46 protein-coding genes (2 of these 46 running past the window's edge) are annotated in these 57671 nt (G+C 59.4%); 28 read left to right on the top strand and 18 right to left on the bottom strand.

The window, feature by feature from the left end; translation table 11 throughout:
- Positions 1-1102, bottom strand: partial view of a multicopper oxidase domain-containing protein gene (locus tag LAO20_10200; GenBank protein ID MBZ5531792.1) — the 5' end (the start) only. 1139 nt of this gene lie to the left of the window's left edge; only the first 1102 of its 2241 coding nucleotides appear in the window; it begins with the start codon at positions 1100-1102; its stop codon lies off the left edge, out of view.
- Positions 1103-1457: 355 nt separating this feature from the next.
- On the bottom strand, positions 1458-3566 hold the full coding sequence (locus LAO20_10195; protein MBZ5531791.1) for a M13 family metallopeptidase: 2109 nt from the start codon (positions 3564-3566) through the stop codon (positions 1458-1460).
- A 312-nt stretch (positions 3567-3878) separates the two neighbouring features.
- Between LAO20_10195 and LAO20_10190 the strand changes: the two genes are divergently transcribed.
- Together LAO20_10190 and LAO20_10185 are read left to right on the top strand one after the other, a co-directional pair.
- Positions 3879-5195: a sigma 54-interacting transcriptional regulator gene (locus LAO20_10190; GenBank protein MBZ5531790.1), complete on the top strand. Its 1317-nt coding sequence runs from the start codon at positions 3879-3881 to the stop codon at positions 5193-5195.
- A gap of 534 nt (positions 5196-5729) precedes the next feature.
- Positions 5730-6794 (top strand): alpha-hydroxy-acid oxidizing protein, encoded by a 1065-nt coding sequence (locus LAO20_10185; protein MBZ5531789.1) that lies wholly within the window; start codon positions 5730-5732, stop codon positions 6792-6794.
- Between the two features lie 148 nt (positions 6795-6942).
- On the opposite strand, the gene LAO20_10180 is transcribed toward LAO20_10185, so the two are convergent.
- Both LAO20_10180 and LAO20_10175 read right to left on the bottom strand, forming a co-directional pair.
- The gene (locus LAO20_10180) at positions 6943-7233 is read right to left on the bottom strand and encodes a hypothetical protein (GenBank protein ID MBZ5531788.1); all 291 of its coding nucleotides are present in this window, start codon (positions 7231-7233) and stop codon (positions 6943-6945) included.
- 97 nt (positions 7234-7330) lie between these two features.
- Positions 7331-8293, bottom strand: a complete 963-nt coding sequence (locus LAO20_10175) for a rubrerythrin (protein ID MBZ5531787.1) — start codon at positions 8291-8293, stop codon at positions 7331-7333.
- A 149-nt stretch (positions 8294-8442) separates the two neighbouring features.
- On the opposite strand from LAO20_10175, the gene LAO20_10170 reads away from it, so the two are divergent.
- The 4 genes from LAO20_10170 (at position 8443) to LAO20_10155 (ending at position 15326) form a co-directional block, all read left to right on the top strand.
- Complete coding sequence (locus tag LAO20_10170; protein MBZ5531786.1) at positions 8443-9576, top strand: deoxyguanosinetriphosphate triphosphohydrolase; 1134 nt, start codon at positions 8443-8445, stop codon at positions 9574-9576.
- A 313-nt stretch (positions 9577-9889) separates the two neighbouring features.
- Positions 9890-13375: an IPT/TIG domain-containing protein gene (locus LAO20_10165; GenBank protein ID MBZ5531785.1), complete on the top strand. Its 3486-nt coding sequence runs from the start codon at positions 9890-9892 to the stop codon at positions 13373-13375.
- A gap of 134 nt (positions 13376-13509) precedes the next feature.
- Positions 13510-14022, top strand: a complete 513-nt coding sequence (locus LAO20_10160; GenBank protein ID MBZ5531784.1) for a DinB family protein — start codon at positions 13510-13512, stop codon at positions 14020-14022.
- Positions 14023-14453: 431 nt separating this feature from the next.
- Complete coding sequence (locus LAO20_10155; GenBank protein ID MBZ5531783.1) at positions 14454-15326, top strand: OmpA family protein; 873 nt, start codon at positions 14454-14456, stop codon at positions 15324-15326.
- Positions 15327-15497: 171 nt separating this feature from the next.
- Here the strand turns inward: LAO20_10155 and LAO20_10150 are convergent, their stop codons facing one another.
- Positions 15498-16295, bottom strand: coding sequence for a hypothetical protein (locus LAO20_10150; protein MBZ5531782.1), 798 nt, complete (start codon positions 16293-16295; stop codon positions 15498-15500).
- A 286-nt stretch (positions 16296-16581) separates the two neighbouring features.
- Here LAO20_10150 and LAO20_10145 point away from each other — a divergent pair, with 286 nt between their 5' ends.
- The 7 genes from LAO20_10145 to LAO20_10115 all read left to right on the top strand — a co-directional run bounded on the left by LAO20_10145 (position 16582) and on the right by LAO20_10115 (position 23997).
- Positions 16582-17427 carry a tetratricopeptide repeat protein gene (locus LAO20_10145; protein MBZ5531781.1) on the top strand — a complete coding sequence of 282 codons (846 nt, stop codon included), beginning with the start codon at positions 16582-16584 and terminating at the stop codon, positions 17425-17427.
- Between the two features lie 96 nt (positions 17428-17523).
- Positions 17524-17958, top strand: a complete 435-nt coding sequence (locus LAO20_10140) for an SRPBCC domain-containing protein (protein ID MBZ5531780.1) — start codon at positions 17524-17526, stop codon at positions 17956-17958.
- 131 nt (positions 17959-18089) lie between these two features.
- Positions 18090-19850 (top strand): glutamine--tRNA ligase/YqeY domain fusion protein, encoded by a 1761-nt coding sequence (locus LAO20_10135; GenBank protein MBZ5531779.1) that lies wholly within the window; start codon positions 18090-18092, stop codon positions 19848-19850.
- Between the two features lie 63 nt (positions 19851-19913).
- The gene (locus tag LAO20_10130; GenBank protein MBZ5531778.1) at positions 19914-20411 is read left to right on the top strand and encodes a hypothetical protein; all 498 of its coding nucleotides are present in this window, start codon (positions 19914-19916) and stop codon (positions 20409-20411) included.
- Between the two features lie 389 nt (positions 20412-20800).
- Entirely contained in the window at positions 20801-21529 is a 729-nt protein-coding gene (locus LAO20_10125) for a GvpL/GvpF family gas vesicle protein (GenBank protein ID MBZ5531777.1), read from the top strand.
- Between the two features lie 174 nt (positions 21530-21703).
- The gene (locus LAO20_10120; protein MBZ5531776.1) at positions 21704-23143 is read left to right on the top strand and encodes a sigma-54 dependent transcriptional regulator; all 1440 of its coding nucleotides are present in this window, start codon (positions 21704-21706) and stop codon (positions 23141-23143) included.
- Between the two features lie 485 nt (positions 23144-23628).
- Complete coding sequence (locus tag LAO20_10115) at positions 23629-23997, top strand: TraR/DksA family transcriptional regulator (protein MBZ5531775.1); 369 nt, start codon at positions 23629-23631, stop codon at positions 23995-23997.
- A gap of 100 nt (positions 23998-24097) precedes the next feature.
- Here LAO20_10115 and LAO20_10110 read toward each other — a convergent pair whose 3' ends face one another.
- The 7 genes from LAO20_10110 to LAO20_10080 form a co-directional block, all read right to left on the bottom strand.
- On the bottom strand, positions 24098-24880 hold the full coding sequence (locus LAO20_10110; GenBank protein ID MBZ5531774.1) for an energy transducer TonB: 783 nt from the start codon (positions 24878-24880) through the stop codon (positions 24098-24100).
- A gap of 225 nt (positions 24881-25105) precedes the next feature.
- Entirely contained in the window at positions 25106-26098 is a 993-nt protein-coding gene (locus LAO20_10105) for a hypothetical protein (GenBank protein ID MBZ5531773.1), read from the bottom strand.
- Between the two features lie 67 nt (positions 26099-26165).
- Positions 26166-26480, bottom strand: coding sequence for a hypothetical protein (locus LAO20_10100; GenBank protein MBZ5531772.1), 315 nt, complete (start codon positions 26478-26480; stop codon positions 26166-26168).
- 80 nt (positions 26481-26560) lie between these two features.
- The gene (locus LAO20_10095) at positions 26561-27136 is read right to left on the bottom strand and encodes an aminodeoxychorismate/anthranilate synthase component II (GenBank protein ID MBZ5531771.1); all 576 of its coding nucleotides are present in this window, start codon (positions 27134-27136) and stop codon (positions 26561-26563) included.
- A 26-nt stretch (positions 27137-27162) separates the two neighbouring features.
- Positions 27163-27630 (bottom strand): MaoC family dehydratase, encoded by a 468-nt coding sequence (locus tag LAO20_10090; GenBank protein MBZ5531770.1) that lies wholly within the window; start codon positions 27628-27630, stop codon positions 27163-27165.
- A 7-nt stretch (positions 27631-27637) separates the two neighbouring features.
- A complete protein-coding gene (locus LAO20_10085; GenBank protein MBZ5531769.1) occupies positions 27638-28093 on the bottom strand; it encodes a hypothetical protein in 456 nt (151 codons plus the stop codon).
- Between the two features lie 56 nt (positions 28094-28149).
- A complete protein-coding gene (locus LAO20_10080; GenBank protein ID MBZ5531768.1) occupies positions 28150-29061 on the bottom strand; it encodes a pirin family protein in 912 nt (303 codons plus the stop codon).
- Between the two features lie 965 nt (positions 29062-30026).
- Here LAO20_10080 and LAO20_10075 point away from each other — a divergent pair.
- On the top strand, positions 30027-32585 hold the full coding sequence (locus tag LAO20_10075; protein ID MBZ5531767.1) for an ABC transporter permease: 2559 nt from the start codon (positions 30027-30029) through the stop codon (positions 32583-32585).
- A gap of 126 nt (positions 32586-32711) precedes the next feature.
- On the opposite strand, the gene LAO20_10070 is transcribed toward LAO20_10075, so the two are convergent.
- The 3 genes from LAO20_10070 to mltG form a co-directional block, all read right to left on the bottom strand.
- Entirely contained in the window at positions 32712-33806 is a 1095-nt protein-coding gene (locus tag LAO20_10070; protein MBZ5531766.1) for an ABC transporter permease, read from the bottom strand.
- Positions 33807-33878: 72 nt separating this feature from the next.
- Entirely contained in the window at positions 33879-34853 is a 975-nt protein-coding gene (locus tag LAO20_10065) for a hypothetical protein (protein MBZ5531765.1), read from the bottom strand.
- Between the two features lie 129 nt (positions 34854-34982).
- Entirely contained in the window at positions 34983-35975 is a 993-nt protein-coding gene (mltG, locus tag LAO20_10060) for an endolytic transglycosylase MltG (protein ID MBZ5531764.1), read from the bottom strand.
- A gap of 278 nt (positions 35976-36253) precedes the next feature.
- On the opposite strand from mltG, the gene LAO20_10055 reads away from it, so the two are divergent.
- Entirely contained in the window at positions 36254-36982 is a 729-nt protein-coding gene (locus LAO20_10055; GenBank protein ID MBZ5531763.1) for a hemolysin III family protein, read from the top strand.
- A gap of 3 nt (positions 36983-36985) precedes the next feature.
- Here LAO20_10055 and LAO20_10050 read toward each other — a convergent pair whose 3' ends face one another.
- On the bottom strand, positions 36986-37378 hold the full coding sequence (locus LAO20_10050) for a hypothetical protein (protein ID MBZ5531762.1): 393 nt from the start codon (positions 37376-37378) through the stop codon (positions 36986-36988).
- A 267-nt stretch (positions 37379-37645) separates the two neighbouring features.
- Between LAO20_10050 and LAO20_10045 the strand changes: the two genes are divergently transcribed.
- The gene (locus LAO20_10045; GenBank protein MBZ5531761.1) at positions 37646-38746 is read left to right on the top strand and encodes a Gfo/Idh/MocA family oxidoreductase; all 1101 of its coding nucleotides are present in this window, start codon (positions 37646-37648) and stop codon (positions 38744-38746) included.
- Between the two features lie 158 nt (positions 38747-38904).
- Positions 38905-39939, top strand: a complete 1035-nt coding sequence (locus LAO20_10040; protein MBZ5531760.1) for an energy transducer TonB — start codon at positions 38905-38907, stop codon at positions 39937-39939.
- Positions 39940-39951: 12 nt separating this feature from the next.
- Here LAO20_10040 and LAO20_10035 read toward each other — a convergent pair whose 3' ends face one another.
- Positions 39952-40809, bottom strand: a complete 858-nt coding sequence (locus tag LAO20_10035; protein MBZ5531759.1) for a transcriptional regulator — start codon at positions 40807-40809, stop codon at positions 39952-39954.
- Between the two features lie 303 nt (positions 40810-41112).
- On the opposite strand from LAO20_10035, the gene miaA reads away from it, so the two are divergent.
- From miaA to LAO20_10010, 5 genes are all read left to right on the top strand, one after another.
- Positions 41113-42060 carry a tRNA (adenosine(37)-N6)-dimethylallyltransferase MiaA gene (miaA, locus tag LAO20_10030; protein MBZ5531758.1) on the top strand — a complete coding sequence of 316 codons (948 nt, stop codon included), beginning with the start codon at positions 41113-41115 and terminating at the stop codon, positions 42058-42060.
- Between the two features lie 699 nt (positions 42061-42759).
- The gene (locus LAO20_10025; protein ID MBZ5531757.1) at positions 42760-44706 is read left to right on the top strand and encodes a mechanosensitive ion channel family protein; all 1947 of its coding nucleotides are present in this window, start codon (positions 42760-42762) and stop codon (positions 44704-44706) included.
- Positions 44707-44895: 189 nt separating this feature from the next.
- Entirely contained in the window at positions 44896-48471 is a 3576-nt protein-coding gene (nifJ, locus tag LAO20_10020; protein ID MBZ5531756.1) for a pyruvate:ferredoxin (flavodoxin) oxidoreductase, read from the top strand.
- Positions 48472-48584: 113 nt separating this feature from the next.
- Positions 48585-49937 (top strand): FAD-dependent oxidoreductase, encoded by a 1353-nt coding sequence (locus tag LAO20_10015; GenBank protein ID MBZ5531755.1) that lies wholly within the window; start codon positions 48585-48587, stop codon positions 49935-49937.
- Between the two features lie 181 nt (positions 49938-50118).
- Positions 50119-50889 carry a methyltransferase domain-containing protein gene (locus LAO20_10010; protein MBZ5531754.1) on the top strand — a complete coding sequence of 257 codons (771 nt, stop codon included), beginning with the start codon at positions 50119-50121 and terminating at the stop codon, positions 50887-50889.
- 96 nt (positions 50890-50985) lie between these two features.
- On the opposite strand, the gene LAO20_10005 is transcribed toward LAO20_10010, so the two are convergent.
- Positions 50986-52533 (bottom strand): hypothetical protein, encoded by a 1548-nt coding sequence (locus LAO20_10005; protein MBZ5531753.1) that lies wholly within the window; start codon positions 52531-52533, stop codon positions 50986-50988.
- A 312-nt stretch (positions 52534-52845) separates the two neighbouring features.
- Here LAO20_10005 and LAO20_10000 point away from each other — a divergent pair, with 312 nt between their 5' ends.
- The 6 genes from LAO20_10000 to LAO20_09975 form a co-directional block, all read left to right on the top strand.
- On the top strand, positions 52846-53733 hold the full coding sequence (locus LAO20_10000; GenBank protein ID MBZ5531752.1) for an MBL fold metallo-hydrolase: 888 nt from the start codon (positions 52846-52848) through the stop codon (positions 53731-53733).
- 48 nt (positions 53734-53781) lie between these two features.
- Entirely contained in the window at positions 53782-54429 is a 648-nt protein-coding gene (locus tag LAO20_09995) for a DUF4230 domain-containing protein (protein ID MBZ5531751.1), read from the top strand.
- 38 nt (positions 54430-54467) lie between these two features.
- On the top strand, positions 54468-55439 hold the full coding sequence (locus LAO20_09990) for an aldo/keto reductase (protein MBZ5531750.1): 972 nt from the start codon (positions 54468-54470) through the stop codon (positions 55437-55439).
- Between the two features lie 241 nt (positions 55440-55680).
- Positions 55681-56019 (top strand): hypothetical protein, encoded by a 339-nt coding sequence (locus LAO20_09985; protein ID MBZ5531749.1) that lies wholly within the window; start codon positions 55681-55683, stop codon positions 56017-56019.
- A gap of 176 nt (positions 56020-56195) precedes the next feature.
- Positions 56196-57113, top strand: a complete 918-nt coding sequence (locus LAO20_09980; GenBank protein ID MBZ5531748.1) for a universal stress protein — start codon at positions 56196-56198, stop codon at positions 57111-57113.
- A 24-nt stretch (positions 57114-57137) separates the two neighbouring features.
- On the top strand, positions 57138-57671 hold the beginning of the coding sequence (locus LAO20_09975; GenBank protein MBZ5531747.1) for a cation-translocating P-type ATPase. Its footprint extends 2070 nt past the window's final position; the window shows 534 of its 2604 coding nt (coding positions 1-534); the start codon lies at positions 57138-57140; the stop codon falls past the right edge of the window.

Genomic DNA, 57671 nt, shown 5'->3' with positions numbered 1-57671 from the left:
GCAGGTTGACGCCGTCATTGATGGCTTCATTGCCGCGATCAAGAGCGCTGTAAATGTTGAACATCCCGGCAATGCCTTTGTACACGTTCTGCGAGGTGAAGCTGAACATGTGGTCATGGAACCAGTGCGTGCTCATGGTCTCACGCCAATCACCGGGGACTTTGGTGATGCCGCCGCTGCCATCGGGTGCGCCGGCACGGGGATCAGTGGCATTCACGTTGATGCTGTTGCGGCCCGCCAGCACCACGGGATAGTGATAGTCGTAAAACTGGCCGGGAAAGAAATACGCCCCGGTAAAACCGTCGTTCTCGGCCCCATGATGGCCGTTGTGCTCGTGAGTGGAAATCGTGTTCCGCCCGAAACCACCATTTTGCGTCACGTCCGCCGGAAGCAGGTTGTGTTCGCGGAACAGAATAGGGTCGCCGTACTTCACTTGAATCAACTTGGGCGGCAAGGTGCCGTTGAAAGTCCACAGCGCCAGCGGCCCCTGGTCCGGCAGGTTGGGGTGAAAGCGCGGATGGAACGGCTGCGTCGGGTCAATCCCGGAGTTCAAGTTCGAAGGCACGCCGGGGCTGTAAACAAAGTTGACCTTCGCCCCTTCCTGTGTGACTTCTACAGCGGCTTGCGGCGGCAACGTGGCAAATGACTGGTGCGCCCAGATTGGTCCAGGAGGGCGGCCTTCAATGGGACCAGTTCCGCCGCCGAGGATCGCCGGAACCGGCTGCTGCGTCTGGTTGGCCTGCGCGGTTGGAGCGGGATTCAGTGACGCCACGGGATTGCGCGGCAGCACATCAAAGCGCGGCATCGGCTGCGTGAATGGCTGCGCGCCAAACAGCGGGCTCGGCGGCGCGCCCGTGGGGATGCCCCCATCATCGGCATACGCGCTCTTGATGAAGGGATTCAATCCGTGAATGGGGGCCAGCGCTCCTGCCGTTGTGATCAATCCCCACTTGATCAGATCTCGACGAGTCACCTGCCCGTGCGAGAAGGCTTTCACGATTTCTGCTCGATTCTTGCGGGCGTTTTCCGCTTCCTTGATGCGTGCTCGCGACGCGTTCTGTGGCAAGAAGAAGACATCAGAATTTCCGTTCTTACGATTCATTTGGCTGCGCTCCTTTTGAATCTTGTTTACCCGTTTGTTTGTTGTCTCAAGACACTCCTTCTCCGGCACTGGCTGGTCTTGATCCCGCAGCGCGGCACAAACTTTCATTAAGATTTGAAAAGTCTTAGGAATTCAGTTCGCGGAAGCCCAGATTGAAACTGACGATGACTTAATAATTTGGAGTTACGGCTGCATTTTTTGCGCGTCTTGAAGTGCAAAGCATTGCGGTTTCGAAGCGGAAACACTTAGTGCCATGAGTAAGGCGAGCGTGCCGGTACGGTGGCGCAAGAAAAAACCGCACCGGCGAGAAAACCGGTGCGGCACGATTACTTCGAAATAAAACTGCCTCTATCGATTACCAAACATGGCAGGCGTTTTCCGCCACCATTTTTTGTCCGGCTTTGCAGCCCCAGGCCTTGGCGAAGTCGGCGCTGTTCTGCACCGTGCCGATCACCCGATACTGGCCGGGGGAGTGCGGGTCGGTTTTGGCCAGCAGGCGCGCGCTTTCCGGAGTCTGGTTCTGGCACCACACCTGGGCAAAGCCGATGTAGAAGCGCTGCTCCGGCGTAAACCCTTCTTTGCTTTCCGCCAGCTTGGGATCTTTCTCCATCTGCTTGTGCAGGGCCATCAAGGCGATGTGCATGCCGCCGTTGTCGGCGGTGTTCTCGCCCAGCGTGAGGCGGCCGTTCAGATGCACGTCTTCCACGGCGACGAACTTGCTGTACTCGTCGGCCACGCAGGTGGTGCGTTTTTCAAATTCCTTCTTATCGGCGTCCGTCCACCAGTTGGTCAAGTTCCCGTCGCCGGCGAACTTGCTGCCCTGGTCGTCAAAACCATGCGTCAGCTCGTGGCCAATGACCACGCCGATGCCGCCAAAGTTCACCGCGTCGTCAGCGTTCCTGTCGAAGAACGGCGGCTGCAGGATGCCGGCGGGGAAGTTGATGTTGTTTTGCGAAGGATTGTAGTAAGCATTGACCGTGGGCGGAGTCATGCCCCACTCTTTTTTGTCGAGCGGCTGGCCGATCTTCTTCAAGTTGCGCTTGACCTCAAAGGCGCGCGCGCGCTGCGCGTTGGCCAGCAAGTCGCCGCGTTTGATTTTGACTGTGCCGTAGTTGCGCCACTCGTCGGGATAGCCAATCTTGTTGCTGATGGCCTGCAGTTTGACCAGCGCCTGCTTCTTGGTTTCCGGGGTCATCCAGTCCAGACTCTGGATGTCGTCGCCCAAGGCCGCTTCCAGCGCGTTCACCATCTGGAGCATGCGCTCTTTGCCTTCCTTGCCGAAGGTTTCATTCACATACGGCTGGCCCAGAGCTTCACCCAGAAGGCCGTCCGTGGTTTGCACGCAACGCTTCCACCGCGCCTGCAGCTCTTTGGCCCCGTTCAGGTATTGGCCCTGAAAGCTGAAGTTCTCTTTCACGAAAGCGTCGGAGAGCAGCGGAGCGGCGCTGCGCACCAGGTGCCAGCGTAGATAGGTCTTCCAGTCAGCGATGGAGACGGAATCAATCACCGGGTTGACCTTCTGGAAGAAATCCGGCGGGACCACGTTCACTTCCGTGAAGCTGGGCGCCCCGCTGGCGGCGAAGAATTGCTGGAACTCAAAATTGGGCGCCAGCGCAGCCAGTTCCGTGACCGTCATCTTGTGGTCGCGGTTCTTGGGATCGCGCATCTTCACGCGCTCAAAAGCGGCTTCCGCCAACTTGGTCTCAATGTCCATCACGGCCTGGGCTTCTTTCTTGGAGGTCTCCGCATCATCGCCCAGCAGCACAAACATGTTGGCCACGTGTGCCTGATATTTCTGGCGCGTCTCCTCGGACTTGGCATCCTTATTGAGATAGTAGTCGCGGTCGGGAAGACCAAGCCCGCCCTGGCCGATGTTGGCGATCTGCGTGCTCGCGTTGTGCAGGTCCGCCTGCGCGCCGAATCCGAACAGCGCCGGCACGCCCAGCGAGTGCAAATACGCGACGGTCTTGATCATCTGGCTTTTGTTGGATATTTTCGCGATGCGCTTCAGTTCATTCTTCAGTGGAGCCGCGCCTTTGGCGTTGACGCCGGCTTCATCCATGCAGGATTGATACATGTCGCCGATCTTCTGCTGCACGGCATTGCGCTTGGAATCCTTCGCGGAATTCTTTTCCAGGATCTGGCGCAGCACGCTGCGGTTATATTCCGCCAGTTCGTTGAAACGGCCCCAGCGCGCCTGGTCAGACGGGATAGGGTTGTTCTTGCGCCAGTTGCCGCAGGAGTACTGGTAAAAGTCTTCGCAGGGATCCACGGTTTTGTCCATGGCGGAGAGATCGAAGGACTTGGGACGGCTGGGCTGCTTGTCTTCAGCAGCGGGGGCGGAAGCCGCGGCCGAGCCGCCGCCGGCGGATTTGGAGTCAGTCTTCTGGACGGGAGCGCCACTTTGCGCCAACGCAGCCGCCGTCCCCAGAAGGGTAATCAACAACACTCTTGTGCAACGCATATCTGCCTCGTCATTATTTTGGAAGTGGGAAAACTGAAAAGTTTAGTCCGAATCAGTCCCCCTGTAAACGTTGCCGAAAGCAAACAGAAAGCTGCCATGCAACCCTGCAAAACCCAAGCCGGTCCGTCTTAATGACTTCATTCTTCAAGCCAAAGCTGGATTCCAGGGCGTGCATACCCAGCGGCTGACTGCCAAAGTAACCTGCGGAAGGATTCTTTACTTGCCTTCGCAAAGAAATTGCTACATTAATACTGACAGCGCCCCGTCAGGCCGACCAAAAGCCCCAACCGTGCCCTATCGGCGCCGACCCACGTGTTCCAGGACAAGCATCTGACCACGACCAACCAAGCCGACACCGGCAAACTCATCGTGCGCAGCGAATCACTGAAGCGAGTGATCCGGCTGGCGGAGAAAGTTGCGCGCCATCCCGCGGCCGTGTTGATCGTCGGCGAGACCGGCACCGGCAAGGAGATGATCGCGCAGGCCATTCACCACCACTCTTTGCGCTGCAACCACGCCATGGTGGAGGTGAATTGCTCCGCCATACCCGAACACCTGGTGGAAAGCGAGCTCTTCGGCTACGAGAAAGGCGCGTTCAGCGGTGCCGATTCGCTCAAGCCGGGCTTCTTTGAGCTGGCCGACAAGGGCACGCTCTTCCTGGACGAAATCGGCGACCTGGACATGAAAGTCCAGGCAAAATTGCTGCGCGTGCTGGACGGCGCACCGTACTTCCGGCTGGGCGGCAGCAAAAAAGTCAGCGTGGACGTGCGCGTGGTGGCCGCCACCAACCGCGATCTGGAGGACCTGGTGCGCGCCGGGCGCTTTCGCGGCGACCTGTACCATCGTCTGGCGCAGTTTCAGTTGGACGTGCCCGCGCTGCGCGACCGTCCGGAGGACGTGCTGGGCATCGCCGAACAGGTACTGCATGAGCATTACCCGGAGGCCCGCTTCACGCCCGACGCCGTGGAGGCCCTGGTCACCTATCCCTGGCCAGGCAATGTGCGCGAACTGCGCAACATCGTCTTTCGCGCGGTATTGCAGTCAGCCAACGCGGCTACGGAAATCACCGCGGACGATCTCAACCTGCCGCAGGCCTTGCCCCACGACGACGAGCACTCCTCCAGTGGCGGCTTGGACGAGATGGAGCGCCAGGCGATCTTTCAGGCGCTGGACAAGAACGCCGGCAACCAGGGCAAAGCCGCCGAGGCGCTGGGCATTTCGCGCCGGACATTGCTGCGCAAGTTGAAGACCTATCGCGAATCGGGCGTCGAGGCGCCCGCCGGCACGCTGAGTTTGAGCCAGCAGCTGTACTATCGCGCCAACGTGGAATTGCCGGCGCGCGTCCGCTATTCCGGCGAAGAATTTGCCGGAACGCTGCTCAACCTGAGCCTGGGCGGCGCCGGAGTGAAAACGGAACGGGCCTTCAAGTCCGGCTCACCGGTTTGCTTGCGTTTCATGATCCCCGGGGCCAAGGCAGAAACGGAAATCGCGGGACGCGTTACCTGGACCAACAAGCAAGGCCAGCACGGCGTCCAGTTCAACGAGATGCCCGCTCCGCTGCGCACCACGCTGCAACGCTGGCTGCACGCAGAAATGAAAAAGGATGGCTGGGAGCTGGGCGGGGAATAGCTGGATCGTGCGGCGATTTGGTTTTTCTCCCGCTTTGTGGAGCGCAGGCGCCCTCGCCTGCGTCCTACTGCGCGGGCAAGAAGGTAACCCTCTCACTAACAACCATATCGCTAGCCCCACCCCCACCCCTCCCTGTGCGTCTCTGTTGCAAACAAAGGGGTTGCGCCATTCGACCCAACGGTCACCCAACTGTTAACCAGTCAGTAAATTTGCCAGCTAACTGACTGGTTCTTTGCACCCTTAGCGTCCCTCACCGCAAACCTTGGGCTTCTTCGGATCTGACGAATTGCTAACTGCCAATTGCTTATTGCTTCAAGTTGTCAAAGAGCTTCCTCGGCCGCCTAGGCGACCGGTTCTTCGCCAGTATCATTGGCTAGACCTGGCGACTATTTTACCATTTGTTCGCTAAAGCTAAGCAGCGAAAGAGGACACTGGCCAAAAAAGGTGCCTTGGCCTTTACGCATTGCGCTTACCGATGTTTCGGCATCGTATACTCGTTCTTTCCTTAATTCTGAAAACATACTTTGAAGAATAATGAAACCCGAAGACATTCTCTCCCTCAGCGAATTTGAAACCATCGCGCCGGAACACATGTCGCCCATGGCGCTGTCCTATGTTTCCGGCGGCGCGGCGGACGAGCTCACCATGCGCGCCAACAGCGAAGACTGGAAGCGCCTGCGGCTGAATCCCCGCGTGCTGGTGGACGTATCGCAGATCAACACGGAGACGGAATTGTTGGGCCACAAGATGGAAACGCCCATTCTGCTGGCGCCCGCGGCGTTTCATCGTCTGTTCCATCCGGAAGCCGAATTGGCCACGGTGGCCGGCGCCAACCTTGCCCACGCGGCTACGGTCCTGAGTTCGTATTCCACGGAAGCGGTGGAAAGCGTGACGGCCATGTCCAAGTATCCGGTGTGGTTCCAGTTGTACACGCAGATGGACCGGGAACTCACGCGGGAGATGGTGCAGCGCGCGCAGGCCGCGGGATGCCAGGCGCTGTGCGTCACCGTGGACACGCCGGTGCTGGGCGCGCGGCATCGCGAAGCCCGCTCGCATTTCAACCTGCCGGTCGACTTCAAGCTGCCCAACCTGAACCTGGGCGCGGTGAGCCATCGCCCGCCGCAGGGCGCGATTTACAGCGCGCTGCTCAATCCCAAGCTGACGTGGAAAGACATTGAGTGGCTGCGCTCGATCGCCAAAGTCCCCGTGCTGCTCAAAGGCGTGATGAACCCTGACGACGCGCTGCAGGCGGCGAACTCCGGCGTGGACGGATTGATCATCTCCAACCACGGCGCGCGCAATCTGGATACGCTCCCCAGCACCGCCGAAGCCCTGCCGCGGATTGCCGAGAAGATCCAGGGCAAGATTCCGTTGCTGGTGGACGGCGGCATTCGTCGCGGTACCGACGTGGTGAAGGCCATCGCCCTGGGTGCGAGCGCGGTGCTGGTCGGCCGTCCTTATTTATATGCGCTGGCCGTGGCCGGGGCAGCAGGCGTGGCCCGGGTGATGGAAATCCTTAAGACGGAACTGGAAATGGCCATGGCGTTGACCGGAAGAACGACGATCAAGCAGATTGATAAGTCAGTGTTGTGGGAGTGAGTTCTTGATCTGCGTGTTTCATCCGGGCTCGCTGCTTTTTGTCATCTTGAGCGAGCACGAGCGACGGAGGAGTGAGAGCGAGTCGAAAGATCCCGAGGATGCTTGCGCCACCATGCCGCGTCAGGAGTTCTCCCGAGAGTCCTCAGCCTCACCGGGAACGCCTTGCCGTAAGCTTCATGAAGAGAAGCGTCCCTGCTGCCAACAAGAAGACATTAATGACTGTCGGCACCCAGATGATTTGCAGTAAATCAGACCTCTCGAAAAGTTTTGGGAAAGGAACCTGTTCGAGAAAGAGAATCGAGGGCAAACCAAGATAGAAGATGATCTGATCGAACCGGCCATGCCCGCCGCCAAATCCCCCCTGATAAAAGAAAAGCGCCGTCGAGATAAGACCGCAGCCAAAAGGAATGGCACAGACCGCGAGCATCGCCTTTTTCATAGCAATCTTCCTTGCTATTCACACTGATCAGCCGACTTCACGGCGGCCTTGCTATTGTCTGCGTTTATCCGCGCAAATCAGCGGTAAGGTTTTTGGGCTAGTCGCCACCATATTTCCCCAGCAACATCCCCGTAGCCAGCACCAACAATCCGCCCAGAACAACCTGCATGGTCGCGGAAAACCACGGTGACTCCATGTAGCGATGGCGCACCCAGGAGATGGTCCCCAGCTCCGCCAGCACCACGGCCACGGCAACCGTCAGGGCGACTTTGAAATCCGGAATGAGAAACGGCAGCGTGTGGCCAATGCCGCCGATGGTGGTCATCAGGCCGCAAACCAGTCCGCGAATCCACGGGTGGCCGCGGCCGGTGAGGCTGCCGTCGTCAGAGAGCGCTTCGGCAAATCCCATGCTGATGCCAGCCCCGATGGACGCGGCCATCCCCACGAGAAACGCAAGGTGCGATTCTTGCTTGGCAAACGCTGCGGTGAAGACCGGCGCCAGGGTGGAAACCGAACCGTCCATCAATCCGGCCAGGCCCGGCTGGATAATTTGCAGCACAAACAGCTTGCGGCTGGCAGCTTCTTCGCGGCCGCGGACGTTTTCGTCGAGCTTTTCACCGAGTTCCTCGGCGCGGTGCTCATGCGTTCGCTCTTCCTGCGCCAGATCGTTGAGCAGTTGCCGGATGCTGGCGTCCCGCGTGCGGTCGGCGGACTTTTCATAGAACCGCCGGGTCTCCACTTCCATGGTGGCGGCTTCCCGGCGCACCGCTTCCATGCGGAACGGCTTGCTCAGCCACATGGGACTGCGGTGCACCAGCCCTTTTACGTCATTGCGCCGGACCAGCGGAATGTGCTCACCGAACTTGCTGCGGTACAGCTCGATCAGGCGGCGCCGGTGCCCGGACTCTTCTTCACGCATGCCGTCAAACATGGTGGCGGTGGCGGGAAAGTCGGCGCGCAGTCCCTCGGCGTAATCGGCGTAAATGCGTTCGTCTTCCTCCTCCAGCGAAATCGCCAGAGCAAGGATTTCCTGCTCAGAAAGGCTCTCAAAGGTACGCATAAATTAAGCGGAAATTGTAAACGATTTTGTTGCGGCTGGGCCGAGCGCCGGTCTTGCCAGCCCAAAGTCCGGCTGAAATCATTTTCCAGAAATCGCTCTTCGAAAAAACATTCTTCCGGCAGTGATGAAAACAAATTTAGAATCATGCCATGCTTGCTCCCTACGCGTTGCGGGCGGAAGACAGCCGGGGACGGCGCTATCCTGAGCCGGTCCACGCCTACCGCAATGTCTTCCAGCGCGACCGCGACCGCGTGGTGCACTCGCGGGCCTTTCGCCGGCTGGAGAACAAGACACAGGTGTTCACCCGCCGCCATTCTGATCATTTCCGCAACCGCCTGACGCATACCATTGAAGTGGCGCAGATTTCGCGGACCATCGCCGCCGAACTGGGCCTGAATGAAGATCTGGTGGAAGCGCTGGCGCTGGTGCACGACGTCGGCCATCCGCCGTTTGGCCACGCCGGTGAGCGCACGCTGGACACGCTGATGCGCGAGCACGGCGACGTTTTTGACCACAATCTGCACGCCCTGCGCACGGTGGAACAGTTTGAGCAGCGCTACGCGGATTTCCCCGGGCTGAACCTGACGTTTGAAGTGCGCGAAGGCATCATCAAGCACTCGCGCGACTATGACCCGCGCGGATTTCCCCAGCTGGCCGAATACCTTTTGGAGCAGCGGCCGCCGCTGGAAGCCCAGCTCATTGACCTGACCGATGAAATCGCCTACTCCACCGCCGACCTGGACGACGGCATGGAAGCCATGATTCTGACGCGCGACCAGGTGCGGGAAAACGTCCCGCTGTTCGCCCGCCTGTACGAGGAAGTGGAGCGGCTCTATCCCGACGCCGCCGGCAAACTGAAATTCAATGAGGCGCTTAAGCGCATGCTTGACCGCCTGGTCAGCGATTTGATTGGCAACACCAGAAAGCTCATCGGCGAGGCGGGCGTGCAATCGGTGGACGACGTGCGCAAGTTCCCCCGCCGGCTTTTTGCCTTCAGTCCGGAAGTGGACGCCGAACGCCGCCAGCTCCGCCAATTTCTTTATCAGGCGCTGTACTTCAGCCCGGACCTGAAGCCGGAAAAGGAACAGGCGGAGCAGGTGATTGGCGAGCTGTTCGCATTTTTTCTGCAATCGCCGCAGGACCTGCCGCCCACCTACCAGGAAAAGACCCAGCAGGAGCCGGTGTATCGCGTGGTATGCGACTACATTGCGGGCATGACCGACACTTACGTCCGCGAACAACACCGGCGGTTTTGCGGAGCGATGGGGCGCATCGGCAGCTAAGCACGGGAAGCAAAGATGGCATTGTATTGCGAACAGTGCATCGCTAGAAGACTCGCGGCAAGCTGGAACAATATTGGTTAGGTTCATGATGCTGGAATACCGCCAACCCAAGGTCCCGCCGAGGATTGAGTCTTAGTTTTTGCTCCCATCGTCACGAATTGTCTGTTGTTCCCTGCAAGCCTGTGTAGTTACAATCTAGCCTGATTAAGCAACTGACTATGCTTTTGCTGAGGTTCCGATGGATGCCCAAATAAGAGAGCACTCATGCCAAATTGATCTGTGGACAGGTCATGGAGTCAAGTTCGTTGTTCTAGTGGCAATCATATGTCTTTGTAGTTTCATCATTTCCTGCGGAGGAGGTTCGTCGCAACCCGGATCTGTAGGCGGCGGCAACGGCCCGGGGATACTCTCGATCTCGGTTACGCCCAACCCGCTGCTCATCGTTCCCAATAGCACGATTACCGTCACGGTGAAAGCGTCGGGCGGTTCGGGCACACCGAGCGTAACTCTGGGTACGCTGCCCGCCGGTCTCACCACCAGCACTACGTTTCCCCTTTCAGTTCCCGCCGGCGGGGCGCCAATTACTCTGGTCGCGGCCGCCAACCTCGCGGTTGGCAACTTCGTGATTGCGTTGAATGGGCAGGCTGGATCAGCTACAACCACCGCGAACATTTCTGTCACCGTGCAGAGCACGCCGACGAATTTCTCCTTTGCAATTCCAATTTTCAGAGAGGTTGGAGCGGGAATCGGCGGTGGTTCAGGCCAGATCCAGTTCTTCACCAACGCGAGCGGCCAAGCAGTAGACTATGACATAGCCTTGTCTCTGAGTGGACTCCCCCCTGGCACTACGGCCACGCTTACGCCTAATCCCATAATTCCTGGACAGTCCACCACCATCGCAATCACAGCAAGCAGCAGTGCGCCGATTTCACAAAACGTTACGATAACGCTCACGGGAACTCCGCAGGCCCCCGTGGCGCCGCAGAGTATCACGTTCCTCTTAGACGTCACGCAGCCGGCTGGTTCACTTCCGAACAACCGTACCGACTATGTTTCTACGGAGGGCAGTCCCTTTTCCGCGGTTTATGACAGTCTTCATAAGCTGGTCTTTGCCAGCAACCCTTCGTGGAATCGAGTGGACGTGATTTCTTCCACCACACACGCCATCACGGCCAGCATCTCCGTGAAAGACCCGCGCGGCTTGGACATTAGCACGGACAACTCCCGGGTCTGGGTTGGGATGGGCGGGACACAAATCTACGAAATCAACACCAATAGTTTTGCGGTCACTCGCCACGCCCTGCCCGCTCTGAACCTGCCCAGCTCCGGCCTTACCCCTTGGGAAGATTTTCAAATCTTCACGCTCTCTGATGGAACTGTTATGGTGGTGGCGGCTCTCGGCGGATTCGGGTCTCTTCAACCATTCATTTGGGATCCAACTCTGAACACAATGACGCCGCTCACTGCCCCAGTCCCAGGGGGCTTTGGACTGATGCAAAAAACCGGGAATGGCAAGAAGGTGTATTGCTTCCCGGCGGATTCAGGCGGACTTGCTTTCTTTTACGACGTGATCACCAAATCCTTCAGTATTCCCGTCAACATTGGCGGACAGCCCCTCACCGGTTCAGTGAATTTTGACGGTTCGCGCGTGGTGGCAGGCTATGCAATGTTTGACGGCGATTTCAACCCTCTCGGCGTAATTCCTGGGATCGGCCAGTCTTCCATTTTAGGCGGCGCATCATTTGATGGGGGCACGATATTTAGTCCGGACACCGGCCTGCTGTATGAGGTGTCCATGCCCGACTTTACCCCCGTGATCTTGACCATCGATCCGAATACCCTGCAGGTTGTTACGAAGGCGCCAGCCATGCCCCTGATTCCGGCAGGCACCACATTGTTTCCACCCTTTTTTATGCCTATTCCCTTCGCCGTGGACAATACCGGAATGGTCTTGGGGCTGGAGGACTACGGCATAGCTTTCGATGACGCCACGTTTTCTACTAATTTCGTCGCCAGCGAGCCTGGGACGCCTACGTTTCTCCAACATATGTCGCCTCAAGCTGGGCCGCTTTCGGGAGGAACAACGTCGGGAGGCTTCGGGAACCCTTTTCCGTTTGCACCCGATGTCTGGTATGGAACGAACCGAGGTACAGGCCGAGTGGACTCCAGCCATACCCTCACGATTACATCGCCTCCAGGCAGCGCTCCGGGGCCGGTCCATGTGAAGATGCTTTTCCCCAATGGCATTGAAGTTTTCAACCCGCTCTTTTTCTCCTACGGCCCGTTTGCCGAGTTTAGCGTTCAAGCGGGAGCGTCTCCGAACGGCGGATCCACAGGCCAGATCGCGGGTTTTGGATTGCCATCCAGCAACAGCGCAGGATCAATAACCGTCGCAGCGTCGCCGGCAACGATCACGGCATCGTCTCCCCGCATTAGTTCCGTTACCTTTGGTGGATACCCATTCCCCGCCGGCACGGTCAGCTTTGCCGCGCCCCCCGGCGTCCCGGGATTTGCTGATGTCAAAGTTACTACGCCGACCGGCACATCAACGCTGCCGAGAGCCATCTTTTATGCTCAGAGCGTAACTGACTTTGCGTCGGTCGATACCTTCAATGCAATTCTTTATGACGGCAAGCGCCAGCAACTCTATCTCTCAGCCGGGGACCACATTGACGTATTTTCTCTCAGTTCCAGCCGGTTCCTGGCGCCCCTCACGCCGCCCGCTCTGGGCGCCGCGAAGAACTTTGCGGGGATGGCGTTGAGCCCGGATGGCAGCCTCTTGCTGGCCGCTGATCTGCAGGATGGATCGCTGGTGGTGGTGGACCCCGACAACCCCGCTAGCAGCAGCGCGATCGCGGTCGCACCCGTAGACACCGGCGACCCGCGCTGCACGATCGGCCCGCTGTACGTGGCCGCCAGCATCAACAATCGCGCTTTCGTCGTGACCGGAGGGTTACCGGCCATTGGGTGCGGTCCTAGAGGACAGCTTTTTCAAGTCGATCTCTCGGCCAAGACTTCCACGGCGTTCAACAACGTGAACTGCCCGGCAGCGGATGCATTGAACGGCAATTTTGTGGCTTCCAGCCAGAACGGCACCAGGGTGGCGTTCAATAACTGCATCTATGACGCGGTGCTGCAAAGCTTTAATGGGACCCGGTTCACACCCCTCAATCTAAAAGCCATTTCCGGAGACGGGAACGTGGCCGCATCACTCGGGTTGAACACGTCGAATTGGTTCTTCGCCGATTCTGCCGCCAATGTGCTCGGGAATGTGGCCCACCCCGATGTTTTTTACGGCGGGCTGTCCTTCGATGCCTCGTCCACGTTCTTTCCCCTGCAGGAGCCCAAGCTGAATGATGCGGGCAGCCTTTATTATGTGTCCTATCCGAACCTATTCGACATCATCGATGTGCCCCACGGCACGTTGCGTATGCGCTTCTCCCTGGCCCAGACCGTCGCAAACGTTGGCGTTCCCATGGCAATAGATTCTGGAGGGCGCCATGTTTACTTGCTCACCAATCGCGGACTCACCATCGTGGACCTTGGCGCCGCGCCGCTCTCCATCGGCTCGTTGAGCGCAGCCAGCGCGACGCCTGGCACGCAGATCACCGTCCGCGGAAGCGGATTCAATTCTCTAACATCGGCAACGGTGGCCGGCCAGACGGCGATTGTCTCCTTGGTTGATGAAAACACAATCAACCTTATTGTTCCCGCTGCCGCTTCAGGCCCTGCGGATGTTGTGGTGCGGAACAGTGACGGTACATCCTATCAGCTGGAAAGCAGCTTGATAATCCAGTAATTTGCGAGGTTCGCGCAGGGCAGGCAAGAGCCTTGCGCGCAGCCAGCAAAAGAATGTTGGCCACAGCCGTCGCCTAGCGCAGAGTGCTCCCGCTGCAAGATGCACGTTTTTCCGCGCCGCGATAACATTTACAGATGGTCCCCCGCCCTCAAGCCAACGAAGCCGCTGAATATTATTTTCGATACATCAACCGCGTACCCGACGGCGACATTGTCGCCACGCTGGAAAAGCAACTGGACTTCACTTTGAAAGTCCTCAACGGAATCTCGGAACAGAAATCCTTGTACCGTTACGCGCCGGGAAAGTGGAGCATCCGGGAGATGATGAATCACGTGAACGACACGGAGCGTATCTTCGCCTCGCGCGCGCTGTGGTTTGCGCGCGGGTTTGATGCGCCGCTGCCGGGCTTTGATCAGGACGTGAGCGCCGCGGCAGCCCACGCGGACCAATTCGCCTGGGCCAGCCACGTGGAGGAATTCCGCACCATCCGGCAAGCGACGTTGACGCTCTTCCGCAACTTACCGGCGGAAGCGTGGACGCGAACCGGAACCGCCAGCGGTTACGTTTTCTCGGTGAATGCCATGGCGTACATCATCGCCGGACATGTAGAACACCACCTGGCGGTGCTGCAAGAGAAATACAGATAGTTTTTGTCGCTGCGCTCCAAACCGCCAGCGTACGATTCTCCCGCTTAACATCCTTCAGCTTCTGAAGCAGCGGGCTCGGCGCGCAAGTCGGCCTCGCCCGGGCTACCCGCCGTTTGAGGACGCACTTGGGCTTACCTGCTTTATGGACCGCGAAGGCTGAGAGGTCGTCCAAAGTTATACCTTCCGCCGCCTCATCGGGAAAAATTTACCCGGTGGGCCTGAGGTGGTTTCTAGGGTGTAAACCGTAAAACTCTAATAATCAATAACATAGAACGGCCAGCCTGGGCGCTGGGTTTGGCAATCAGCGTGTACTAGGTAAAGGCGTAGCGTTATGTGCCGCAGGCTGGCAGGGCAAACCAAGGCAGCCCCGGTATCTGGTACAACGCAAAGAATTCAGGCATGAAATACGAGCCCCCGGTTCGGAGGAACTAATGAAGAAGTATTACATTTTGTCGCTCACACTGGTTGCAGCGTTGGCAATTCCGGCGCTGGCGCAGCAGAGCACGTCCAACACTCCGCAAGATCAGCCACAGGCGCAGCAGACACAGACTCCTGATCAGTCGGCAACCGGCAAAGAGCCGTTGAAGTATGAGCGCCATGAAGGTTTCTGGGGCCACATGAACCCCTTTGCCCGCAAAAAGTATGTCAACCGCCAGTTGGATCCGGTCCGCGGCCGCGTGAATGAGCTGGACGAACTCACCGCCAAGAACGCCAAGATGATCGCTGACGTTGATGCCCGCTCCACCGAAGGCATCCGCAACGCGTTGAGCAAAGCCAATGAAGCTGACAGCCACGCGCTGGACGCCGGCAATCGCGCTAACCAGGCGCAGCAGACCGCCCAGACCGCACACACCCGCATCAACGGCGTGGAGCAGACGGTCAGCAAACTGGACCAATACACGCCCGTCACCCAGGCTGAAATCCGTTTCCGTCCGGGACAGACCACGCTGAGCCCCAACGCCAAAGAAGCGCTGGACCAGATGGCGACGACCTTGAAAGGCCAGAAGGGATACATCGTTGAAGTGCAGGGCTTCTCGCCCGGCGCCGGAACCCACGCGATTGAAAGCTCACGCGAGATGGCGCAGATGGTGGTCCGTTACTTGGTCCTGAACCACAACATTCCGCTCTACCGCATCTACACCGTGGGTATGGGCAACGCTCCTCTGCAGGGCGAAGACGGCAAGATGAAGCGCGCCCGCGGCGGCCGCGTGGAAATCAGCCTGATGAAGAACAGCTTGAGCGACATGACCGCCAGCAGCGACGCTGCTCCGGCCCCAGCCGCGACTGCACCAGCTACCAAGTAAGTTTGCGCATAAACATCCTCAATGCTCAATGACCAACTTGCCCTCCTGCTTCACCGCAGGAGGGTTTTTTAGTTCCCGCCGTTCCTTCTATCACCCAAATCCCATTCGCCGATTTTTTCATTGCATGAGGCCGTTCTTTCGCCGCTCGGCTGGCAGCCCTCAACAACTAACTTAATAAGGCACGGGATAAGGCACGGGCGGCTGGACCGGAACCTGTCCGTTATACATCGCGATGGCGGCAGCCACTTGGTCAGCGTCGAGCACCAGCGGGCCCGCCAGCACCATTTCCATGGGCGTCCCCGCGTGCATGAGCGGCCCTGGACTGCGGGAGGCCATCACGCCTATAAAAACCAGTCCTGCGGCGGCAGCCACGCCCAGGCCGATCATCGCGTTGCGCGGGCCGTCGCCGAACCCCGGCAGCGGAGGCAGAGACGGCGGAGCCGGCGCGCCGGTGGCGGCCATCACCGGAACAGAATCGTTGTTCTTGTGCTTTGGCGGAGAGTGTCGCGCCACCGTCGGCTGCACGTACTGTGTCCCGTAAATGGGCACAGTGTAGCCGTTGCTAAAAATGATGCTGGCGGAGGCCATTTCAAATTCGAGGACGCGATAGGTGGTGTCGCGGCGATTGACCTTTTGAATCAGGCCCTGAACGTAGGTCCCCGGCGGGATCACCATCTTGTTTCCGGCAATCACCGGAAAAGCCGTCTGTAGATAAACGCTGTCACCTTCCCGTGCGTGTTTTATGCGCATCGGCCGCGCCACAACTAGAGAAATCCGCGTGCCGGCCGGGACGGTGATGGTCTTGGGCGCAGAAGCCGGTAGCTGCTGCTCGTTCTGCGGGTTGGCTTGCACAGTGGAAGGCGTTTGCGCTGGGGCCGCCGTGCTATCTTGCGCCAGGCAGCTCCCGGTGGTGAGGATGGCGGCGAAGACAGCCAGAAGTTTCGCCGATGGGTTCGAAGTGGTAAACATTGGAGTGGCTCCTGTGTTGAGACCCGTCGAGCCGTGGTTCGCTGGAACCGGGAGTTTGCGCTCGCTCGGGACAACCACGTCACGATTTAACCCCGGGTCAGCCAAACTCGCGCCTGTTGATTGATGAAGTTTTGTTGGGAGACGTTTAGACCCCGGCGTCATTGCAGCCCGTCCAAACGTCATTTTCTTGGGCCGCGATTGCTCGCCCTTGCTGCCGTCCTGCGTCTATTGAACGCGAGGTCTGACAGCGATGCGCAGAGTGGTGTGGTGTCTTTTGGCCGTAAGCATGGCCGTCTTACAAGCTTCGGCCCAGGGCCCTTCATCAGCGGACTCCGCTTTCAAGGCCCAGGACTGGGCAAAGGCCGCCGCGGAATACCAGAAGCTCATCGCGGCCAACCCGCAGGATGGCCACGCATGGTATCAACTTGCCATGTCGCTCTATTCGCAAGACAAGTTTGCCGACGCCGCCCCAGCCTTCCAGCGCGCAGCGGAACTCAAGTACTTGCCGGTAATCAGCACTTACAACACGGCAGCGGCTCTGGCGCGCGCGGGAAGCACAGATGCCGCGCTCACCTGGCTGGAGAAGCTTCCCGCGATGGGCTATGCGGGACCGGCGCAGCTGCAGCAGGACCCTGACTTCGCTGCGCTGAAAAACGCAGCGCGATTCCAGGCCGTGGTGGCGGCTGTCCAAAAGAATGCCGCGCCTTGTGACACCTCTGAAGTCAACAAGCAATTTGATTACTGGGTAGGCGAGTGGGACGTGCAAACGCCGCAAGGGCAGCATGCCGGCAACAGCAGCATCCAGAAAATCCTAAGCGGCTGCGTGGTCCTGGAAAACTGGAGCGGCGGCGGCCTGGACGGCAAAAGTCTCAACATCTACAACCCGGTGATGAAGAAGTGGCAGCAGTACTGGGTGGACACTTCCGGCCGGGCCACGCTGTACGTCGGCGAAGTGGTGGACGGCGAGATGCGCTATCTGGCCGAAGCCGGCGCACAAAACGGCAAAGTTGACCGCAAGATGACCTTCACCAAGCTCAGTCCGGACAAAGTCCGGCAACTGGGTGAGATGTCCACGGACGGCGGCAAGACCTGGGCGGTGGCTTACGATCTCATCTATGTAAGGAAGAAGTGAGTGGGCACTTCGCGCCAGGGCTTTGACACTAGAGTGAAATCCCGGAGGTGCGAGATCCTTTTCCCGCGACAGCTTCGTGCTACAGGGAGGCGCCCCATGGCAGACATCAAGCACGCAATCTCTATTGCAGCTCCCGCGGACAAGATTTATTCCCTGATCGCTACCGGAAAGGGCTTCCGGCAATGGTGGGCGGAGGATGTTACCGACTCCTTGCCAGAAGGCAAAGTGGAGCTGGGCTTCTTCAAACGCAATACCGTTTACCGCCTGAAGCCGCTGCGCCTCGCCGCGCCGGGCGAGGCCGAGTGGCTTTGCGAATCCGGAAAAGAATGGGCCGGCACTCGGCTGAGCTTTAAGCTGCAAGCAACCGGCGCCAATACTTTGCTGCGCTTCACCCACGCAGACTGGGCCGCGGAGTCCGACTACTTCGTCAGTTGCACCACGTCGTGGGGAGGACTCTTGTTCCGCATCAAGGCCGCGGCCGAAGGCCAGAAACCCGGGCCGCTGTTTCTGGCCGAGGGCATGGCGTACTGAGAGAATTGCCAAGATTGCCAAGTTTGACAATTTGGGAAGCGAGAGATAGCAGATCCGGGGACGGCTGTGCACACGAGCGTCCGGGCAGGGACAGAAAAAGCTTTTAAGATATACCTTTAAGATATAGAGATATGAGCGAAGCCAACGAGAGCCCGAAAGGCGTGCCTGCCTCGCCGGCGGCGGAGAATGTCCGGCCGTCGAATTTCATGCGCGAAATCTTCATCGAGGACCTGAAGACCAACAAGTACAACCGCCGGGTGTGGACGCGCTTCCCTCCCGAGCCCAACGGATATCTGCACATTGGCCACGCCAAGGCCATCTGCCTGGATTTTGGCCTGGCGGACGAGTTCGGCGGCGGCACCAACCTGCGCTTTGATGACACCAATCCGGAGAAGGAAGAAACCGAGTATGTCGAGTCCATCCAGGAAGACGTCCGGTGGCTGGGCTTTCAATGGGAGAACCTGCTCTACGCCTCCGACTACTTCCAGCAACTCTATGACTGGGCGGTGCAACTGATCAAGGCCGGCAAAGCCTACGTCTGCGACCTGAACGCCGACGAAGTGCGCCAGTATCGCGGCACGCTCACCGAGCCGGGCAAGTCCAGTCCTTATCGCGACCGCAGCGTGGAAGAGAACCTTGATCTGTTCGATCGCATGCGCAAAGGCGAGTTCCCGGACGGTTCGCGCACGCTGCGCGCCAAGATTGACATGGCGTCGCCCAACATGAACATGCGCGACCCGGTGATGTACCGCGTCGTCCACGCCGAGCACCATCGCACGGGCGACAAGTGGTGCATCTATCCCACGTACGATTACGCGCACGGGCAATCGGATTCGCTGGAGAAGATCACCCACTCCATGTGCACGCTGGAGTTTGAGGACCATCGTCCGCTGTACAACTGGTTCATACAGTCACTGGGCATCTTCCCCAGCCAGCAGATTGAATTTGACCGCCTCAACCTCACCTACACTCTGCTGAGCAAACGCAAGCTGCTGCAGTTGGTGCAGAACGGGAACGTGAGCGGGTGGGACGACCCGCGTATGCCCACGCTGTGCGGTATCCGCCGCCGGGGCTATACGCCGGAAGCCATGCGGAATTTTTGCGCCAACATCGGCGTGACCAAGACCAACGGCACCATTGAGCTGGCCATGCTGGAGCATTTTGTCCGCGAAGACCTGAACAAACGCGCGCTGCGGGTGATGGCCGTGCTTAGGCCGCTCAAGGTGGTGATTGACAACTATCCGGAAGGCCAGACGGAGGAGATGGACGCCGTCAACAATCCGGAAGACGAGAGCGCGGGCAAGCGCAAGGTGCCGTTTTCCAAGACGCTCTACATCGAGCACGACGATTTTCGCGAAGTCCCGCCCAAGGGCTACTTCCGCCTGTCGCCGGGGAAAGAAGTGCGTTTGCGCTACGGCTACTTCATCACCGCGCAAAGCGTGGTGAAGAACGCCCAGGGCGATGTCGTCGAAGTCCATTGCACCTATGACCCGGCCACGCGCGGCGGCAACGCGCCGGACGGACGCAAAGTGAAGTCCACGATCCACTGGGTGTCGGCGGCGCATGCGATTGACGCCGAAGTGCGGATCTACGACAACCTGTTCTCCAATCCCGATCCGGCTGACGTGCCGGAAGGCCAGGACTTTACCGTGAACCTGAATCCCAATTCCCTGGAAACGGTGCGCGACGCCAAGCTGGAACCTTCGCTGGCCGGCGCTAAGCCTGGCGATCGCTACCAGTTTGAACGGCTGGGGTACTTCTGCGTGGACCGCGACAGCACTCCCGGCAAGCTGGTGTTCAATCGCACCGTAGCGCTCAAGGACACATGGGCCAAGGTGGAGAAGAAGCAATCGGCCGTCAGCAATCAGCCGCCAGCCAAAGCAAAAGCTTGAACCGTAGAGGACGCGGAGGATGACAGCAAGATCGGCCGCAAATAGTGCGGGGCAAAGAAAAGCATGGCTAAAAGGATCCTCCTCTATTCGGCCGCCCTGGTTGTAGCCGGCCTCATTGCGGTAATAGCCGGGCGCGCCTTGATTCGTCACTGGGAAACCGAATTGCTTGAGCACAAGATGGCCCGCCATACCACCGGGGTGGTTGTGGATAAGCAGCACATTCGATTCGGCCAAGACCAGACGACCTATGTGGATGCCGAGGGCAGGTCGCGCCCTCTGGAGCGCTGGCAAAAAGAGGAAGGAGAATTTCGCGTCTCTTACTCGATCGATAATTTCAATCAGACGCCGGGACGTACTCCCGCTTCTCTTGCCCGCGCCGAGCAGGAAAGGTTCAGGAAGTTTGGCCCCCGCTATACCATCGTTTCCGAAAAGGAATTTCTGGAGGCTTCGATCGGACGGCGGATCGAAATCGTTTACCGATGGGCCTCAGATCGCGAGATCGAAATCATCTCAACGAATCTGAACCCAGGCACTAGGAAGTCAGGAACGACTCCACCTTAACAACTGCCACGGGAAACTCTGGGCCAACGAAGCAACCTGAAAGTCAACAAGAAAAGCGAATTTGAGGTTCACTGAACGGCGCCACACTCTTCAATTCTGATCGAAGCGAATGAAAACAAAGACGTTCAATGCATATCACATTCGAGGACACGCCCTGTACGGCAATGGCCAACAGGACGTTGGCCTATTTCGTAGGCAACTTTTGAGTCCTCGTGCACAGTGGTTGTTGCATTTATCCAAGTAACATCATAGGATGAATTCAGCGCTGGAAAACCCGCCGGCGCCTGATGGATCTGAAGAATCTAATTCATCAAAAGCTCTTCGCGTTTTTCGCCCAGTTTACACAATTTAAAAATCCGGCCGGCTCTTCGACAAGGAGAAGCATCCCCATGGCATGGTACGCGTACTGCATCATTGAGCAGCAGGCATTCCAGAACGGCGTTCGCGCTCGTCGTCCCGTCCCCGTAGAGGACCTGAAAGGTATCGCAGACGCGCAGACCTTTGCCTATCCCAGCGGAGATTTCTCCGTCATCGTAAGTGAATACATCCCCACCGGCGATCTGGGCCAGACGGCCCTGTTGCAGCACGCGCACGTGGTCAGTGAATGTTTCAAGCGCACCACCGTGCTGCCATTCCGCTTTGGTACGGTGTTTGACAATGATGACGCCCTGCGCCGGGCTGTCCGCTTGAACCGCAAGGCGTTCAGCGAAAGCGTGACCAAGCTCAAGGGCAAAGCCGAGATGCACCTAAAGCTGCTGGTGAAAGACGGGTCTTTGCGCCAGGCGTTGGAGGAAATTGAGCTGCCGGCTTCCGTGGGCAGCGAATACCTGACCAAGCTGCGCGAGAAGGCCGTCCGTCAGCGTGAGCGGCAAACCAAGGCACGCGCGCTCTCCGTCCAAGTGCACAAGATCTTTGATCCGCTGGACCAGGACGTCTGTTGCCGCAAAGTAGATTCCGGCGGAATGCTCATTGATATCGCCCACCTCATTGACCACAAAAAGGTCGAAAAATACCAAAACAAATATCAGATGGCCACCCGCCATCTACCCGGCGTGGAAGTGGTCATGAGCGGGCCCTGGCCGCCCTATCACTTCATCACCGGGAAGCGCTCTTCCTAGTGTCCCCTCTCAACCCGTAGTAATCGGCGCGTTTCGCGACATATGGTTGCACATCAACCAATCGCAAGCTTGACGCTTGGCATCGGTGTGCCTTAAAGTGGAACCAAAGTGCATTCTATGGGTTGAAAAGGCCTTAGATCCAGGCCGTACCCGTCCATGACCAAGGGGTTAAGAATGAAGCCGAAAAACCGGGTGCTGATCGTGGACGAGGATTTGGCCATGGCCAAGTACCTGGCCGCGCACCTGGGCCACAGAAATTTTGAAGTCGTGGTGGCCTCCACCGACCAGGAGGCCCTGCGCGTGTTCCGCAGTTTTGATCCCATCTTAGTTTTGTTGGACACGGCAGTAAACGGCCAGTCTGGAACAGAAATTCTGGAACGGCTGAAGCAGATCAAGCCGACGGTATCAGTGATGGTGCTCTCCGCCAATAAGGACCCGGAACAGGTCTTCCGGGCCTCCAAGCTCGGCGCCGACGATTACATCGGCAAGCCGGTGGATACGCAGGAACTCGACGTGCGGATCTCCAAGGTCCTGGACAACCAGCGGCTCTATTCGGAAGTCACGCATCTGCGTGAACAAGTCCGGCGGCAAAGCGACTTCACCATGCTGTTCGGCACCAGCCCCAAAATGATGGAAGTAAAAATGACCATCGAGCAGGTGGCGGACACCACAGCCACAGTGCTGGTGCGGGGCGAAAGCGGCACGGGAAAAGAAGTGGTGGCGCGCATGATTTACGCCGAGTCATCGCGTCGCGACAAACCCTTCGTCAAGGTCAACTGCGCGGCCATCCCCTATGAATTGCTGGAAAGCGAGCTGTTCGGGTATGAGCCCGGCGCCTTCACCGGGGCCACGCGGCAGAAGCTGGGCAAGTTTGAGCAAGCCAACGGCGGCACTATTTTCCTGGACGAAATCAGCGAGATGCATCCCGCGCTGCAGGCCAAGCTGCTGCACGTGCTTCAGGACCACGAGTTCTCCCGCTTGGGCGGTAAACGCGACGTGCAGGTTGACGTGCGCGTGCTGGCCGCCACCAACAAGCCGCTGGAACGCGCTGTGGAAGAAGGCGTGTTCCGCGAAGACCTGTTCTATCGCCTGAACGTGATCACCATTCATATCCCTCCGCTGCGCGAGCGCCGCGAGGAGATCCCGGTCTTTCTGGAATATTTCCTGAGCAAGTACAGCGAGCATTACGGCAAGCGTCCGCCCAGTTTCAGCGAATACGCGGTGACGCGCATGATGGAATACGCCTGGCCGGGAAACATCCGCGAGCTGGAAAACCTGGTGAAGCGATACGTGATCGTGGGCAATGAGGCGCAGATCATCCGCGAACTCTCCACCCACAAGCCCATTGTTTCGTCGCTGTCCGCGCCGCCGGTGACGGACGCGCCAGATGCCGTGCAGGCTGCGCCGTCCACTGCCGCTGCTGAGCTGGAGATGCCATCGCTGCTGGAGATCGGCAAGCGTGCCGCCATGCAGGCCGAGCGTGAGGCCATTGAGCGCGTGATGGCGCAAACCAAGTGGAACCGTCGCCAGGCGGCAAAGATCCTCAAGATCAGTTACAAGGCATTGCTGAACAAACTGAAGGCGATGGACGAACCTGTTAAGGCCACAAAATAAGAACCCAATTGATTAATAGTGGCACATTGATGCCATTTTTCTTATTGTTTAATCATCCGATTAAGCTGTCGGTTTAGGCCATTTTTCAATTCTGTTCCCACTCTAAAGCCAACAAAGAATTGCAGTTGTTATTGTGGCCAACCTTTCCACATGAGATCACACTGGATTATGGTTTTTGACTTGCACTAGGTAGGGCAACAAAAAGAGGCCGCATAATTGTGCAAATGACTTCAAGACTCTTCCAAGCTATACGATTTCTCGTTCTCAAGCGTCCTGGCGTCAGCCTCGACATCTTGCATCGCCTTTCCTGAGAAGAACTCCCTCCCTCCTTGCCTCTTTGTGAAGCGGCTCTCACCGAGCCGCTTTTTCTTTTTCCTTTTTCCGACTGCGGCGACGAAGCGCCTCTGGCGAGCATCTAATTGGGTCGCTCAAAGATTTGACGGTATATTCCTATGACGGCTAAGATGAATGGCTTATCGAAACCCATGGACAAGAAGAAACTGGACAGCTTTAAAAAGAGACTAGAAGAGCGCCAGCAGGTCTTGCGCAAGACGGTCACGCGGACCGAAGAAGATGGCCGCACCGCGGACCAGGACTCCGCGCAGGACATTGCTGATCGCGCCGCGAACTCTTACACCAAGGAGTTCCTGTTCTCCCAGAGCAATAACGAACGCCAGCTCCTGCAGATGGTGGAGAACGCGCTGTCGCGCATCCGCGAAGGCAGCTTTGGCGACTGCATCAGCTGCGGCAATGAGATCAACGCCAAGCGTCTGGAGGCCGTTCCCTGGACGCGCTACTGCATTGAGTGCCAGGAGAAAAAAGAAAAAGGCCAACTGGAAGAGGCTCGCGAATAACGAAGCGCGCGAGTCGGGATCAAACATTTTTGCCAAACAAAAAGGAGATGCGATTCAAGCATCTCCTTTTGACATTTTTTGCAGGGCTTGCCGGGAGCGATCAGTACAAGTGGAAGTCCACTTCAACGTAAACGGCAACGGCCACGGGGCGGCCATCTTTTTTGGCGGGATCAAACTTCCAGAGCTTGACGCCTTCAATGGCTTTTTCATCCAGACCCATACCCAAGGAGCGCACAACCTGCGCCTGATGGATGCGGCCATCCGCGCCAACGATCACGTTCAACCCAACCACGCCCTGAAATTTGGCCTTGCGGGCTTCTTCAGAAAATTCAGGTTCCGGCTGGAAAATGACTCTGGGTGCGGAAACGCCGCCACCCACCGAGTACACGCCAGGGCCAACGCCCGGGCCTCCGTGACCTGATCCAACGCCGCCACCATCACCCGAACCAATGCCCCCGCCAACGCCCGTGCCGTTGGACGGCGTCATGAGCTTGGAGAGCGGGTCACCCAGTTGGTTGCTGGTGGGAATCTTCAAATCGGCCACCACGGTCGGCTGCATCATCAGCTTGCTGACCTGCGGCTGCAGATCCACGGGCGGCGTAAATTGCTGTTTGGCCGCCTTGGGAGGCGTGCCGGTGGAAGCCTTGATCTTGCTGGCATCACCGCCGCCGCCACCGCTGGGACCTTGCTTGCCGACGTTGCCCAGATACGGCGCCAGTTCAATGGAACTCAGCCGTAGGGGCTCAATAATCTTGGGCGGCCCCGCCACATGCAAAAGCCACAGAATCAAGCCTATGGCTGCCGTGTGGGTCACAAACGACAAAAGGAAGTTTTCCGGACGGACCGCATAGATACCGTACCCTCCTCCGAAGAGGCTGGGCATGGTGGATGGGTCAGGATTCGGTTCTTTGGCGAACTTCACCACCTCCTGCTTCTGTGCTGCAGGAGCGGGGGACGCCTTGGGGGAAGAACCTGTCGAGTTTTTGTTATCAACCGAAGACATGTGTTGTTTCTGGTTACAGTATAGACGTCCTGGCGCGAAAAAAGGTTTCCTAATGGTGCATTGGGCTTAAGTGCCAGTCTAGCAATTTAGATTCCCCGGAACAACTTAGCGATGCACCAAAGAACGGAAAAACGAGCCAATTCGGCCAAAAAGTCCCTTTTTTTCCTTCTTTTGTGCTGATGCCACCGGGCCTGGAGCAGATTTCACTTCGGCAGCAGGTTGAGCTTGATTAGCGGCCTGAACCACGGGCTCCACCTTGTCGGGAAGAAAATAGACGTTGGGCAGGGTGGAGAACTTGATTTTAGCCACGCTGTAGGGCTTGGCGGCTGCTCCCCGGGCATTGGCGTTGAATACAAACGGCGTGTCCACCTCCACGTGCACCTGGCCAGGACGGTCCTGCGGCAGCGGAGCGGTGACCGAGTTCGCCGGTACCGGCGAGCTGGGGTTGCCGGCGACGGGCACCGGGGACGGCGCAGGCTGAGCAGGGGCCGCCGCGCGCATCATCGGCGGACCCGGCGGACATCCGCACTCTTCTTTGAGGTCGGCGCGGGCGCTCAGTTTTCCGCCCATAAAAACCACCGTCTCGTTGGCCTTGACCTTGTAGATGGCGGAGCTGAGCAATTCCGAGAAGCTGATTTCCGCGGTGTTTCCGGGCAGCGGCTTCACGCAGGTGTCGCCCTTTTTGTTCACGCCCACTGCCACGTGGAAAGCTCCAGGGCCGACCAGGTTAATGCTGAAGTCCGGCGTAATCAGCAGGTCAGCCACGCGCACTGGCAGGCGATAGTCCACTTCCACCATGCCGGTCCCCATGGCGAACATGAGTCCGGAGCTGCTGCCGCTGGTAACGCTGATACTGCTGCGCGGGCAAATCCGCACCTGGCCGCCGCGAAACAGCCGCAGCCGGGCCGCAGCCACGCCGGCGGAGAGTTCCGAGCCGGTCACCACGCTCATACCCGGGCTGGCCGGCAAGGCGGGCGGTTGCGCCGCGTTGTCCGAGGCAAACAGTTCACCCACCGGAACCTGGGCCGGGGACTGGGCCAGCACGGCCGGCACAAACAGCAAGGCCGAGCCTAAAAATAAAGACCAACTGCTTTTCATGGTTTCCTGAAAGGCTAACAGAATCGGGCCGGGCATTTCTCGAAAAAATCGCTCCAAAGATCGTCTCTTAAACGTCGTCGCCGACAAAGTCGTACTTATCAATGGCCACGGCTACGCCTTGCGCCACCGCTGCTCCTTGCTCCGGGGCTGTCTGCTCTACCCGCAGGATGCGGCCGCGGCAGTGCACGCGGACGGGCTCCGTCAAGGTGATTTCCGAAGGCAAGGTCATCACAAACTCAATGGCCGCTCCCTGGGCCATGGGGGCGGCAACGAACATGTAGATCCCGCGGGAGCTTACGTCGCGAGTGCGGCCGGCAACCTCGCTGCGGGTGTTGTCCAAGTACTTGACGCTGATCGGCAAATCCAGAGAAAACCTCTTCATGGAACGCTTTTCGAGTGGCGAATGCGTCATGCTGCGGCCTCCAAACCAGACCCGTTTGGGGAGATTGTAGCCCAACAGGGTTACAACTCTAAGAAGTTCTTTAGCAGCAAACGTCCGGATTCGGTGAGCACGCTCTCAGGATGAAATTGCACGCCTTCCACGGGAAAACGGCGGTGGCGAAGCCCCATGATCACCCGCGTTCCGTCCTGATCGCGGGTCTCCGCGCTGATCTCCAACTCCCCGGGCAGGCCTTCTTCGGCGACGATCAGCGAGTGGTAGCGCGTGGCGGTGAGCGGCTGAGGAACGCTGCGGAAGATGGTCTTGCTATCGTGCTGGATGCGGCTGACTTTTCCGTGCATGATCTGCCGCGCCCGCACCACGTTCCCGCCGAAGGCCGCGCCAATGGCCTGATGTCCCAGGCACACGCCGAGGATGGGTTTTTTGCCGGCAAAATGTTTGATCAGTCCAATACTGATGCCGGCTTTCTGCGGCGTACACGGTCCGGGCGAAATCAGGATGTGCGTGGGATCTAGCTCTTCAATCTGCTCGACTGTGACCTGATCATTGCGGCGAACCTCCGCCGTCTCGCCCAACTCGCCCAGGTACTGGACCAGGTTGTAAGTGAAAGAATCGTAGTTGTCGAGGACGAAGATCACGGGAATGCTGCGCCGTCTCTTAAAGTTTACAGTACACGCTTGAACACCAGTACCTTGGCCGTGAACATGTGGACGGCATCGCCATGCTGGTTCAAAGTTGTGCTGCGGACTTTCACCACAGCCTGGTTTGGTTTCGAGCGCGAAGGAACAATCTCCAGAACTTCGCTTTCCACATGCAGCGTGTCGCCGGGACGCGTGGGCTTGGGCCAGGCGAGTTCGCCGCCCAGTCCGATGATGCCGTTGCCCAGCGGCAACCCGCCGTCCACCAGAAGCCGCATGGCGATGGCCGCAACGTGCCAGCCACTGGCCGCCAGCCCGCCAAAGACGCTGGCCTGCGCGGCGGCGGCGTCCAGATGGAACGATTGCGGATCAAACTCTTCAGCGAAGGCCCTGAGCTTGGCTTCATCCATATGGAATTCGCCGGAGACAAACTTCTGTCCGACGTGCAGGTCTTCCAGGTAGAGGGCGTTGGGGTGTTTGATTGTCTGAGTCATCTTGCTCTTATCGGCATCTCCGATTCTTCCACCGGATCGTTGCGGCAACATTATCGGCAACAATTTCATGCTTCGTGGAAGAGGGCAGGACAGCACTATAGATTTGAATTGAAATATTCTCGTATTCTGAAGACGTTACGAGGCTGCGGCCAGACTCTGAAATCTGGTCGCTTCCTCCTATATCCGTTGGTTTGGGGCCTCTTTCATTGGCTGGCACGAGCTCTTTGAACATTTGATCAATCTCTTTGCGCGATAAACTGGAGTCTAGTCTGATCATTTCGGGCGAATAATGCAGCTTCGCCAGTCCAATCTCACAGACCTGTCCGTCAGATGAATACCTCGGCATCATCAGAATGCCCGGCCGAATCTCATAGGCTTCAATCGCCTTGTACTTCGCAAAGCCAGGATTCGCAGAAGGAAGCAGAAACATTGCAGCGAAAGCCAATCCTATCAGTTTCGACATATCACTTCTCCTTACGAAAACACCTTGGAAGAATGCAACAGACCATGCCCAGCTCGCTACTTCCCTTTCTCCTTCAAGAACGTGCCTACATCCAGCTCCTTGAACGCCTGCTGTAGTTGCTCCTGGGTGTTCATCACGATGGGTCCGTACCAGGCGACGGGCTCCTGCAACGGCTTGCCGGAGACCAGCAGGAAGCGTATGCCATGTTCGCCGGCCTGGACGGTGACTTCGTCGCCGCTGTCAAACAGGATGAGGGAACGGTTCTCGGCTTCGGTCGGCGGGACGGTGTCCGCCCAGCCAACGCCCTCGGTGGGCACGGCCAGCGGCGCGGACGCGTTGCAGAACTTGCCTGACCCTTCAAACACGTACGCGAACGCGTGGCGCGTGGTCTCCACCGGAAGCGTCTTGCGCTTGCCCGCGGGCACATGGACGTCAACGTAAACCGGGTCGGCGGCAATGCCTTCCACCGGACCGCGCTTGCCCCAGAAGCTTCCGCAGACCAGGCGCACGTGCGTGCCGTCATCGTCCGTGATGTCCGGAATCTCCGGGGCCTTCACTTCCTGGTAGCGCGGCGGCGTCATCTTGAGCGCAGAAGGAAGGTTGGCCCACAACTGGAAGCCATGCATGCGGCCGTTGGGATCGCCCTTGGGCATTTCCTGGTGGATGATGCCGCTGCCCGCGGTCATCCACTGGATGTCGCCAGCGCCGATGGCCCCGCGGTTGCCCATGCTGTCGCCGTGCTCCACCGTCCCGGCCAGCACGTAGGTGATGGTCTCAATCCCGCGATGCGGATGCCAGGGAAAACCGGCCAGGTAGTCCGCCGGGACTTCATTGCGGAAATCGTCGAGCAGCAGGAACGGATCGTAGTCCGTGGTGCTGCCAAACCCGAACGCGCGGCGCAGATGCACCCCGGCGCCCTCCAGCGTAGGCTTGGACTTGATCAGCTTCTTCACCGGACGGATGGACATGGGGGACCTCTCTTTCAATGACTCTTCAGATGTTAAATCCAGATGGTAAATCGAAGGCGGAGGATGCGGGAAGTTGATAGGACGACCACAGACGCACGCAGGGCATGCCAAACTCTCAGCGTAGAGACGTAGCACCGCTACGTCTCAACGTGGACAAACCAAACTCGTCCTTTGTGGACCACCGGCCGCCCTCGCCTGCGTTACGAGAATCGTGTGGCACAAGCATCGGGCTCCCCCGACGCCAGGGCTCCCGGATTGCGCCGCTTTTGCGCAATCTGGGATGGTGGCGCGCGCTTCGCGTGGCGGGGTGGAGGACTCTTGCCTGTGCCGATGAAAAACGCATCGCTGACGATGATCCCGGCGATCTGTTTACCATCTCGCCAATCACCGTTCAGTTACTCCCCCACCCCACCCCTCCCCTAAGGTCCGGGTTGCAAACACAGGATTTATTCCATTCGACCCAACGGTCACCCAACTGTTAACCAACCAGTAAATTTTCCTTCTAACTCACTGATTCTCCGGATTTTGCGATGAGTCGGCCTTTTGCGGTGGCTGATTGCTGACTGCTAATTGCTGAGTGCTATTTGTCAAAGATCTCGTCCAGGGCGCGCCATCGCACCCGGTCGCCATTTTGGCGATTGCGAAAATCTTATTACTATACTGTATTTTGTTCGCCAACGCCAGCGCGAACTAGTTCATCGTCCCAAAATCTCAGGCGCCACAAAAGCTGCGTGGACCGCAGGCGCCCTCGCCTGCGCCAAAAGATCGTGTGGCACAGGCACTGCTCCCCTACCTACTTCTCGCCCCGTCCGGCGGCTGAACGCCTTTCGCCACACGCCTACCGCAAACCATGACAAAACATTTCGCCTCCCCCTGCTAACCAGCTAGCATCTCGCCTCGTCTCATTAGCTGGCCTACTCTGCCTTGAAACGCTTCTCACGCTGGAAACGGAAAGGACGCGCACCATGGACATCGCCGCCTGGATGGAAACTCTGTTCAAAGACATTCGCTACTCGCTGCGGCAATTTGTCCGCACGCCGGTGTTTACCATCGTCGCCGTGGCGTCGCTGGCCATTGGCATTGGGGCCAACACCGCCATCTTCAGCGTGATGAACGCGGCCATCCTCAGGGCGCTGCCGGTCCGCAATCCGCGGGAGCTGGTGATGCTCACCAACCCCAACGCATCCGGTGTTTCCATCGGCGTGAGCACCGGCGACCGGCCGCTGCTGAGCTACGTGGAGTACACCACTCTGCGCGACCACAACACCACCATGTCCGGCCTGATCGCCGTGGAGTCAGAGGCTGACACCTGGCAGTTGCATATCGCCGGAGCGTCTCCCGAAGAGGCCCACGGTCGCCTGGTGACCGAAGGATATTTCTCCGTGCTGGGCGTGGAGCCCGCCATCGGACGCTTTTTCACAGAAGCTGACGCCAAGTCTCCGGGGCAAGATCCTTACGCCGTCATCAGTTATGACTACTGGCAGAAACGCTTTGGCGGAAACACCTCTGTGTTGAACACCAGCATCCGCATCAACAAAGCCAGCCTTACCGTGATTGGCGTTACGCCACCGGGATTTCGCGGCGAAACCGTGGGCGACCGCCCGGACCTTTGGGTCCCCATGCTGATGCAGCCGATGATCATGCCGGGGCGCGACTGGCTGCATGAACAATTGACCGCGGACAACATCGCGAAAACCATGTGGCTGCACGTGATCGGCCGTGTAAAACCCGGCGTAAGCGTGGCCCGGGTGCAGACGGAAATGGACGTGCTCTTCCGCGGCATCCTGGAAAACAGCTATCCGCCTGCCATGGCGCAGGAAACCCGGAAGCGCTTTATGAAACAGAATCTGAAAGTGGTGGCCGCCAGCACGGGCGCTTTCGGCGGTCGCGACGAATTCCAGCAGCAACTGCTGGTGCTGCTTGGAGCTTCCGCCGTGGTGCTGCTGATCGCGTGCATCAACGTGGCCAACCTGCTGCTGGCACGCGCGTCCGCCCGCTACAAAGAAGTTGGCGTGCGGCTGTCCATCGGCGCCTCGCGCTGGCGGCTGGTGCGGCAGTTTCTCACCGAGAGCCTGATGCTCTCCGCCCTGGGGGGCGTGGCCGGACTTCTCCTGGCCTGGGGCGCGGCGCGGTTGCTGGTCATCATGATGAAGATGACGACCGACCGCGATGCCCTGGACCTGGGAGTTGCTCTCGACCTGCGCGTGCTGGCCTTCACCGCCGGCGTAACGTTCTTGACCGGACTCATCTTTGGGCTGGTGCCGGCCATCCGCGGCACGCGCGTGAACTTGAATGACAGCCTGCGCGATTCCGGCCGCGGCAACACCACTTCCTCCGGCCGGCTGAACCTGGCCAAGGGTCTGGTGATCGCCCAAGTAGCGTTCTCCCTGCTGCTGGTGGTCAGTGGCGGGCTGCTGCTGCGCACGCTGTGGAACCTGCAAGCCACGGACCTGGGCTACGCGCGGGAAAAGCTTCTGGTCCTGGGCGTGGACGGCGTGACCGCCGGCTACAAAGACGCTCGCCTGACCATTCTGTGGAACGATCTGGCGGACCGCATCCGCGTGCTGCCGGGCGTGCGCGGTGTCACCTACTCGCAAAATGGACTGTTCAGCGGCTCCGAGTCTGGCGACCAGGTGGAAGTGGAAGGCTTCACCCCGCAAAAGGACAACGAGCGTGGCTCGCGCTTTGACGTGATCGGTCCGGGATACTTCGCCACCGTTGGCGTCCCCATACTTCTAGGCCGCGAGTTTGGCCTGCAAGACTCTGCCACCGCTCCCAAAGTGTGTGTGATCAATGAAGCGTTTCAAAAACGGTTTTTTGCCGGACGGAATCCCATTGGCCTGCACGTGACGGAAGTGTTCGGCGACCAGAAGTACCCCATGGAAGTGGTTGGCGTCGCGCGCAACGTTCGCGACCACAATTTGCGGGGCGACGTCCCGCCGCGCTTTTACCATCCCACCGGCCAGACCATGGAAGGCCCGCCGCCGGGAGTGAACTTTGAAATCCGCACGGCGGGCGATCCCCAGCAGCTGGCGCTTAGCGTTCGCAAGACCGTCCAGGCAGTGAATGAAGACCTGGGCCTTGGGCTGGCACGGACCATGACGGAAACACTGGATCGCACCACCGCCCAGCCTCGCGTGATGGCCCGCCTGTGCACGGTGTTCGGCATCATTGCGCTGCTGCTGGCGGCCACCGGATTGTACGGCGTGCTTTCCTATGGCGTGGCCCGCCGGACCAATGAAATTGGCATTCGCATGGCGCTGGGGGCAGGACGCGCCTCCGTGGTGCAGATGATCCTGCGCGAAACCAGCATCATGATTGTTCTTGGCGTGGTGATTGGGATTGGCTTCACCGTGGGCTTGACGCGCTTCATTGCTTCAAAACTCTACGGCCTGAGCGCGCTGGATCCCCTGACCATGGTGACCGCGGTGCTCATTTTGGCGATGGTAGCGCTGGTTGCCGGCTACATCCCCGCGGCGCGCGCCGCGCAAGTGAATCCGGTGACCGCGTTGCGGCATGAATAGCAGCTAGCAACTAGCGGCTGGCAGCTAGCTTGTGAATTGTGCGGGCAACGCCTTTCGCGAATGAAGGCGCTCGTGGGTCCTACGACGCAAGAGCCAGCAGCTAGTGGCTAGTCGCTAGTTGCTGCTTCATTCGTACGCCAGCGCGTCAATGGGATCTTTTTGTGCGGCTTTGAAGGCCGGGTACAACGCGCCCAGCATGGCTCCGCCCACGGCAACCAGCATGGAGTACAAGGCCCAGCTGAAAGTGATAGGCAGCACGCGCAAGGTGGGAAACTTATGCAGAATGCCCAATCGTCCCAGGGCGCTCACGGCAAAGCCCAAAAGGACGCCGGCCACGGCCAGCAGCAGAGTTTCGCGCAGGATTACCCGCACCACATAAAATTTCGACGCGCCCAGCGACTTCAGGATTCCGATTTCCCGCGTGCGCTCCATCACCGCCGTATACATGGACTGGAAGATCACCATGAACCCGATGACCACCGCAATCCCGATCACCACTTTGATCACCGTGGAAAGACCGGGGATGTTGTCCGCGGTCATCAGCTCCATCCATTCGCGCGTGGAGGTGATATTGAATTGCGGCAGCAGTTCCTTGAGCTGTTGCACGGCGGCGTTGTCGTTCTTCACGTCATCCAGCTTTACGTAGAACACGCTGGCTTTGTTTTCATTGCCGGTCAAGGCCTGCATGGTGCTGATGGGGACGTAGCGGCGGCTTCCGCGTCCGTGCGGGATCACGCCGCACACTCGGAAATCGTGGTTCAGCACGCTCACCGTGGAGCCCACGTGCGCCTTGTTTCCCGCGGCGTAAATATCGTCCACGATCATGTCGTAGGGTTCCTGGAACGGCCCGCCCTTCAGGTAGCGCATGGGCCCGCCCACGGACTCAAACGACTTGAGATCAATTCCGTTCAACACTTCAATGCTGCTCAAGCTGACCGTGGTCTGCAGCACCACCGGCGCCACGGCCGTGACGTGCGGCTGTTTGAGCAAGAGGTCAGCGTATTTCACCGATGCCGGCGCGGAGGAAAATGCGGCGAAATTCGCCGAGCCCGGCGGACGCACGATCACGTCGGCTCCCACGCCTTTCTGTCGTTCTTTGCTGTCATCCAGAATTCCCAGCATCAGGCCCACGATGAGCAGGATCAGCGTGACCTCAATGGCCACGGCAAAAATGCTGATGATGGAACGAATGGGACGATGGGCCAGGTTGGCCACAATCATTTTGTTCATGGAATCAGTCTCAACTGTTGCAAGAATCCCGCCGAACTCCGGACCACGCGGCCGGTCCGCAATCTACTGCGGCTTCTTGGTTTCCGCGGCCTTCAACTCCGGCTGGTTCAGGGCCGTTGCGCTTTTTGTGTCCACGTTGATCAGCGTGGACCCGGGTGGCTGCGCGACTTCAAACTGGTCGTCGCCCAGCGGCAGGTTGATGCTGGCTTTTTCCACCGTGAGCTTCATCGCGTACTCTTCAATCGGCCGCTCGATCTGGATCACGCCGGGAAACTTGTTGTCCGCCACATCGCCCGTGACCGGCGTGGTGTAATCGTAGCGGGCAATGGTCACCAACTGGCCCTGGCGGTTGTAAAGGTACTGTTCGTGGGGCATGAGGTCGTCGCGGCTGAATACGATCCGGCGGGAGAGATAGGGACCCGCATCATCCTTGCTGATCACCACCACCACGTAGTTGGGCCGCAAAACATCTTTCTTCGACTTGGGGTCTCTGACAATGTCCGTGCTCTGTTCCAGCACCGCCAGCTCTCCCGCGTTGCGGTCCACCGCCTTGATCAGCAGCGCGTCCAGCACGTGTTGTGGACGCATGTTTTCCAGCGGCTTTTCCGACGGGGTAATGACCTGGTTCGATCCCACGTAATATTTGCTGGCCGTTGGCGAATTAAAGGCTACGGCGAAGCTCTTGCCGGTGCTCACCATGTCCACCAGGCGGTTGCCCACCACCGGCGCGCGCACGATCATGTGCAGCATTCCCGGCTTGCGCACCATCACATAACCGCTGACCTGCCGGTAGTCGGTGACAATGCCTTTCTTGGCCCCGCCGGTGGAAATGTCCATCTCCACCGTCAATTTGAGGGTCTGCAGGCTGGCGGCGCTCGCGTCAATGCGCTCTTCCAGTTGCTCCAGGGTGGCTTCTCTCAGTGTGGCTGCGCTGATCATGCGCATGGTGGGCTCATGCTGGCCTTTGACGGCACAACCCGCCAACAGCAACACCGGAAGGAAGAGAAGGACGATCTTGGCTCGCGACAAAACTTGCATTGTTTAGATGATTTCCAAAGTCTAGAAAGTTACTCTTCTAGTATAGCGGACTAAGGGCTGTGAAAGGTGGGATCGGAAGCGGCAAAGCGTGACATTTTGCGGCAAAGCGGGCCCCAAAGCGAGGGGAAACTAGCGGTTGATGGCCTGGGCAACGGCTTTTCGATAAGCCGCCACGTTTTTGGCGTGCTCCGCGGGGGTACTGGAGAAGTTATGCCGCCCGTGGTTGTCGCTCACGAAATACAGATACCGGGTCCTGGCCGGATACAGCGCCGCCTGCAATGACGCTTTTCCCGGATTGCAAATCGGCCCCGGAGGCAGGCCCGGATATTTGTAAGTGTTGTAGGGAGAATCAAAATTCAGATCAGACCGGTAAATCGTCCCGCGATAGCGGTCATTGAGCAGCGCAGCGTAGATCACCGTGGGGTCCGTGGCCAGGGCCATGTGTCGCGACAGGCGGTTGTTAAAAACGCTGGCCACCTCCGCCCGCTCGGCATCCACGGCAGTTTCTTTTTCGATGATGCTGGCCATGGTCACTTTGGTGTGGAAGTCCTCGTCCAAGCCAGCGGCTTTGGCCGCCTGGCGGAAACGATGCACCATGGCCGCGGCCATGTCATGCAGCGATTGCGTCCGGGTAAAGCGATACGTGTCGGGAAACAGATAGCCTTCCAGGTTCGGCGCCTGGGGATCCAGGTCCTGCACCAGGGAAGCATCCTTGCGGACCACTTGCAAGAAGTCGTCACGCGTGCCCAGCCCTGCGTCCTCGATGGCCGCGGCGATGTCAAACATGTTGAAGCCTTCCGGCACTACCAGCAGGTGGACGTAAATGTCTCCGCGGGCAATGCGGTCATAAACTTCCCGCACTTTCGCTGGATGATCAAAAGAGTATTCGCCCGCTTTCAGGTTCTTGTGGCCTTGGACGTAATGCCAGAACAAAAACGCGTATTGGCTGCGAATAATGCCGGCGGTGTGGAGATCGGCGGCAATGCGCCGAGCCGACGAGCCCGGTTTCAGTTGCACGAACCGCTCCTGCGTCGGGCCGGCAGGCAAATACAGGCCGTAGGCCAGCAGCGCAGCCGCTACGATGACCAGAATGACCACGACTCTGAACAAGAACTTGAACATGCGGTATTTGGGCTTTCGCCTGCGCATATTGTACTTAGATGCGCCTATTTTAGAGGCATCAAGGGTGCTAGACCACGTCTTCACCAGGACATGGACTGCGGAGGCTGCGGGCAAAATGGCCGCTTCAACGTCTTGCGCTTTGCTGCTGCCCAAGCATGGTTGCGTCCTGAATTGCGCCGCGACCAGGGTTCGGCGCCATAAATGCGGTTCATCGTGAAAAGCAAGAACTGGTCAACTTGCGACATGCACGCTGGCGCGGCCTTCGACATCTAAGCTACATGGGCCAAAACGGAATCTCGAAAGGTACATCACGCGATACTTCCGGTCCGCCGCCCGCCCCGGGAGCAACTGCTCCGAATGAGATATTTTCGGAATCCGTGCCCGTCAAAGACGAATTATGGAACGCCCTGACCCACGCCATCGGCGTGACCCTGGCGCTGGCCGCGTTGGCCGCGCTGGTGACGCTGGCCAGCCTGCACGGCAACGCGCGGCAGATGATTTCCTACAGCATCTATGGCGTGAGTCTGGTGCTGCTCTACGCCGCCTCTACCGCATACCACGGAGTCCGGTTGCCGCGGGCCAAACAGGTTCTGAGGATTCTGGACCACTCCGCCATCTATTTGCTGATCGCCGGCACGTACACGCCCTTTGCGCTCATCAGTCTGCGCGGCGCCTGGGGCTGGTCGTTGCTGGGCATCATTTGGGCGCTGGCGGCTGCCGGGGTGGTCTTCAAGGTCTTCTTTATTGGCCGCTTTGCCCGCACCTCAGTCGTCATCTATCTCGCCATGGGCTGGCTGGCGCTGGTCGCTGCCCGGCAGCTCTTTGTCCATCTGCCGCGGAATGGATTGATCCTTTTGTTCGCCGGCGGGCTGTGCTATTCGGTGGGAGTGCTGTTCTTTGCCTATGACTACAAGCGTTTCCATCACGCGATATGGCATTTGTTTGTCCTGGCCGGATCGGCCTGCCACTTCTTCGCCGTCTGGGTGTCTACGCTGAAGCCGGCATGAGCCTTATTGCTGGCTGATCTGCATGTTCTGGTCAATGCTGATGGTCTTGACCACCCCCGGAGCGTCCGGGCCGGTGTAGGTGGCCACGATGCGGAAGGTGGAGGCGCTGACCTCAGCCGAGTAAACATAAGGTCCGCGCTGGGTGTGGGTCATGGTGAGGTCGCCGTCAGCCCGCATCTGCTCCAGCGAGCCGTAGTTGCCGCGCAGGGCGATACGGGCGCGCTCAGCCTGGGCCATGGCCAGCAGGTCACTGCGGATGCCCATCAGGTCCACGGTGGACGTGGCGTTGGGGTTGTTTCCTCCGCCGAAGAGAGTGGTCTGGCTTTGGCGCATGTAGTACCAGGCGCCCACGCACAGCACCGCCAGCAATGTGATGAATCCGAACGCGCGGCCCATCTTGTTCTCCTTTCGAGGCTTTCGGTTGCTCAACTGCGAAAGCTCCGGTTGAAATAATTGGCGGCCCCAGCAATCCCCGTGATCGCGCGTGATCGCCGACATCGCCGTAATCGAGTAACCAAAGGCTTGTCGCGGATAAGCGCAGATTCAGCGCGGACAAAAACCGGCTCTGGTCGTACCGCTCGACATTTTCAAATGCGTGTCATCGGCTTTGATCGACGCTGAGATTTGCTTTTCCGATCACGGCGATTACGCGCGATTCCGGCGATGTCGGCGATTACAACGATCCAAGCAATCATAGCTTTACCGTCCGGCCCCGGCTCTGAGAAAATCAACGTCTTGGCTAACCAAAGTGCAATCCGTGTAGCCGCCGTTGGTGTGGGCTCGTTTGGACGCAACCACGCCCGCGTGTATCACGATCTCCAGCAGCAAGGCCAGCCGGTCGTGCTGGTCGGCGTTGTGGACTCCAACCGCGCCACCGCGGAATCCGTGGCCGCGCAGTTCGGTTGCAAAGCGTTTGCCGCGGTCGAAGAGTTGGCGGGCAAAGTGGACGCCGCCTCCGTCGCCGTGCCCACGGTCCATCATCTCAGCGTGGCCAAGGCGCTGATGCAGGCAGGCATTGACGTCCTGATCGAAAAGCCCCTGGCCTCCACTCTCGCAGAAGCCGACGAGTTGCTCCGCGTGGCGGCGGCCAACCGGCGCGTGGCGCAAGTCGGGCACCTGGAGCGATTCAATCCGGCGGTGCGCGCCACGGTGCCGCTGCTGACCAAGCCCATGTTCTTTGAGGTCCACCGGCTCAGCGTCTTCACCCCGCGAAGCTTGGACGTGGACGTGGTCCTGGACCTGATGATCCACGATATTGACGTGGTGCTTTCCTTCGTCAAATCGCCGGTCACCGAGATTCGCGCCGTGGGCTTGCCGGTGGTGAGCGGCAAAGTGGACATCGCCAACGTGCGCATGGAATTTGAAAACGGCTGCGTGGCCAACTTCACCGCCAGCCGCATCAGCACGGAGCGCGTCCGCAAGCTGCGTTTTTTTCAGCCGCGCGAGTACGTCTCCGTGGATTACGGCCGGCAGGACGTGCTGCAGTTCCGTGTGAGCAACGAAGAAAGATTCTCCCTCGACCAACTCATGGGCATGTCTGGCGAATCGTCCGGCGTGCCCATTCCCGGCGTTACCGTGAACAAGCCCGCAGTGCAGCAGGAAGAACCGCTGCGGACGGAGATCAAGTCGTTCCTGGACGCGGTGCGCAACCGCAGCACCCCGGTGGTGTCGCTGGAAGACGGCCGTCGCGCGCTGGCCGTGGTCCTGGACATCCTGGCCCACATTCAGGAGCACAGCCGCCGGGCGGGAATCCACTCCTTGTAATCAGTTTGTAAACACTTGTAAAGCCAGAAGTGCCCTATCCCTTGGTGATTCAGGCATTTCCATGGAATACGGTAGACTTTTTAAGTCCCGAATAAACGCAAGTTCATCTCATACGTTGCATTCAATGAGAGAATGGTCTTAAGTCCTTCAACCAAGGCTTGCGCTGGCGGTGTCCTATTCCCCTGACCGAAGAACAGATTGACGAAGTCCGGGTGCCTTTTTCGGCGCGCGATGGTGAACTCCATCTGCTGATCGCCGACTTGTACCAGGATGACGTAGGTTCTTACCGCCGCCGCGAAGCCGCCTGGATCTCCGGCGTGGTCCACGTGGTGGTGATCCTGCTGCTCTTGTTTCTGCCCAAGTGGATTGGCGATTCGGTGGTGGTCATTCCCATGCAGCAGAAGCAGAACGCTACCTTCATCACTCTGCCGGAAGACCAGCTCAAGGTGAAAGCGCCCAAGACCGACATTATTTCCGATAAGAACCGCATCGCGCAGTCGCGCACGCCGGTGCCCGACCGGGAGATTCTGAAAAAGCTGCTCGACCAGCGCAGGCCGGGTCCGCCCAAACCGGCGCCCGCGCCTGCCCCCGCCGCGGACGCCACCCAGCAAGCTCCTCCGCAGCCCGCCGCCGTTCCCGTGCCGGCGCAACCTGCTCCGGTGGAGAACGCCCGGCTGCAAGCGCCCATTCCGGAGCGCAAGCCGGCGACGCCTTTTGCCATCAAGTCGCCAGGCTCGTCGGTGACGCAGGCCATCCAGTCCGTCGCCAACGGCCACGGGCCTTCCACGGTGGACTACGGCGGAGGCGACTACGGTCCCGGCCAGCGTCCCCGCGCTGACAAGCGCGATGAGATGGAAATCCTCAGTGACACCATGGGCGTGGACTTTGGCCCCTACCTGCGGCGCTTAAAGGTAACCGTGCAAAGCCACTGGGACCCGCTGATTCCGGAAGTAGCGTTGCCGCCGATGATGAAGAAAGGTTCGCTCATCATTGAGTTCGCCATTATGAAAGACGGCAGCGTGCAGGGTCTGAAGCTGATCAGTTCGTCCGGCGACGCGGCGCTGGACCGTGCCGCGTGGGGCGCGATTACCTCGGCCGTCCCGTTCAACCCGCTTCCCGCCGACTTCAAGGGCGACTTCCTCAAATTGCGCGCGCGCTTTATCTACAATCCTGACCGCAATGATTTTGATTAGTCGCGGAAAGAATCAGCTCGTCGGCTGCATCATCTTCATCAGCACTCGCTGCGCGAATGGCATATAGATGAGCGCTGCACACGCCCCCAGCGCCAGGCCCATTCCGATGCGGTCCTTGAGCAGCAACGGTGACAGCGCCCAGATCATGTCCAGTACAAACAACGCGGGAAAAATTCTGCGGTATTTTTCGCCCAGCAGGTGGTAGTCAAAGGCCGTTGCCGTGATCAGGTAGAGCCGCACCGCCAGTCCGGCGAGCGCGGTGACCATGTACACCACAAACGCAGTGGTTCCCGCGCCGCGCCACGCCGTTTCCGCTGACTGGGCCAGCCGTTCCCAGCGGAACAACGCAGCAATATAGAAGACCACGTACATCACCTGCGCCAACGTGAACAGCAGTCTGGTGGTGCTGCGGCTGGCGCGCGGAAGAGAAGACACCGGCTGCGCGGGGCGTCCTTGCGTCGAGCTGACTTGCGCCGTCACACTTACCGCCGCGGCTGGCGACGGTTTTGCTTGCGTCGCAAGCGCAGCTTGCCCCGCTTCGCCTACTGCTTCCACTTCGCCCAGAAAGCGATATCCGCGTTTGGCGATGGTCTCCACGTACCTGGGACTGCCGGCGGAATCGCCCAGCGCGTCGCGCACCTTGGCCACCGCGGTGTTCAGGCTGTGGTCAAAGTCCACAAAAGTGTCTTCCGGCCAGATCCGCTGGCGCAGCTCTTCCCGCGTGACCACGTCCTTGGGCCGCTCCAGCAGCGCCACCAGCACATAGAAAGGTTGCAACTGGAGCTTCAGCCGCTGGCCCTTGCGACGCAGCTCGCCCGCGCGGACGTCGGCTTCAAATTCGCCGAATTTGTATTTTGAAGCGTGTTCCATGCTTTTCCGGTGACACATTCTATATGAGCTGGCTCGGGTTCTTTCATCGCGCGGCTCTGATGTCCAACAGCCAACGGCCAATAGCCGATTGCTGGCCTTACAATGTCTGCCATGGACGAAGGCGATCGCGAAAGCCAACGCACGAGCGAAGCGGCCGGAGAGCCTGAAGACCAGTCGCGTGCCGCGTCCTTGCAACGCGCTCTTGGTCTGGCCCTGATCGCCTTGCTGATCTTGCTCTTCGTTTTTCTGCGGCGGCGCTGGGGTAGCCTATGAGCTGGAGCAGCCTATGAAATGGACCGGCCCATGAGCTTGATTGTCCCCACGCCGCTCCTGGTGGTCATTCTCGGTCCCACAGCCAGCGGCAAAACTTCGTTGTCGCTCCATCTGGCTGAGCGTCTCCACGGCGAGATCATCAGTTGCGACTCTGTCGCCGTCTATCGCGAATTTGAGATCGGCACAGCCAAGCCTTCATTGGAAGACCGCCGGCGCGTTCCTCATCATCTGATTGATGTTGCCGCGCCCACCGAGCTGGTCACCGCCGGCGACTACTCGCGTCTGGCGCGCCAGGCCATCCGCGAAATTCGCGTTCGCGGTCATCAGCCGATTGTCGTCGGCGGCACCGGGCTTTATCTGCGGGCTCTGCTGGAAGGCCTGTTCTCCGGCCCGCCGCGATCGGAAGAGTTGCGCACACGTCTGCGCCAGCGCGTGGAGGAACGTGGCGCGGAATATTTGCACCGCGTGCTGCGCCGCCTGGACTCGAAAGCCGCGGACTCGATCCACGCCAACGATGTTCCTAAAGTCATCCGCGCCGTGGAAGTTTCTCTCAGCGCGCGCCGCCCCATGACGGACTTGTGGCAGCAAGGCCGCGACCCGCTGCCCGGCTTTCGCATTCTTCGCCTGGGACTCCAGCCCGATCGCGCCGAGCTCTACCGGCGCATCAATGATCGCGCCGCGGAGATGTTCCGCCACGGCCTGGTCGAAGAGACCCGCACGCTGCTGGCGCGCTACGGGCAAGCGGCGCGTCCGCTGCATTCTCTGGGCTACAAACAGGCGGCGCAATTCTTGGCGGGAGAAATTTCATTGCAGCAGGCCATCACCGGCGCGCAACAGGGCCATCGCAATTACGCCAAGCGGCAGATGACCTGGTTCCGCCGCGAGCCCGGCGTCCACTGGCTGGAAGGCTTTGGCTCTGATCGGCAGCTGCAGCAGCAATGCATGGAACTGGTCCAGCAAAAGCTTCTGAATCCTTGAGCGCTTTTTGCTGGAGTCTTCGCTCGCGCACCCATCACGCATGTTCAATGCGCGGACATTCACTTGCTGACTTTCATTTACGGAAGTTCATTTGCGGATCTGGCGCACCACGGCCCACAGCACCAGCGCGACGAACACGAACAACACCAAGCGTCCAATCATCTCGCTTCAGAGATTAACTCGAAACCGCCGGCTCGCGCTTCCGCCAGACATTCTTCTTGTGCATTTTTCTGTTGACATTGCATCACGTGTACCTCAATATCTTGTGTGTACCCGGTTGCAGCCCCTATCCGTAGGGACGCCTGGGTGAATCGGGCTCCAAGGAATCAAATCTTCGAAAAGGAGACACACCATGGCTGCAAAGAAAAAGGCTGCAAAGAAAAAAAAGAAAAAGTAACTCTCCTCGCGGAGCCAAGTCTCCGTGAAACCTTCAAGGGATAATAGTTTTAACGGGTGTTCATCGGAACACCCTTTTTATTTGCTCGCAACTCCCTGGCGCCGCCTCTCTCCCGTTCCCTTGCCGAAACCACGGCTGCGGTGCAACTCCATCCCTGGAGCTTGCCTCCAAACCAATGTTGCTGCCTGCGCGGTCGCAGGCCATCGCCAGTCTCGCCCTCGGCAGATTGTGTGGAAGCGGCGCCGCGTGCTTCAATGTTTCCTGGTAACGATTCCTGGTAACGATTCCTGATCCGGTCTTCTATGCTTCAATTTTCGCAACGTCTTATCTTCGCTCTTCTACTCACCGCGCTGTTGTTGCCGGCGACGACGCCCGCGCACGCGCAAGCCACCGTCAATCCTCCGGTGGACAAGGGCGAAGACATCATCCAGTTCCTGAACCAGACGCTGCTGTGGTACCGCCAGTTGGGAACGCAGCAGCAGATTGCCAGCGACCCCAGTGACGCCATCTTCATCAACAGCAGCCGGCGCCTCGGAGACCAGGTGGTCCGTCTGGCGTTTGATTTTGCCCGCGCGCGGGCCCAGGCCCTGGCCGTGCGGCAGGGCGCCAGCTCCGCAGCGGCGCCGGATCCGTCCGTGGCCGCATCGTCGTCGCAGTACCAACGCTTCGCCGACCTGGCCGCCAAAGCCGACCAGCAGGTCAAGCAGTCCAAGAAAGAATTGGAAGCCCTGCGAGCGCAACTGGAAAAAGCAACGCCCCGGCAGCGCCGCGTTCTGCAAGCCACCGTGGACGAAACCCAGAGCGAAGTGGAGTTCCACCAGGCGCGGCGCGACGTGATGCGCAGCATGATGCAAGTCTCCAGCGGTAGCAGCTCACCGGGCACGGGAAATCTGGCCGCGCAGATCGAAGAGTTGGCCCGCGCCATTCCCGCCGCGGCAGCGGCCCCCGCGAGCGACGCAGCGTCTGACGCTAACGCAGCTTCCGGCAATTCCGATTCGCCCAGCGTTACCGGATTCGGCCACAGCACGCCCTCCGGGATTGTCGCCGTTGTTTCGGACATATTTTCCGTGCGCAAGAAGATCCGCATCTTGGACGACAATCTCCAGTTGACTGCCGAGCTGGTGAAGTCGGCCCGCGCCATGCGCGCTCCGCTGTTGGCCCATAACCGCGAACTCACCCAGAAAGGCGATCAGCTCTCGGCGCAAGCCCTTCCCCAGGACCCCAAGGCGCTGGCACAGCAAAGCAAAGACCTGGACGCGCTCACCGCGCAGTACAAGCAGCTCTCCGCCAGCCTGGTGCCGCTCGGCCGGCAATCCATTTTGCTGGATGTTTACCGCCGCGACGCTTCCAACTGGCGCGCCGGGCTGCAAAGCCAGTACCAGTCCGAACTCAAGAGTCTGGCGCTGCGTCTGGCTGGGCTGGCCGTGGTGCTGGCGCTGGTGTTCGTAATCTCTGAGCTGTGGCGCCGGGCCACCTTCCGCTACATCACGGACACGCGCCGCCGCAATCAGTTTCTGGTGGTGCGCCGGATCGTGCTCTGGATTGTCGTGGCCATCATCGTCGTGATGGCCCTGGCCAGCGAGCTCGGAGCCATCACCACCTTCGCCGGATTGCTGACGGCCGGCATTGCCGTGGCCTTGCAGAACGTCATCCTGGCTGTGGCCGGATATTTTTTCCTGGTGGGAAAGTACGGCGTCCGCGTTGGCGACCGCATACAGATCGGCGACGTCACCGGCGACGTGGTGGAAATCGGCATGGTGCGCCTGCATCTCATGGAAGTCAGCCGCGGCGTGGCCCCGCGCCCCACCGGACGCGTCGTGGTCTTCTCCAACGCCGTGGTCTTTCAGGCCGGCGTGGGCATGTTCAAGCAGATCCCCGGCACCAGTTTCCGCTGGCATGAAGTCACGCTCTCCGTGGGCAATGAGGGCGACTACCGCCATGTGGAAGCGCGCATGATGGAAGCAGTGAACAAAGTCTTCGCCGACTACAAAGACAAAATCGAAGCGCAGCGCCTCAGCCTGGAGCGCTCGCTGCATAGCAGCATTTCTTCCTTCGCCCCGGAAGGCCGCCTGCGGCTTACTCCCACAGGACTGGAGATCGTGATTCGCTATCCCGTGGAAACCAACAGCGCAGTGGAGATTGACGACCGCGTGACGCGCGCGCTGCTCGACGCCCTGGAGAGCGAGCCCAAACTGCGTTTGCTGGACTCCTCCGGGCCCGCCATCAAGTTGGAAGAACACCCGGCGTAATCAGCCCGTCCGCCCGGGTTGGCCCTTTCCTTGCAACCGATTCCCCGCCGTGACAGGCATCACATCCAGCTTGTGCACCCGTGCCCGATGATAGAGAGACCCGGCGTCCCGCAAGGGGCGCGTTAAGGAGGATAGGGCCGCGAATCTCGCACTCATCCTGCGCGTTTCGCGTCCCTATTGAAAGTACCCATGAATTTCCGGCCCCAAGTCACCATTGATGGCAACGAAGCGGCAGCCTATGTCGCCCACAAGATTAATGAAGTCATCGCCATTTATCCCATCACGCCTTCTTCCGCCATGGGTGAATGGGCCGACCAATGGTCTTCTGAGGGGAAAGTCAACATCTGGGGCTCGGTCCCGCACGTCGTGGAAATGCAGAGTGAGGCCGGCGCCGCCGGAGCGCTGCACGGCGCGCTGCAAGGCGGGTCGCTGGCCACCACCTTCACCTCGTCGCAAGGCCTGCTGCTGATGATTCCCAACATGTACAAGATTGCCGGCGAGCTTACGCCCGCGGTGATTCATGTGGCCGCGCGTTCGCTGGCGACGCACGCGCTCTCCATCTTCGGCGATCACCAGGACGTAATGGCCGTCCGCCAGACCGGCTGGGGTATGTTGGCATCGAACTCCGTCCAGGAAGCCATGGACTTTGCGCTGATCTCGCAGGCCGCCTCCATGGAAGCGAGCCTGCCCTTCGTCCATTTCTTTGACGGCTTTCGCACGTCGCATGAAATTACCAAAGTGGAACAGCTCTCCATGGACGACATGCGCGCCATGGTCCCGGAAGAGCTAGTGCAACGCCATCGCCAGCGCGCGCTTTCGCCGGAGCATCCTTTCATTCGCGGCACGGCGCAAAACCCTGACGTTTTCTTCCAATCACGCGAGGCCGCCAACCCTTATTACCTGGCTGCGCCGCTCATCGTCCAGCACGCCATGGACAAGTTCGCGGCGCTCACCGGACGGCAATATCATCTGTTCGATTACACCGGCGCACCGGACGCCGAGCAGGTGATTGTCATCATGGGCTCCGGCGCCGAAGTCGCCGAAGAAGCCATCGCGCACCTGAACCAGCGTGGCGGTAAATATGGCGTACTGAAAGTCCACCTCTACCGGCCTTTCTCCGTGGAGCACTTCATCCAGGCGCTGCCGCCCACCGTGGAAGCCATTGCCGTGCTCGACCGCTGCAAGGAGCCGGGCAGCGTGGGCGAACCGCTGTTTTGTGACGTGGTCACCGCGCTCAACCAGGCCGAATCGGAAACCACGCACCTGGTGCAGCCGCTACCCAAAGTGATTGGCGGGCGTTATGGATTGTCATCGAAAGAATTCACGCCGGGCATGGTCCAAGGCGTCTTCGACGAGCTACAAAAAGAAAAAAGCAAGAAGCACTTCACCGTCGGCATTTTTGACGATGTGACCCACACCAGCATTGACTTTGATCCCACCTTCACCACGGAAGCCCCAGACACGGTGCGCGCTCTGTTCTATGGTCTTGGATCGGACGGGACCGTAGGCGCAAACAAAAATTCCATCAAGATCATCGGCGAAGACACCGGGCTCTACGCCCAGGGTTATTTCGTGTATGACTCCAAGAAGTCCGGGTCGCTCACCATTTCTCATTTGCGTTTTGGCCCCAAGCCCATCCATTCCAGCTATCTGATCACGCAAGCCAGCTTCGTCGCCTGCCATCAATCTGCTTTTCTGGAGCGCATTGAGGTCCTCAAGTACGCGGAACCCGGGGCCACCTTCCTGCTGAACAGCCTCTTTGGGCCGGACGAAGTGTGGGCCACCCTGCCCGCCTCCATCCAGCAGGAGATCATCCGCAAGAAGTTGAAGTTCTACGTGATTGACGCCTACAAAGTGGCCAAAGAAACCGGCATGGGCGGGCGCATCAACACCATCATGCAGACCTGCTTCTTCGCCATCAGCAACGTGCTGCCGCGCGAGCAGGCCATCGCCGCCATCAAAGATGCCATCCGCAAGACGTACGGCAAGCGCGGCGCCGCCGTGGTGGACAGAAATTTCAACGCCGTGGACGAGACGCTGCACAACCTGTTTGAAGTGCGCGTCCCCGCCAGCGTCACCAGCAGCCTGGTCCTGCATCCTCCGGTGTCCGCGCAGGCGCCGGAGTTTGTGCGCAACGTGCTGGGCCCCATCATCCAGGGCAATGGCGACCTGCTGCCTGTCAGCAAGATGCCCGCTGACGGAACCTACCCCAGCGGCACCTCGCAGTGGGAAAAGCGCAACATCGCCCTTGAAATTCCCGCGTGGGACAAAGACCTGTGCATACAGTGCGGCAAATGCGTCCTGGTCTGCCCGCACGCCGTGATTCGCGCCAAAGTGTACGACGCTGACAAACTCGCCGCCGCGCCGGAAGGTTTTCTCGCCGCACCGGCCCGCTGGAAAGACATGGGCCACATGAAGTATTCGCTGCAGGTCTCGCCGGAAGACTGCACCGGATGCACGCTCTGCGTGGACGTCTGCCCGGCCAAGAGCAAGACGGACGCGGCGCACCGCGCGCTCAACATGGTCCCGCAACCGGCGATTCGCGAGCGCGAAGTCAAAAATTGGGACTTCTTCCTGCAACTGCCGGAGTTCGACCGCGAAAAGCTCTCCTTCAGCCAGATCAAAGACGTGCAGCTCATGCAGCCGCTGTTTGAGTTTTCCGGCGCCTGCTCCGGCTGCGGTGAGACGCCGTATATCAAGCTGATGTCGCAACTGTTCGGCGACCGCACCATTGTGGCCAACGCCACCGGCTGCTCGTCCATCTACGGCGGCAACCTGCCCACCACGCCTTACAGCGTGAATAAAGATGGCCGCGGCATCGCCTGGGCCAACTCGCTGTTTGAAGACAATACGGAGTTCGGGCTCGGCCTCCGCCTGGCCCAGGACAAGCAAGCCGAGTACGCGCGCGAACTGCTGCTGCGCCTCTCGCCCCTGGTGGGAGTGGAGTTGTCTCAATCTCTCCTGGAAGCCGACCAGTCCGGTGAGGCCGGCGTCCACGCCCAGCGCCAGCGCGTTGCCGAACTAAAGAAGCAACTGGCCACTCTGGCGGACAACAACCGTGACGCCCGCGACTTGCTCGTGGTCGCCGATGAATTGGTCAAGCGCGCGGTCTGGATCGTCGGCGGCGACGGCTGGGCCTATGACATCGGCTACGGCGGTCTGGACCACGTGCTGGCGTCCGGACGCAACGTCAAAATCCTGGTCCTGGACAGCGAAGTTTATTCCAACACCGGCGGGCAGACTTCCAAAGCCACGCCGCGCGCCGCCGTTGCACGCTTCTCCGCCGGCGGCAAGTCCACGCCCAAGAAAGACCTGGCGATGATGGCCATGGTGTACGGCAACGTCTATGTCGCGCGCGTTGCCCTGGGCGCGTCTGACATGCAGACACTCAAGGCCTTCAATGAAGCTGAGGCCTTCAACGGCCCTTCGCTCATCATCGCTTACGCGCACTGCATCGCCCACGGCATTGATATGACGCACGGGCTCTGCCAGCAGAAATTGGCCGTGCAGTCCGGACACTGGCCGCTGTTCCGTTATAATCCGGCGCTGGCGGAGAAGGGCATGAATCCCATGCAACTGGATTCCAAAGCGCCCTCGATTCCCCTGCAAGACTACCTCTATAATGAGACGCGCTACACCTCATTAAGACAAGCTCATCCAGCAGAAGCCCAATCCCTGCTCCAGCAAGCCCAGCAGGACGTGGTGGAGCGCTGGCGATTGTACGAAAACTGGGCCAAGATGCCCGTGAACGGTAAAGAACAGTAACAACTCAAAAACCCCACTGCGCGCAGAGAGAGCAAGTTGCTCGTCGCCCTTGCCGCTCCTTTGCTTTGCGTCCTTTGCGTCCGTGGCGGTAAAACATTCGGAGGAAAGCCCAAGTGAAGACCGTATTCGTAGTTGGCGCGGGACCCGCAGGACTTTTTGCCGCTCAAAAGATTGCCCAGGCCGGCCATGAAACTTTCATTGTGAATCGTGACATCAAGCCCGGCGGCCTGGCCGAGTACGGCATTTATCCCACCAAAGACAAAATGAAGATCGGCCTGCGCAAGCAGTTCGCCAAGGTGCTGAGTTTTCCCAACGTGCATTATTTCGGCCACGTGCCGGTGAGCAGCCAGTCGGCGGTTTCCGTGGCCGATTTGCAGGCGCTTTCACCTTCCGCCATAGTTTTCTCCGTGGGCGCGCAAGGCACCAAGAAACTGGGCATCCCGGGTGAGACCGCCAAAGGCGTGTACGCTTCAAAAGACTTTGTCTACAGCTACAACCTGCTGCCTCCGTTTACGTCCAAAGATTTTTCCACCGGCAAGCGCGTGGCCATCATCGGCATGGGCAACGTGATGGTGGACATCGCCCGCTGGCTGCTCATTGACGCCCCAGTCAAGACCGCGGAAGAAGTCGTCGTCATCGCCCGTCGCGGACCGTTTGAAGCCAAGTTCGACAAAAAAGAATTTGACCACGTGGAAGAATTCCTGGACCGCAAGGCCTTTGACGACGAACTCCGCCGCATTCAGCCGCAACTGGCTTCCGTGGGCCAGGACATCAGCAAGCTCGCCGAAGATACTTTTCCCGTGCTGGCCAAGCCGGCGCAGGAAGTCAAAGGCCCGCGCATGCGCTTCCGCTTCCTGTGCTCGCCGCAGGCCATTCATGCGGACGCCGCTGGCCGCATTGACAAGCTTACCGTCGTTGAAAACGTCCTCTCCGAGCGCGACGGCTCCATCTCCTGCAAGGCCACCGACAAGACCGCCGACCTTGACGTGGACACCATGATCTTCGCTATCGGTGACGTGGCGGATCCTTCGCTCGGGCTGCCATACCAGCGTGATGCTTACGTGACCAACCCGGCGCCGGGTGAAGACCCCAAGCGTGCCTCCTGTTACGAACTGTTTGATCCGCAAAGCGGCAAAGTCCTGCCCGGCATGTACGCCGTGGGCTGGGCGCGAAAGGCGAGTGACGGTCTCGTCGGCATCGCCCGCCATGACGGCGAAGTGGGCGCCGCGCACGTACTCAAGTATCTGGAAGGCGTCGCCGACGCTCAGGGCCCCACCGCCCAACAAGTGCGGAGCCTCTTTGAACGCAAAGGCCTGCAAGTGGTGGACAAGGCCGCTCTGGATTGCCTGGGCCGCGCGGAAGAGCAAACCGCCAAAGACCGCGGGCTGGCCTGGTTCAAGTTCGACAAAGACGAAGACATGCTGGCCGCGATCGCCGCCGAGAAGCACAAACCGGTTTCAGTTTAGAAAGAACAGCAAACCACAAAGGACACGAAGGAACACGAAGTAGGAGTCGAGGACCACTCTGCGTCCACACTCGGCTCGCGACCAACTGTCCTGCGCGAGAAATAAATTCTTCCCCTTTTGCGTCCTTTGCGTCCTTTGCGGTCAAATTTCCCTCGTTTCGCTGGTAAAATGCCAGCCATCCATGCCCGACTGGAACCCCGAACTCTACCTCAAATTTGCTGATCAACGTGCGCGGCCCGCAGCGGACTTGATCGCGCAGATCAAGATCGCCAATCCCAAACGCATCATTGACCTGGGTTGCGGCCCCGGCAACAGCACCGCGCAGTTGAACAAGCGCTGGCCGCAGGCCCATCTCACCGGGCTGGACAGCTCGGCGGAAATGCTGGCGCAAGCGCGCCAGAAGCACCCGGGCTGGACGTGGATTGAGTCTGGCATTGAGAGCTGGGTGGCCATCGCACCGTACGATCTGGTCTTCAGCAACTCCGCACTGCATTGGGTCGCCGACCACGGCCAGCTCCTACGACGGCTGCTCAGCTATGTCGCGCCTGGCGGCGCGCTCGCCGTCCAGATGCCGAACAATTTCCATTCGCCCGTGCACACCGCCATGAAAGAAGTGGCGGAAAGCCCGCGCTGGAGCGGAATCCTTGGCCAGGAGGAAGAGCACTACGCGGTGGAGACCCCTGCGTTTTACTACAACGCGCTTCGTGAGAGCGCCAGCCTGCTCAACATCTGGGAGACCGAATATCTCCAGATCATGGATGGCCCGCGGGCCGTGCTCGACTGGATTCGCAGCACCGGCATGCGCTTCTATCTGGAGCGCCTGCCGGGCGAAGCCGAACGCCTGCAATTTGAGGCCGACTGTTTGCGGAAGATCGAAAACGAATACGTTGCCAACGACCAGGGCAAAGTGCTTTTCCCGTACAAGCGCATCTTTATTTTGGCCTACCGCTAAAGGCTTCATCCTCGCCTACCGCTAGAGGCCGCTGCGAAATCGAAAAAAATGGGGAGCCTCGACGGCTCCCCGCTTTCCGCCGAAATCTTTCAGCGATCACTTCTTCTCATATTTGTCTTTCTCGGTTTTGGGTTTGGGCGCGGCCACCAGCTTGCTATGCGGCGGCGTCCGGAACAGTTTCAGGAAGCGTTGCCGCGCGGCGGCTGACTGCGGGTAATAAGCATTCAGCAACGCGAAGGTGAAGATCTGGTTGGTCCCGGTGAACTTGGCTGGCGCTCCGTTCCCGGTAGCGCTTCCGTGGCAGTCCATGCAGCTGTGGGTCTGGAAATAAGACTCAATCGCCGTATTGGCATAGACGCTCAGATCAACCTGGTTGGATGTATCGTAGAGCGGGTAAAACGTGGCGCAGGAAGCATCGCCGGGAGAGCAAGGATTCAGCGTGTTCACCATCTGGTAGTACTGCCACACCGTGCCCTGCAATTGTTTCTGCCACGTCTGGTTCGCCTGCTGCACGTTCGCGGGTATTGGAGTGACCTGGCAGAGATTGTTGGGAGCGTTGGTGGCGCTCCAGGAAATATTCCCCGTAACTTGGGCTGGCCCCTTGTTATAAGAGGTGCCGCAGTTGCCGTTGGGAGTATTCGCCGCAGCCAGCGTCGCATTCATGCCTGCAGGCGCTGACGTGTTGTCCACCTGCTCAAACGTCGCCCAGAACCATGTGCCCCCGGTGGAAGGCGTCAGTCGAAGGATGTGCAGCCCGATGAGGCCAAACAGTGTGGGTCCCTGGCAGGTCTTGCCGTCTGGCTGCATGAAGTAGCCCCACTGCGTGTAGTACCGGGGAATGATGGCCTTGTCCGCTGTTGGGTCCAGCACTCGCCATGCGGCTTTCACCTCCAGCGCGCCATATTGCGCGTACGACGGAAGCGGCGTATTGAACTCCTGTCCGGTCCTGGGGAAGGGCGCAAGCTTGCCGTTCTTTTTGTAGTCGGCCGCCTGCTTGGAGCCCAGGAAGTATCCGTTCTGCTGAATATACGTGTACTCAGACTGGTCCAGAAGAATGTCCGTCAGCGTGTACCAGCCTTTCTGGTCTACCAGCGGATTTCCCGTTGCCTGATTGATGTAATCCTTGACGATGGTGGCGCTTTGGAAAGTTGAACCGTCAATGAACATGGGCTGAAACCCGGGCGCCACCGGATTGCTGCCGATTGCGGCGCAACTCGCGGGGATGGTGACGCCCTGCGTGTAGCTTGCCCCCGGATCAACGCCGTTGTTCAGCATGATGGTGCCGACGTCGCGATAAGTTTGCCAAACGGTGGGAACCAGCGCCCCGTTGGCGGCAGCGGCGCCAATCGTGGACCCAGTGTTCGGCTGGCCGTTGCTCCCGGCGACCGCCGGCCAGTCCAGCGCTACAAACGTTTGCCAGCCCAGGTTGAGCCAGTCATTTTGCGTCGGCGTAGGAGTTGGGCTGGGACTGGGAGGAAATACATCCACCGGCACTTGCCAACCGGTGGGGCTTACCGTGGGTTTCTGCACTTCAGCAACCGGGCCGGGGGCCGGCTTGCTTTCTTGTTTGCAGCCGCTGTTGCCGGCAATGATCGCCATCGCGGCCAGCAGCGCTGCCACGATGAGGGCTCTCGTCTTATGCATACGTTCTCTCTTTCTCTTGTTCTCTTGATATGTTGCTGTGCCGATGGGGCCGCATCGCTGTGGCTTTGCAGGTTAGAGTGAAGGCCGCCCGGTTCTGCCGGGGTTGGTTGGTGAATACAAGAAAGAAGCGGAAGCATACGCCGGTTGCACCGGGATGGAACCTGGTTTCGCAAGTTGTTACGTTTTTGAAAATCTGTGCGCCCGAGAAAAGGTTTGTCCCAGCGCGCGTACTCACGATGATTGGCTTCGCCAGCTTCTTTCACGTCCGCGATGCGTCCTGGTCCCGGGCAAGCGTAGAATGCAGGGACCATCATGAAGCAACGACTCTTTGTCTTGATCGCAATCATTCTGTGTGCCGGCGCAGCTTGGGGCTCCGTCCACAAGATCGGCCCGGACCTGTACGCCTACATCTCCGACAATGACTCCAGCGCCAACTCCACTTTCCTGGTGAGCGACCAGGGCATCCTGGTGGTGGACACCGGCCTCAACGCTCAGGAAGGCCGCAGGCTGCTTGATGAGATCCGCAAAATCTCATCGGCGCCGGTGCGCTGGATTGTGAACACCCACTACCATCCCGACCATCGCGGTGGAAACATCATGGTGGGACCGGACGCAATCGTCATTGCAACGTTTGAGACCCGCTCGGCAGTGCTGCGAATGCAACGCCCGCAGTCGCAACCAAGTGGCAGCGGCAACCGGCTGGCGACAGGATACGAGATGAGTGAGACCTTCAGCGGGGAGCGCGGCCCCACGCTGTACGTCGGCGGACATGAAGTGCGGATTTACCATCCTGGCCCGGCGCACACGCTCGGCGACGCCGTGGTCTACTTCCCGGACCAGCACGCCATCGCCACCGGCGACCTTCTTCTCACCAATTCCTGCCCGGCGATGGATGATGGCGACATGGAAAACTGGATCAAGGCCCTCGACCAGATTCTCGCTCTGCCCGTGGAACATGTGGTTCCCGGACACTTCGCATTGGCCGGCAAGCCTGAGCTGCAGCGCTTTCGCAATTACCTGGCCGACCTTCGCGACCAGGTGAAGAGCATGTTCGACAAGCGCATGTCGCTTTACGCGGTGAAGAAGGACCTTCGGCTTCCCAAGTACAAGGACTTCCGCCAGTACCCGCAATACCAAGCAACGTTTGCCGACAACGCAGAGGCGTACTACAAACAACTGGCTGACCGCGTCGTCAAGTAGCCGCGGCAGATTTCTTCTTCTTCCGCCTGGACGCACTACAATCACCATATGGCAGAAACTTCAACCGACAACCCGGTCAAGACGCCCAGACTCGGCCTCGCATCCGGACTCCTCATCGGCGGGCTAGCCATGCTGCTCCTTGTGCTGCTGGCCGGGCGCGCGCAATCCGGCATGATGGACAAATTGTGGTCGACCATCACCGGGCGCAAGACGACCATCATCAGCCAGGGCGCGGTGGTGCAGCGCATCCAGCGGCTGCAGCGCATGGAAACCGTGGTCTACAACATGGACAAGATCGTCACCGGGCAAAAGGAAACTCTGCTGCTCCCGGACTTCCTGGCGGGCGACAAGATGCTGCTGATCGTCCACGGGCAGGTGATCGCCGGCATTGATTTTGAGCAGCTCCGCGCCAGCGACATCCAGATCACGGGCAAGGAAATCCATTTGAAGCTGCCCGCTCCCAGGATTCTGGTCACGCGAATTGACAACGCGCGGACGCGCGTTTACTCCCGCACCACCGGGCTGCTGGTCCCCATGGACCCCAATCTGGAATCGCAGGTCCGCCAGCAGGCCGAAGGCGAATTGCTGGACGAAGCAGGGCGCAGCGGCATCCTGACCACGGCGCGCCAGAACGCGCGCACCACGCTCACCAGTTTCCTGCTGGGCATGGGCTTTGAGAAAGTGGAAGTCGAGTAACCGCCGCGCTCCTTTGTCTTCATTTAATATGGTCGCGTATGGAATACGTCAACCTTGGTTCCACCGGCACAAAAGTCTCCCGCATTTGCCTGGGCTGCATGACTTACGGCGCCAAGAAATGGCGTGAATGGGTCCTGGAAGAAGCCGAAGGCCGCCCGTTCATCAAGCAGGCGCTGGAACTGGGCATCAACTTCTTTGACACCGCGGACATGTATTCCCTGGGGGTGAGCGAGCAGATTCTGGGCCGCGTCATCAAAGATTTTGGCTTGCCCCGCGAAAACCTGGTCATTGCCACAAAAGTGTTCTTCCCCATGAGCGATGATCCCAACGACCAAGGTCTTTCCCGCAAGCACATCATGCAAGCGATTGACGCCAGCCTGCGCCGCCTGCAAATGGACTATGTAGATCTGTACCAGACCCATCGCTTCGACTACCATACGCCGATTGAAGAGACCATGGAGGCCCTGCACGACGTGGTCAAGGCCGGAAAGGCGCGCTACATCGGCGCCTCGTCCATGTTCGCCTGGCAGTTTGCCCGCATGCAGTACACCGCGGACCGCCTTCGCCTGACGCGCTTTGTCACCATGCAGAACCACTACAACTTGGTCTATCGCGAAGAAGAGCGCGAGATGGCGCCGTTTTGCATAGCGGAAGGTGTGGGCATGCTGCCGTGGAGTCCGCTGGCGCGCGGATTGCTCGCCGGCAGCCGCAAAGCGGGGACCCTGCGTTCCAAAGAAGACGACTACACCAAGAAGCTCTACACGCAAGAAGCCGATGATCGCGTGGTGGACTGCGTGGCCGCCGTCGCCAAGCAGCGCGGCGTCCCTCCGGCACAGGTTGCGCTGGCTTGGCTGCTGCACAAACCGGGAGTCACGTCGCCGATTGTGGGCGCGTCCAAATCGCACCACTTGCAGGATGCAGTGGCGGCCGTCAGCCTGAAGCTGACCAAGGAAGAAGTGGGCCAACTGGAGTCCGTGTACGTCCCCCACGCGGTGTTGGGGCACCACTAAGACGAATCCTCACCCGGCGGGCCGGAGTTTGCAAAGCTCATGTGAATCAGGCGCTTTGCTGTGCGGTTTCGCTAACCAATACTTCATCTTCAACACACACGCGTGACGCTGATCACAGGCCGGATGTGTCGCTAACCCCCAAAATAGCTAGACACATCAACGGCTGGGCCCCCTCGCCCATGAAGGACGCGCAAGACTGTGCCGCGATTCGGGCCTCCAGTCGGCCGCACGGGGAGCAGCGATGGCCATCATCAATTTCGCGGACGGGAAAGCAACCCGGCAGTACACGATAGAGGAACTGCAAGATCAAGCCGCGCTCGCCGAACTCGGTGTGGTCGGCAAAATTCCCGTAGAAGAACTCCTGGCTTCCGCTCGGGAATACCAAAAGAAAGTTGAAACCGAGCTGGCCGGCAAGATGCCGGAGTTCGACCATAACTACTGGTGGAATTCATCCCCCACCATGAAAGTCGAGATGAAGCCCACCCGCGTAGGCTTTGGCGAAGCCCTTCGCGAAGGCGGCGCTGATCCACGGGTTTGCTGCCTGGGACTGCAGCAATACCCATGCTCAAAGGGAGTTTGAGGTCAGCGGCGAGCATATTGCCGCCAAGGCCAAGGAACTCATGAACGTGAAGCTGCGCACACGCCAGCTCAAGACGGCCACCCTGCACGTTCCGGACTTAGTGCGGGCCGCCGGGTAACTACGGCCCTGTGATAAACATCACGGCTCATGCGCCCGGCGTAGCATCTAATGGAAACATGGCCGCAGTCCATTCCAGTGTCGCCTTGAAAAAAGTGCTGTTCCCCACGGATTTTTCTGAAGAGTCGGCGCATGCCATTGATTACGTCCGCGCTTTGCGTCACGGTTACAATGCGAAGATCTGCGTCCTTCACGTGGCCGATCTTTTTCCCTACTCGCTGAGCGACGATCCTGTAGCCACCCAGAAAGCATCTTCCATCCTCCACCAGGCGGAGGCCCGGATTCGCGACTTCATGCTGGTCCACCGTTTCGATCGCAAGCATTTTGAGCCGGCCGTGGTGTCTGGCGAAGTGTTTGAAGCCGTGGCCAAATTCGTCGCGGAACATGAAATTGACCTTGTTCTTCTGGGCAGCCGGGGCGATCTGGGCATCAGCCGGTTGTTTCTTGGTTCCGTGGCGGAGGAAATCTTCCGTACCGCGCGGTGCCCGGTGATGACCGTGGGTCCGCAGGCCCACGCCCCTGAAAAAGACGGGCGTTTCAACCGACTTCTATTTGCCACCGACTTCAGCGAGCATTCCCAATCTGCGTTGCCTTATGTCGAATTCCTTTTGGCGGACAACCCTCAGGCTAAGCTCACTCTGGCCCACTTTCACCAACGGGAGGAGAAGGAACTCCTAAGCCGCCATCAGGAACAGCGGAATCTCGAGGACCAACTGCGTTCCCTGGTTCCCGACACTCTCCAGGACCGCATCGCTGACGTGATTGTGGCTCCCGGGCCCGCGGCCGGCGGCATGGTGAAACTGGCCACGCAGTTGGAGGCCGATTTGCTCATCCTGGGCGTGCGGTATGGGGGCTCGTTCTTGCGGATCGCGACGCATGGACCTTTCTCGGTAACGCAAGCTGTGATCGGCCGCGCGCCGTGCCCGGTCTTCACAGTGCGCGGTCCGCGGTCCGCTTCGATTTCGGGCGCGTTATGAAAGCGTGATGCGGAAGCCACCTGTATGGGAAGACTCCAACAACTTGCTAGTCCGCCTCCCCGCCATCCGGTGGAAACCTCAACGGCGTTCCAGGGACTGACGGAGACCGAAGCCCGCGAGCGCCTGAGCAAGGAAGGCCCCAACGAGCTGCCGTCGGCAAAGTCGCGCACTCAACTGCGCATCGCACTGGACGTTCTCCGCGAACCCATGTTCATGCTGCTCATTGGGACAGGCACGGTCTACGTGCTGTTGGGTGACCCGCAAGAGGCGATCGCCCTTCTGGTGGCAGTCTTCGTGATTATTGTCATTACCATTAACCAGGAGCGGAAGACGGAGCGGGCGCTGCACGCTCTGCGCGATCTCTCCAGCCCAAGAGCTCTGGTAATTCGCGAAGGCAAGCGCCGGCGCGTTCCCGGACACGAAGTGGTGCGCGGCGACCTGGTTGTGCTGTCAGAAGGAGACCGTGTTCCCGCCGATGCCATCGTCCTTGAAAACCGCAACCTTTCCGTCAATGAGTCGCTGCTAACAGGTGAATCTGTTCCTGTGCGAAAGACTGCG

It is taken from the genome of Terriglobia bacterium (assembly GCA_020072815.1).
In the GTDB taxonomy this organism is placed as follows: Bacteria; Acidobacteriota; Terriglobia; order Terriglobales; family Acidobacteriaceae; genus Angelobacter.
The sequence above is the reverse complement of the archived record's forward strand: the minus strand, read 5'-3'. Positions and strand labels throughout refer to the sequence as shown.

What these genes read in the sequence shown, in the direction of transcription:
- mltG (MBZ5531764.1), bottom strand. Translation starts at nt 35,975, where the DNA reads ATGTTCAAGTTCTTGTTCAGAGTCGTGGTCATTCTGGTCATCGTAGCG.
- LAO20_10075 (MBZ5531767.1), top strand. Translation starts at nt 30,027, where the DNA reads ATGGACATCGCCGCCTGGATGGAAACTCTGTTCAAAGACATTCGCTAC.
- LAO20_10045 (MBZ5531761.1), top strand. Translation starts at nt 37,646, where the DNA reads ATGTCGGCGATTACAACGATCCAAGCAATCATAGCTTTACCGTCCGGC.
- LAO20_10195 (MBZ5531791.1), bottom strand. Translation starts at nt 3,566, where the DNA reads ATGCGTTGCACAAGAGTGTTGTTGATTACCCTTCTGGGGACGGCGGCT.
- LAO20_10135 (MBZ5531779.1), top strand. Translation starts at nt 18,090, where the DNA reads ATGAGCGAAGCCAACGAGAGCCCGAAAGGCGTGCCTGCCTCGCCGGCG.
- LAO20_09985 (MBZ5531749.1), top strand. Translation starts at nt 55,681, where the DNA reads ATGGCCATCATCAATTTCGCGGACGGGAAAGCAACCCGGCAGTACACG.
- LAO20_10035 (MBZ5531759.1), bottom strand. Translation starts at nt 40,809, where the DNA reads ATGGAACACGCTTCAAAATACAAATTCGGCGAATTTGAAGCCGACGTC.
- LAO20_10070 (MBZ5531766.1), bottom strand. Translation starts at nt 33,806, where the DNA reads ATGATTGTGGCCAACCTGGCCCATCGTCCCATTCGTTCCATCATCAGC.
- LAO20_10100 (MBZ5531772.1), bottom strand. Translation starts at nt 26,480, where the DNA reads ATGAAGAGGTTTTCTCTGGATTTGCCGATCAGCGTCAAGTACTTGGAC.
- LAO20_10110 (MBZ5531774.1), bottom strand. Translation starts at nt 24,880, where the DNA reads ATGCCCAGCCTCTTCGGAGGAGGGTACGGTATCTATGCGGTCCGTCCG.
- LAO20_10125 (MBZ5531777.1), top strand. Translation starts at nt 20,801, where the DNA reads ATGGCATGGTACGCGTACTGCATCATTGAGCAGCAGGCATTCCAGAAC.
- LAO20_10120 (MBZ5531776.1), top strand. Translation starts at nt 21,704, where the DNA reads ATGAAGCCGAAAAACCGGGTGCTGATCGTGGACGAGGATTTGGCCATG.
- LAO20_10115 (MBZ5531775.1), top strand. Translation starts at nt 23,629, where the DNA reads ATGGACAAGAAGAAACTGGACAGCTTTAAAAAGAGACTAGAAGAGCGC.
- LAO20_09980 (MBZ5531748.1), top strand. Translation starts at nt 56,196, where the DNA reads ATGGCCGCAGTCCATTCCAGTGTCGCCTTGAAAAAAGTGCTGTTCCCC.
- nifJ (MBZ5531756.1), top strand. Translation starts at nt 44,896, where the DNA reads ATGAATTTCCGGCCCCAAGTCACCATTGATGGCAACGAAGCGGCAGCC.
- LAO20_09990 (MBZ5531750.1), top strand. Translation starts at nt 54,468, where the DNA reads ATGGAATACGTCAACCTTGGTTCCACCGGCACAAAAGTCTCCCGCATT.
- LAO20_09995 (MBZ5531751.1), top strand. Translation starts at nt 53,782, where the DNA reads ATGGCAGAAACTTCAACCGACAACCCGGTCAAGACGCCCAGACTCGGC.
- LAO20_10130 (MBZ5531778.1), top strand. Translation starts at nt 19,914, where the DNA reads ATGGCTAAAAGGATCCTCCTCTATTCGGCCGCCCTGGTTGTAGCCGGC.
- LAO20_10145 (MBZ5531781.1), top strand. Translation starts at nt 16,582, where the DNA reads ATGGCCGTCTTACAAGCTTCGGCCCAGGGCCCTTCATCAGCGGACTCC.
- LAO20_10155 (MBZ5531783.1), top strand. Translation starts at nt 14,454, where the DNA reads ATGAAGAAGTATTACATTTTGTCGCTCACACTGGTTGCAGCGTTGGCA.
- miaA (MBZ5531758.1), top strand. Translation starts at nt 41,113, where the DNA reads ATGAGCTTGATTGTCCCCACGCCGCTCCTGGTGGTCATTCTCGGTCCC.
- LAO20_10080 (MBZ5531768.1), bottom strand. Translation starts at nt 29,061, where the DNA reads ATGTCCATCCGTCCGGTGAAGAAGCTGATCAAGTCCAAGCCTACGCTG.
- LAO20_10140 (MBZ5531780.1), top strand. Translation starts at nt 17,524, where the DNA reads ATGGCAGACATCAAGCACGCAATCTCTATTGCAGCTCCCGCGGACAAG.
- LAO20_10105 (MBZ5531773.1), bottom strand. Translation starts at nt 26,098, where the DNA reads ATGAAAAGCAGTTGGTCTTTATTTTTAGGCTCGGCCTTGCTGTTTGTG.
- LAO20_10050 (MBZ5531762.1), bottom strand. Translation starts at nt 37,378, where the DNA reads ATGGGCCGCGCGTTCGGATTCATCACATTGCTGGCGGTGCTGTGCGTG.
- LAO20_10085 (MBZ5531769.1), bottom strand. Translation starts at nt 28,093, where the DNA reads ATGTCGAAACTGATAGGATTGGCTTTCGCTGCAATGTTTCTGCTTCCT.
- LAO20_10170 (MBZ5531786.1), top strand. Translation starts at nt 8,443, where the DNA reads ATGCTTGCTCCCTACGCGTTGCGGGCGGAAGACAGCCGGGGACGGCGC.
- LAO20_10000 (MBZ5531752.1), top strand. Translation starts at nt 52,846, where the DNA reads ATGAAGCAACGACTCTTTGTCTTGATCGCAATCATTCTGTGTGCCGGC.
- LAO20_10010 (MBZ5531754.1), top strand. Translation starts at nt 50,119, where the DNA reads ATGCCCGACTGGAACCCCGAACTCTACCTCAAATTTGCTGATCAACGT.
- LAO20_10055 (MBZ5531763.1), top strand. Translation starts at nt 36,254, where the DNA reads ATGGGCCAAAACGGAATCTCGAAAGGTACATCACGCGATACTTCCGGT.
- LAO20_10185 (MBZ5531789.1), top strand. Translation starts at nt 5,730, where the DNA reads ATGAAACCCGAAGACATTCTCTCCCTCAGCGAATTTGAAACCATCGCG.
- LAO20_10160 (MBZ5531784.1), top strand. Translation starts at nt 13,510, where the DNA reads ATGGTCCCCCGCCCTCAAGCCAACGAAGCCGCTGAATATTATTTTCGA.
- LAO20_10065 (MBZ5531765.1), bottom strand. Translation starts at nt 34,853, where the DNA reads ATGCAAGTTTTGTCGCGAGCCAAGATCGTCCTTCTCTTCCTTCCGGTG.
- LAO20_10005 (MBZ5531753.1), bottom strand. Translation starts at nt 52,533, where the DNA reads ATGCATAAGACGAGAGCCCTCATCGTGGCAGCGCTGCTGGCCGCGATG.
- LAO20_10175 (MBZ5531787.1), bottom strand. Translation starts at nt 8,293, where the DNA reads ATGCGTACCTTTGAGAGCCTTTCTGAGCAGGAAATCCTTGCTCTGGCG.
- LAO20_10180 (MBZ5531788.1), bottom strand. Translation starts at nt 7,233, where the DNA reads ATGAAAAAGGCGATGCTCGCGGTCTGTGCCATTCCTTTTGGCTGCGGT.
- LAO20_10150 (MBZ5531782.1), bottom strand. Translation starts at nt 16,295, where the DNA reads ATGTTTACCACTTCGAACCCATCGGCGAAACTTCTGGCTGTCTTCGCC.
- LAO20_10025 (MBZ5531757.1), top strand. Translation starts at nt 42,760, where the DNA reads ATGCTTCAATTTTCGCAACGTCTTATCTTCGCTCTTCTACTCACCGCG.
- LAO20_10090 (MBZ5531770.1), bottom strand. Translation starts at nt 27,630, where the DNA reads ATGACTCAGACAATCAAACACCCCAACGCCCTCTACCTGGAAGACCTG.